Here is a 57273-nt window from a genome sequence, read left to right as displayed (position 1 = left end):
CTGTGCTGTGTCACTGAGAACGACCCTTCGTGAAGAGATGCGTCCGAGAAGTACACAACGTGAGATCTTCGTCAGCAATCAGACACTTAGCCCATCAACCGCAATTGGTCGTGGGCCGAATGGCCCAACCGGCTGCCCGGTTAGGCGGCAACCCGAAGCGTCGCTTTCACGTGAAAGCTCCGCCACCGAAGCGGCACTTTCCCTACGAAAGTGCCGCCTTGCTATGTGTGCGTGTAGCGGGCTATATTCTCGTATAGTCGACTACATGAACGTATAGGACGCCGATGAGCACCGAAGACTTCACCGCACGGGCCCGGATCCGGGACGCCGCCATCCGTCTGTTCACCGAGCGCGGCATGGAGAAGACGTCGATCCTCGACATCGCCGAGGAGGCCGGCGTCTCCGGTGGCCTGATCCGCCACCACTTCGGCTCCAAGGACGGCCTGCGCGAGGCGTGCGACGCCTACGTCTTCGACGAGCTCCTGCGGTTCAAGGAGGAGGTGCTGGCGAAGGGCAGCGCGAACCCGGGGTTCCTCCCGACGTTCGACACGCGTCAGCTCCTTTACCGCCGATACCTGGGCCGCGGGATGGTCGACGGCTCCGCGGCCGCCGCCGCGCAGTTCACCGAAATCGTCGACGGCACCGAGGCCTACTTCCGCGAGCAGGGCATGGACCTGCCCGACCCGCGAGGTGTCGCCGCCGCGCTCGCCGCCATGACCGGCGGGCTGATGATCCTGCAGGACCACGTCGCCCGCGCGCTCGGCGAGGAGCCGGGCACGAACGAAGCGATGCTGCGCATGTCCCTGGCCGCCGGGCACCTGTTCCTCAACCCGCTCGGCGACTCCGAAGTCCTCGAAAAGGCCCGCGAAGCGCTGGCCGCCTACCGAAGGAAGGAATGACGATGGCCGAAGCGATCACCGCCGACGGCCTCACCAAGGCGTTCGGCGCGGTGAAAGCCCTCGACGGGCTCGACCTGACCGTCCACACCGGCGAGGTGCACGGGTTCCTCGGACCCAACGGCGCCGGCAAGACCACCACGATCCGCGTCCTGCTGGGGCTGATGCGGGCCGACGGCGGCCGGGCCACCCTGCTCGGCGGCGACCCGTGGACCGACGCCACCGAGCTGCACCGCCGGCTCGCGTACGTGCCCGGCGACGTCACGCTCTGGCCCAACCTCACCGGCGGCGAGGTCATCGACCTGCTGGGCCGGCTGCGCGGTGGTCTCGACACGGCGCGCCGCGCCGAGCTGATCGAGCGCTTCGACCTCGACCCGCGCAAGAAGGGCCGCACGTACTCGAAGGGCAACCGGCAGAAGGTCGCGCTCGTCGCGGCGCTCGCGTCCGATGTGGAGCTGCTGGTCTTCGACGAGCCGACGTCCGGGCTCGACCCCTTGATGGAGGAGGTCTTCCGGCAGGTCGTCGCGGAAGAGCGGGAACGCGGCGACCGGACCGTGCTGCTGTCCTCGCACATCCTGTCCGAGGTCGAGGCGCTGTGCGACCGCGTCACGATCGTCCGGGCCGGGCGCACCGTCGAGTCCGGGACCCTGGACGAGCTGCGGCACCTGGGCCGGATCACGATCGACGCGTCGCTCGCGCGGGTGCCGGCGGACCTGGCGGCGCTGCCGGGCGTGCACGACCTGAGCTCGTACGGCTCGCACGTCCACCTGTCGGTCGACCAGTCCTCGCTCGACGACGTCATGCGGCACCTGGCCGAGGCCGGGCTGCGGAACCTGGTGAGCCGGCCGCCGACGCTCGAGGAACTGTTCCTGCGGCACTACCGGCACGACGAGCCGGTCGGAGCGGCGCGATGACCGGGACCTGGGCGTTGCTGCGGCTGGTGCTGCGGCGCGACCGGCTGCTCATGCCGCTGTGGGTCGTCTGCCTGGCGGCCGCGCCGATGGGCTACCTGTCCTCGATCAAGGCGGCGTACCCGGATGCCGCGTCCCGGCAGCAGTTCTACGACCTCAACGCGTCGAGTGCGACGTTCGTGGTCCGCAACGGGCCGTTGTACGGCTCGTCGGCAGGCAACCTGCTGGCGTGGCAGTGCGGGTTCGTGCCGGTCGTCGTCGGCCTGATCGCGCTGCTCACGGTCGTCCGGCACACGCGGACCGAGGAGGAGGCCGGCCGCCGGGAGCTGACCGGCGCGACCGTCGTCGGGCGGCACGCCGGGCTGGCGGCCGCGGTCATTGCTTCGTGTGGCGCGTGCTTGGGGTACGGGATCCTGGTCGGGCTCGGCGTTTCCGCTCAGGGGGTGCCGCCGGCCGGTGGGCTGGCGCTGGGGCTCGGGTTTTCCTTGGTGGGCTGGGTGTTCACCGGCGTCGGCGCGGTCGTCGCGCAGCTGACGTGGGGTGCGAGCGGCGCGCGGGGCATCGGGATCGGCGTGCTGGTGCTGGCGTTCCTGCTGCGCGCGGCCGGGGACAGCGGTTCGGCGGGTTGGCTCTCGTGGCTGTCGCCGATCGGCTGGGCGCACCGGCTGCGGCCGTTCGCGGGGGAGCAGTGGTGGGTGCTGCTCCTCGGGCTCCTCGCGACGGGCCTCCTGGTGGTCTTGGCCGTCGCGTTGTCGGCGCGTCGCGATCTCGGCGCGGCGTTGCTGCCGGCCCGGCTGGGGCGGGCCGGCGCGCGGGCGTCGTTGCGGTCGCCGCTGGCGCTGGCCTGGCGGCTGCAGCGGGGGACGCTGCTGGTCTGGACCGGGTGCCTCGCGCTGGTCGGGCTGCTGATGGGCGGGGTCGCGCAGAACGTCGCATCGCTGGCGCGGGACAACCAGGCGGTCGCCGACGTGTTCTCCCGCGTCGGCGGCGGGGGCGCGGTGACGGACGCGTACCTGGCGGGCACGATGACGTTGTTCGGCCTCGCGGCGGCGGGGTACGCGGTGCAGGCGACGCTGAAGCTGCGTGCGGAAGAGGCGGCGGGCCGGGCGGAGCCGGTGCTCGCGACGGCGGTGGGCCGGATCGGCTGGGCGCTCGCGCACCTGACGTTCGCACTGCTGGGTTCGGCGTTCCTGCTGGCGGTGACCGGTCTCACGACCGGCGCGGCGTACGGCGCGTCGCTGGTCCCGGCGGCGTTGGCGCAGCTGCCGGCGGTGTGGGTGCTGGCCGGGCTGACGGCGTTGCTGATCGGTTTCCTGCCGCGGTTCGCCGCGGCGGCCTGGGGGCTGCTCGGGGCGTTCCTGCTGGTGTCGCTGGTCGGTTCGGCGTTGCGGTGGAACGATGTGGTGCTGGGCGTCTCGCCGTTCCAGCACCTGGCGCGGCTGCCGGGCGGGACGTTCACGGTGGCGCCGGTGCTCTGGCTGGGCGCGATCGCTCTCGCGATGGGGATTGGCGGCCTGGCGGCGTTGCGACGTCGTGACATCCCGGTGGGATGACCTGCTGAGCGGCAACCGAGGGAGTCGAACCCTGCGCGGCTTGTGAAGGCGGCGCCCATGGACCGGCCCTGACCCTTCGGCGGGCGACGGCTGCCAATGATTACAACGGTCGTAATACCCCGGGTATTTCACTTTGAAGCGTGGCTTCACCCGGACGGGGTCAGCTGGCATGGTGGTCGCCATGGATGATCTCCTGCTGCGCCGCGTCCGGGTGGGGCTCGGCGGGCAGCTTTCCGACGTCCGGGTGAACGACGGCCGCGTCACGGCGATCACCGAGCCGGGCTCGCCCGGGTTCGCGGCGCGGCTGGTCGACGGGCACGGCGGGACGCTGCTGCCGGGGCTGGTCGACGCGCACGTGCACATGGTGCAGTGGGCGACGTTCCGCCGCCGGATCCCCCTGGAGGCGGCGCGGTCGGCGGCCCAGGCGTGCGAGCTGCTGCTGGCGCACCTGCTCGCGACGCCGTCACAGCCGTCGGAACTGGTGGTGGGCGCGGGCTTCCGCGACGGGCTCTGGCCGGACAAGCCGCACAAGGAGCTGTTGCAGCGGGCGCTGCCGGGGCGGGCGGTGGCGTTGTTCAGCGCGGACCTGCACACGCTGTGGCTGAGCCCGGCGGCGCTGAAGCTGATCGGCCGCGACCACCCGACGGGGGTGCTGCTGGAGAACGACTGCATGAGCGCGACAGCCCAGCTCCCGACGGCGGCGATCGAGGTCCAGGACCGGTGGGTGACAGAGGCGGTCACCGCGGCGGCAGCGCGCGGCGTGACGGAGATCGTCGACTACGAGTACGCGGACACGGTGACGGACTGGACCCGCCGGGCCACCCCGGCGGCCCGGGTCTCGTGCGTGATCGCCCGGCACCTGCTGGACCAGACGATCGAACGCGGCCTCCGAACGGGCGACGTCCTCCCGGACTCGGACGGGCTGCTGACGGTGGGCCCGTACAAGCTGTTCGTGGACGGCTCGCTGAACACCCGCACGGCGTACTGCCATGATCCTTATCCTGGTACGGATTCGCCTGGGTTGCTCGAGCTTCCGTTGTCTTCGCTGGTTCCGCTGATGGAGCGGGCTTCGTCCCATGGCTTGATCCCGGCGGTGCACGCGATCGGCGACGAGGCCAACACGATCGCGCTGGACGCTTTCGCGCAGGTCGGTTGTCCCGGCCGGATCGAGCACGCGCAGCTGCTGTCTTCGGCTGATGTCGCGCGGTTCGCGGCTTTGGGCGTGATCGCGGCCGTGCAGCCGGCGCACCAGCCGGATGATCGGGATGTCGCGGATGTTTATTGGGAGGGGCGGACTTCGCGGGCTTTTCCCTATCGTTCGTTGCTCGCTTCGGGTGCTCGGCTGGAGTTCGGCTCGGATGCGCCGGTCGCGCCGTTGGATCCTTGGGACGGGATCGCTTCGGCGGTGTTCCGGACGGATGACGAGCGTCCGGCTTGGCATCCGGAGCAGGCTTTGCCGTTGGTGGATGCGCTGGCGGCGGCTTCGGGTGGGCGTCGGGGGGTTTCGGTGGGAGATGTCGCCGATTTGATGGTGACGGCGGCGGACCCGTCGGGGTTGTCGGCTGGGGATTTGAGGACGTTGCCGGTGACGGCGACGTTGTTGGGTGGGCGAGTGACGCACCTGGTCTGAAGCGCCCCAATGTGGCCTTCGGTGCGTCAGACGCAACCAAGGCCACATTGGGGCGCTTTGGGCCGGGGGGTTGATTTGTCCACCGGACAACGGAAAAGATCCCACCGTGTATGTGACAACGTTGTCAGAAGGAGACGCATGAGAACGCGCGTCCTTGCCGCCCTGCTCGCCGGCGCCACCACGATGGCCCTCGCGACCCCAGCCCAGGCGCAGGTCAGATTCGCCCAAGATCCGACCGCCCTCGTCGACACCTCGATCGGGAACAACGGCGACGGCACCACCTTCCCCGGTGCCACCACGCCCTTCGGGATGGTCCAGCTCAGCCCGGACACCCAGCTCAAGAAGTACGCGTCCTACGACTACGCGCAGGACACCACCCTCGGCTTCAGCCACACCCACCTCTCCGGCGTCGGCTGTCAAACCATGGGCAACGTCAGGCTCATGCCCACCACCGGCGCCGTCACCAGCAGTGATCCCGCGCAGTACGGCGCCAAGTTCAGCCACGCCGACGAGACCCGCAGCCCCGGGTACTACGGAGTCAAGCTCGACAACGGCATCCAAGCCGAGCTCGCCGCCACCCAGCGCACCGGCCAGCACCGCTACACCTTCCCCGACACGGCGACCAGCGAAAACGTCCTCATCGAGGTCGGCGAGAGCAACGGCTACACCTACGCCGGCGACGTCCACGTCGTCGGGGATGACACCGTCGAAGGGTGGCTGCAGGGCGGGAACTTCTGCTGGGAGACGCAGAAAGAGCGCTACAAGGTCTTCTTCAGCGCCAAGTTCGACCGCAAGTTCACGAGCTTCGGCACCTGGACCGACAACAAGCTCACGCCGAACCAGCGTGACGCGAAGCTCGGCTCCCAGCGCACCGGCGCCTGGCTCACCTTCGGCAGCGACAAGAGCCAGGTCGGCGCCTCCGTCGGGCTGTCCTACACCTCCGTCGACGGCGCCCGGCTGAACCGCGCGGCCGAGCAGCCCCGCTCGTTCGACAGGGCCCGGAACCAGGCCCACGACACCTGGGCCGACGAGCTGAACCGCATGCGCGTCGCCGGTGGGACGACCGCCGATCAGCGGACCTACTACAGCGCGCTCTACCGTTCGCTGCTGCACCCGTCCGTCGGGTCCGATGTGGACGGTTCTTACCGCGGCTTCGACGACGCCGTCCACCGCAGCCGGGACACCTACTACCAGATGTTCTCGCTGTGGGACACCTACCGCTCGCAGAACCAGTTGGTCGCGCTCCTGCACCCGGACAAGGCCGCGGACATGACCAAGTCGATCCTCAAGGTCTACCAGGACGGCGGCTGGGTCCCGCGCTGGGCGCTCGCCGGCGGCGAGACGAACGTCATGAGCGGTGACCCCGTCACGCCGTGGGTGGTCGACAACTACCGCCGCGGCATCCTCGACGACCGCACCGCGCGTCAGCTCTTCGACGCGCTGTGGCGCAACGCCAACGAAGTGCCCGCGGACCAGTCGATCTTCCGCGGCCGCGACGGCAACCCGACCTACGTGAAGAACGGCTGGATCGGCTACCAGGACCTCCCGGGCTACACCTACGGCGACACCCGCCAGGCCGGCTCGGCGACCCTCGAGTACGCCCTCGCCGACTGCGCGCTGTCCACCATGGCGCAGGGGCTCGGGTACCGCGACAAGGCCAAGACGCTCGAGGCCCGCTGCGGCAACTTCGCGAAACTGTGGGACACCGGCGTCGAATCCCACGGCTTCACCGGCTTCCCGCGCACGAAGGCCGCGGACGGCACCGGCGTCGGCGACCCCGACCCCGCCCAGTCCACCGGTTTTCACGAGGGCACGCCGTGGCAGTACCAGTGGCTCGCCCAGCAGGACACCGCGAAGCTGTTCGGCCTGATGGGCGGTCCGGCGGAGGCGGAGCAGCGGCTCGACACCTTCTTCGACATGCCGTTGCTGCTCACCGACCCGGCGAAGGCCGCCAAGGACTCGTGGGTCCACGGCGCCTACGACTACCACAACAACTTCGCCTTCAACCCGAACAACGAGCCCGACCTGCACGCGCCCTGGATGTACAGCTGGACCGGGGCGCCGTGGAAGACGTCGGCGGTCATGCGCGCCGCGCGGACGCTGTTCACCGACACGCCCTACGGCATGCCGGGCAACGACGACCTCGGCACCATCTCGTCGTGGCTCATCTTCGGCATGACCGGTGTCTTCGAGGCTCAGCCCGGCTCCGGGACGTACCTGCTCAGCACGCCGATGTTCGAGAGGGTCGAGATCCGCCCGGCCGGCGGCCGCAAGATCGAGATCGAGGCGCCCGGCGCGAGCGCGGCCAAGCTGCAGTACACAAAGGACGTCCGGATCGGACACCGCGGCTACGACCGCAGCTGGATCTCGCACGCGGACCTGCTCCGCGCGGGCAAGATCGAGTTCCGCCTGAGTGACACCCCGACGGACTGGGGCACGAAGTCGGCGCCGCCGGCGATGTGATCGCGTAACGGCCTCCCCGGCGCCCGGGGAGGCCGTTACGATCCCCCGCATGCCGACGCCGGACGCCCGTGAGCGCATCCTCGGAACCGCTTCCCGGCTGTTCGACCGGCACGGCGTGCACGCCGTCGGGCTGCAACGCATCATCGACGAGTGCGACTGCGGCAAAAGCCTGCTCTACACGCACTTCGCCGGCAAGGACGACCTGGTCGTGGCGTACCTGGGCCGGCGCGTCGCCGACTGGGACCGCCTGGTGACCGGCGTCCGGGCGGCTACGCCGGAGCAGCGGCTGGTGGAGCTGGTGCGCGCGGCCGGGGTGCGCGCGACGGAGCCCGGCTCACGCGGGTGCGCGCTGCGGGCGACGCTGGCGGAGTTCCCGGACCGGCGGCACCCGGCGCACCGGGTGGCGGTGGCGCATCTGGTGCGTGCTCGGGCGAAGCTGGGGGAGCTGGCGGCGGAGACGTCGGCGCACGACCCCGAGCGGCTGGCAGACCGCCTCATGACGATCATCGACGGCCTGTACGCGAACGGCCCGCTCTTCGGCGACGACGCGGCCAAGGCGGCGATCGCCTTCGCCGAGGATGTGGTGCGGGCGGAAACTTCAGCGGAGCCGGCGAAGGGCGGCTGACCAGGCCTGACGCGAGAGGGTGAGCTGACCGGAGGTCGGCGCCTTGCTGTCGCGGACGCCGACGGTCCGCTCGATCGCCACCTCCACACAGTTGGTGTCGTCGCCACTGTGGGTGGATTTGCGCCAACCGGCGGTGCCCATCGCTCCTCCTAGCGCGCGGCCTCCGCGATTCGCTCGCGTGAGTGGTCTTCGCTCATCGCCGCCTCGGTGACCACCTTAGCAAGTTTGCGGAATGAAGTGACCTTGTCGGCCGCGGAGAGGAACACACTGCACCGGTGGTGTTCGAGCAGCACGATCGGCGGCCCGGCCGCGTATTCCATGAGCATGAACGAACCCACCCGGCCGGGGTGGAAACCGGCGGTGGCGGGGAGAACCCGCACCGAGACGTGGGGCAGCCGGGAGGTTTCCAGCAAGCGGTCCATCTGATCGGACATGATGTCTTCGTTGCCGACCGTGCTCGCGAGGACTCGCTCGTCGAGTATCGCGTGCAGTGTGACCGGATCGGGGGCGGTGAGCATTTTCTGCCGATCCATCCGCGCCACGACCCGCGCATCCACCTGGTTGACGGAAAGGTTCGAACTTTCGAATATCGCCCGCGCGTAGTCGGCGGTCTGCAGGAGTCCGGGAACGATTCCGATCTCCCAATTCGTCAGCCTTGTCGCACCCTGTTCGCAATGGCTGAGACTGGGCAGATTTGCGGTCACCCAGTCGGGTTCGCGTGCCGACCCTGCCAATTCTAGCAGGTATTTCTGCTTTTCGCCGCGCACTTCGAAAAAACCGAGGATGAGCGCCACGTCCGCGACCGTCGGCAGCCTCAACCCCTTCTCCCACAACGACAGCACCTGCGGCGCGAAGCCGAGGATGCGCGCCAGCTGGCGCAACCCCACTCCGTGCGCTTCGCGTACTTCGCGCAGCCCTGCCGCCAACGCGCGAGCACGTGGCGTGGAAGAAGTCGCTTTCATGGGCCGATAGTACGAAGCGCGTCCATCACCCTCTCGACGTGTTGGTGTCAACCGGGTCGGACAGATTGAATGGTCACCATGTTGAGGTGGCAGCAGGCGGAGGGAAAGCGGCACGCGCTCGACGGGCCGTTCCCGCCGCGTCCGGAAGAACGGTTCGAGACCTTGTGCGGGGAAGAGGTGACCGTCGCGGTGTGCGACGTCCCGCAGCTCGGCGGGAACTGGTTCGACCCGACCTGCGCCGGCTGCCAGGCAGCGTGGCTGGCGCGGTGCTGACCGACGCCGCCCGGGACCAGCGGCTGCTCGACCGCATCCGCGACCTCCACGGCTCGCTGGCGGTCGACCTGGCGTGGCTCGCCCGCACGGTCGGCGACGAGGCGCCCCGGCCCGACATCCTGCGTGACCTGGGGGAACGGCTCGCCGACCTGGGCGCGGACCTCGTCACCCGCGCCGACGAGCTCGACATCCAGGTCCGAGCCACCATCCCGGACCACGGCTGGCTCCCCGAAGCGGGCGCACGGCGGCGCGCACTGGCCGTCGCCCACCAGGTCGGCCCGCACCCCCTCCGGTGCGGGCCGATCTTCCTCGCCGTCTGCGGCGCGGCGTGCTTCCCCTTCTACGGCACCGACCCCTCAGGTCGGACAGCTCGGCACGAACGGTGCGAACGGTGTCTCCAGGTGCGCTGACCTGGCGTTCGTGCTGAGCTGGGGGCATGGCTGAGGCGAAGACGAGCGCGACCGAGAAGTTCTTCCGCGTCGCGATCGCACTCAAAGGGCTCGACGGCGGGCTGCAGGTCGTCGGGGCGCTGATCCTCGCGTTCATCCCGGCATCGACCGTCAGCGGGTTCACCCACGCGGTGATCACCCGTGACCTGCTGGGCGACCCGTCGGGCACGCTGGCGCGGCACCTCGAATCGGCGACCGAGAACTTCCTGCACGGCGACACGAAGACCTTCGCCGTCGTCTACCTGCTCGCGCACGGGCTGATCAAGCTCGCCCTCGTCTGGGCGCTGGCCCGCAAGATCGTCCGCGCGTACCCGGTCGCGGCGCTGGTCCTCGCCGCGTTCGTCGCTTACGAGATCTTCCGGGCGGTGCACACGCACTCGATCGCGCTGCCGTTCTTCGCCGCGCTCGACGTCGTGATCATCGTGCTGGTGCTGCGCGAGTACCGGCAGCTCAGGCGGGAGCGTTAGGCGGCGGTGGGAAATCGCACCGTCGTGCTGACGGCCTCCAGGGGTTCGACGTAGAGGGCCGTCGCGTTGTCCGAGCCGCCGCGGGCCAGCGCCGCTTCCACCAGCTCCGCCGCGCCCTGGCCCGGCTGCGCGAGCACCGCGCGGATGCCGCTGCCGGTGAGCGGCTTGTGGACGCCGTCGCTGGTCAGGAGCAGGCCCGCGCTCGACGTCTCCACCGTGCCGATCTCCGCCGGCTTCGTCGTGCGGACGCTGGTCGTCACCACGTGCTCCATCCGGGGGGTGACCGGCTGGTGGCGGGCGCGGAAGTACTCGGCCAGCGTGTGGTCGGTGGTCAGGCGGCGCAGCGTCGTGCCGTCCCAGGCGTACGCGCGGGCGTCACCGACCCAGGCGATGCGGTAGCCACCGTGTTCGGCCGGCATCGCGACGACGAGCACCGCGTCGCCGGAGGTCTGCTCGCGCACCGCCCGCTGCGCGGCCAGCACGGCCTCGACCGGTCCTTTGTGGACGGCGGTGCGCGCGGCGGCCGCGGCGGCGGTGCGCGCCGAGCGGGCGGCCGCGGGATCGTCCCCGACACCGTCCGCGAGGGCGAACACGATGCCCGGCCCACCGGCGGCGGCGTACGCGCCCACGGCGTCGGCGTTGAGCGAGCGCGGCCCCTGGGCGCTCGCGGTGTGCCAGCGCGGGTAACCCGGTCGTGTGGTGCTCATCGCGGCCTCCTCATCCCCTCTGACCTCCATGATCCGCGCCGAACCTGTGGGCCGTCTGAGACTTTCCTGTGCCGTAGCATCCCCGCCGTGGACGACTACCGGGCGCTGGAAAACCTGATCTACACGTACGCGGCTTTGGTCGACGCGGGGGACTTCACGGGCGTCGGCGAGCTGTTCGCCGGGGGCGCGTTCGCCGGCAGCGGCGGCGTGGCACGCGGCGCGGCGGCGGTCGAGCGGATGCTGCGGGACACGGTGATCGTGTACGAGGACGGCACCCCGCGCACCAAGCACGTGACGACGAACGTCGTGCTCGAAGTCTCGGGGGACACCGCGAGTGCCCGGGCGTACTTCACCGTGCTCCAGGCGGTTCCGGGCCTGCCGCTGCAGACGATCGCGGCGGGCCGCTACGAAGACGGCTTCACCCGCCGCTCGGGCGAATGGGGCTTCACCGAGCGGCGGGTGACGGTGGATCTCGTCGGCGACGTCAGGCACCACCTGAAGCCGATGGAGTAACAGGCTTCCCGCCCCCAGCGACTTCCGTCAGCACGATCTCGGCCTTGGATGAGGGATGGTGGAGGCGACATGCCCGCGTTCGCTGCTGGCGGGGATCCGGTCAGCTGGGTCGTCCACGCTTCTCCAGAAGTGTTGATCAACTTGATCGCTGCCGCCATAGGTGGAGCGATGGTGTGGTTCGCGTCGCAGGTGCGGGGGCGTGTGCGATCGTTCCGCGCTCGCAAGTTCTGGAAATCGATGGGAAGGCGTCGGCCACTCATCGTCTTGGGCACGCCGGACTCCGCATCACTGCTTAGCTGGGAAAAGTCGGGCATGGTGGGCAAAGGCGACATCCTTGCGCTCGTGGCGATTGAGGAGCAGCAGAGGAAGCTCGGCTTCTCCGGAAAGATCGTCGAAGCGAAGGAGCTGAGGTCAGCGGATCTGACGTCAGACTTGATCCTGATCTGCGGACCGGAAGGCAACTCTGTGACTTCCATCATGATGGACAAGCTAGGCGACACGATCTCGTACGAATTCACCGATGATCCGAAGTCCGGCGAGTCAGCGGTGCGTGATCGACGGTCCGGTCGGCTGTGGGTGCCGCAGTACGACGCACACGGTGATCCCACCAACGATTTCGCCTTGATCATCCGGGCCGCGAACCCGCTGGCGCCGGACAACTCGGACATCGTCATCTTGGCGGGCTGTTGGGGTCATGGGACAGCCGCGGCGGCCGAGAAGCTGGGGGATCGGAAATTTCTCCATCGCCAACGGCGTTCCCGGCACTTCGAAGCTTTGGTGGGCACCACCGTGGTCGGTGGTGCCCACTACAACACGGTGGTTCTTGAAAGCCGGGATCTGCCGGAATGACGGGCGCGGCCCCGGCTCTGCACGAACCCGAGGCTTTGCCCGGAACTCAGCCCAGCAGGTCGTAGACCGTCTGGCCGTCGACCGTGGTGGCGGTGAAGTTCGCCGTCACCCACTCGGTGATCTCCGACGAGCCGCCGCCCGGACCGCCGCCCATGCCGCCGCCCGCGATGTAGTACTTGATCTCGCCCGCCGCGACGTACGCCTTGAACTCGGCCAGCGTCGGGGCCGGGTCGGAGCCGCTCCAGCCGCCGATGCCGATCACCGCCTTGCCGCTCGCCAGCTCCAGCGTGGCCGCGCTCTGCGAACCCGTCGTCGCCGCGGCCCACTTCGTCGTCGTCTTGGCCAGCAGCTCGCCGACCGCGCTCGAGGACGAATCCTCACCGAAGCCGCCAGGGCCGCCGCCCATCGCGCTCGACGTCGGGCCGGACGTCGGGATCGAGCCGCTGTGCGCCACCGACGCCGTCTCGACGCCGTACGCGGCCGACGACACCCCGACGGTCAGCACGACCGCCGCCGCGACGACCGCGACCGCGCGCCGCACCGACGGCACACCCATCACCAGCACCGTGCCGACGAGCACGCCCAGCATCGCGACGATCCAGCGCAGCGCCGGGAACCAGTCCGGCGTCCGGTCGAGCAGGATGAACGACCACACGGCCGTGACCACGACCATGCCGGCGAGCGTCGCCCGCGGGCCGAGGTTGTCGCGGCCCTGCCACAGCGCGCGGCCGGAAATCGCGACCAGCGCGGCGATCGCCGGGGCGAGCGCGACCGAGTAGTACGGGTGGACGATGCCGCTCATGTAGCTGAACACCACCGCCGTGACGACCAGCCAGCCGCCCCACAGCACCAGTCCCAGGCGCGTCCGGTCGGTGCGTGGCGCGCGCCGGGTGAACCAGAGCCCGGCCACCAGCCCGATCAGCGCGGCGGGCAGCAGCCACGAGATCTCCGTGCCGAAGCTCGAGCCGAACATCCGGAACAGGCCGGACGCGCCACCGAACCCGGTGTTCCCGCCGCCCATGCCGCCGCCACCGCCGGGCCCACCGCCTTCACCGCCGCCGAAGATGCGCGACAACCCGTTGTAGCCCAACGCGAGTTCGAGCAGACTGTCCCCTTCGGACCCGCCGATGTAGGGCCGCGACGCCGTCGGCCACAGGTCGACCAGCGCGATGTACCAGCCGGCCGAAACGACCAGCGCCGCCACGGCGCCGGCGAGGTGCAGCAATCGCTTGCCCAGCGACGTCGGCGCCGCGATCAGGTACGCCAAACCGAACGCGGGCAGCACCAGGAACGCCTGCATCATCTTCGTCAGGAAGCCGAAGCCGATCGCGACGCCGGCCAGCGCGAGCCAGCCCGGGCTCGCCTTTTCCGTGGCCCGCACGACGAAGTAGGCGCCCGCGACCATGAGCAGCACGAGCAGCGCGTCCGGGTTGTTGAAGCGGAACATCAGCGCGGCCACCGGCGTCACGGCCAGCAGCGCGCCCGCCATCAGCCCGGCTACCGGACCCGCGGTGCGTTTCACCGCCAGGTAAAGGATGCCGACCGACGCGACGCCCATCAGCGCCTGCGGGGCCAGCACGGTGAAGCTCGAGAACCCGAAGATGCGCGCGAAGAGCGTGCCGACCCAGAGCGCGGCGGGCGGCTTGTCGACGGTGAGCACGTTGCCCGAGTCGAGCGAGCCGAACAGCCAGGCCTTCCAGTCCTGCGTGCCGGACTGCACGGCGGCGGCGTAGAAGCTGTTGCCGTAGCCGGACGCGGTGAGGTTCCAGAAGTACAGCACGGCGGTCGCGGCCAGCAGCCCGAACACGGCCGGACGCACCCAGCGCGGCGGCGCGTGCGCGGTGGATTCCTTGCGGTGCCGGGGTTCGGACACCGGGGCGGGCAGGACGGCGGTCATCAGAACTCCTTCTGGGTGGCGGCCTGGCGGCGCGGGTTGAACACCCAGCCGCGCAGGAGCAGGAACCGGAGCACTGTGGCGGCGAGGTTCGCCAGCACGAGCACGGTGATCTCCAGGACCAGGCCAGGGGTGGTGGATCCGTGGAGCAGGGCGAGCGAGCCGCTGGTCAGGGCGAGCCCGAGGCCGAACACGAGCAGCCCTTCGAACTGGTGGCGCCCGGCGCCGGCGCGCCCGCGGATGCCGAAGGTGAGCCGGCGGTTGAGCGCGGTGTTCCCGATCGCGGTGACCAGCAAGGCGGCGAAGTTCGCCGGCTGCGCGCCGACGACCGTCCGCAGCAGCAGGAACAGCACGAGGTAGGCCAGCGTGCTGCTGACACCGATCGCGGCGAACCGCACCAGCTGCGTCACCAGCCGCGGCGGCACCCCGGGGGCTTCGACGCCGATCGGCTGCCTGCCGAGCTGTTCCCGCAGCCGGCTGATGGGGATCTCGCCGGTGAACGTCGCCCGCGTGACGCGCGCGATGCCCTTGAGGTCGGCGGTGGCGGTCTTGATGATGTTGACCGAAGAGTTCGGGTCGTCGACCCAGTCGACGGGCACCTCGTGGATCCGCAGCCCGGCGCGCTGGGCCAGCACGAGCAGCTCGGTGTCGAAGAACCAGCCGGTGTCCTCGACGTGCGGCAGCAGCTCGCGGGCGACGTCGGCGCGGATGGCCTTGAAGCCGCACTGCGCGTCGCTGAACTTAGCGGCGAGCGTGGAGCGCAGGATCAGGTTGTAGCACCGGGAGATGAACTCGCGCTTCGGCCCCCGCACGACTCGCGCCCCCCGGGCGAGCCTGCTGCCGATGGCGAGATCGGAGTGCCCGGACAGGAGAGGAGCGACGAGCGGCCCGAGCGCGGCGAGATCGGTGGAGAGATCGACGTCCATGTAGGCGAGGACGGCGGCGTCGGAGGCCTGCCAGACGGCGTTGAGCGCGCGGCCGCGGCCCTTCTCGTCGAGGTGGTGGACCGCGACTTCGGGGAACTCGCGGGAAAGTCTCTCGGCCACCGGCAGCGTGGCGTCGGTGCTCGCGTTGTCGGCGATGGTGATCCGGTACGGGTACGAGACGTGTTCGGCCAGGTGCGCGTGCAGCCGTCGGATGCACGGTTCGAGGTCGGCCTCTTCGTTGTAGACCGGAATGACGACGTCGAGAACGGGCTGCGGCCCGGCGAGATCGACCGGGACGGTCCCGGGCCGCGATGCGGGGGCGGTGGCTGTCATGCGTCTTACGGTCGCGGGTCCCGCTTTGGTGATCGTGTGATCGCCCTGTGCGCTTCCTGTGCGCCGGTCGCGAGCTTGAGCGAGGTGGGGTGCCAGTGGGCGTGGGCGCCGGTACCAGCGGTTTCCGATAGCAGCACGAGGTCGAGCCGCGGGGTGAGGAAGCCGATGTAGGCCTCGGTGAAGGAGGCGGTCCTGGAGATCGCGCTCGTCGAGCAGGGCCACGACGAGGCCACTTTTGCCGCCGAAGCGGCGGCAGAGGTGTGCCTTTGCCGCCGCCGGCGGTGGCCGGGGATGTCGTCCATGGTGACGGTGTCGACGCCGTGTTCGGTGAAGAGGGTTTCGGCGGCGGGTGAGGGCGCGGAGGCGGTTGCGAAGGGTGAGGGCGAAGCCGGCAACGGCGATCGGACGGTGTGGTCCGGGTACGCGGCGAACCGGGTGCCCGGGCCACCGACCGATTGCTGCCGGCCGGTTCGCCCGGGGCATTGTGGGCCGAGGTCCTATTGGCGATCGCGCCCGGGGGAACGGACAGCCTGGAAAATCCCGGCCGAAGAAGGCGTGGTTTCCGGCGCGGTGGCGACTTGGTCGATGTGGTCGCCACCCCGTCCCCGGAACCGGCTCGGCTCAGCTGTGCACGCGGAGCGGGACCACGTTGCTCGGCAGCACGGACCGGCTTGGCTCGCGCAGGACCTCGGTCGGGCTGATCGTCAGAGTCACGAGGCTCGCGTACTTCGGGTGGCGGTCGACGTACACCTCTGGCGTCCCGCATGCCGCGGCGAGCACGGTGCGATGGCGGTGCAGGTCTTCGAACGCCTCGCGGCCGTACAGCGACACCACGACGTCACCGCCGCGCGGACGCGACCACAGGATCACCGGCAGCCGCCCACCCGGCAAACGCAGCAGCGGGAACGCCGCGCGCAGCCGGTGCTGAAGTCGGATCGCCTGGAGTCGCGTGACGACCTGGCGGCGCCGGAGCACGCCGACGCCGAGCGCGGCGGCGAAGAGCACCGGCGCCCACAGCGCGCCGGCCCACAGCGCGAAAGTCACCACGGCATAGGGGAGCAGCGTCACCGCCAGGATCTCCCAGCGCCAGTGGTAGAGCCGCGCGGCGAACGACGGCCGTGGGGTGGTGGTGCGCATTGGTGTGTTCCTTCCGGTGAGGCGGCGGCGGAGGAATCCGCCGAGGTGAAGGGAAAGGCGTCCGGCGGCGATGCCGAGCACGAGGGCCGCGACGATCGCCAGCCCGGGCGTCATGTCGGGATCCGGTCTTTGGGGGCCGGCTCGGGACGGCGGTCGCGGTCGCGGCCCAGCTGCCAGGTCCAGCGCCAACCCGCCCAGATCGCGATGGCGGACCCGGCCAGGATCAGCGCGAAGGCCTGCCCCACCAGCCCGTCCAGCGGGGCGAGCCGCAGCAGCACCAGCAATGCCCACAGCTGGGAAGCGGTGAACGGGATGACCAGTCCGGCCGCGTAGACGCCACGGCGCCAGCGGCTGGGGCGCGGTGGGGTGGTGTAGGGGTCCATGAGTGCCCTCCTCCTCGGTGGATCCAGCAAACCTCCGGCCGGCCCCGGTCTCTGTGTCAGCTGACACAGAGACCGGGGATTCAGCTCGCCAGTCGTCGAAGTTCGGCCATGCGGTGGATGGTCACCTGCCGTCGGCCTGTGCTGATCACGCCTTGCCGCCGCAGATCCCGAGTCGCGCGGGCCCAAGATGTGCGGGACATGGCCACGGTCATCGCGAGCTCGTCTTGTGTCGCGGGAACCGCGATGTCCACGTCGTCGCCTCGTCGGACCCCGCGTTCAAGGGCCAGCTGCACGAGCTGGGCCGCGACCCGTCGCAGGCCGGATCCGCCGCTCACGTCCTGCCAGTGTTTGTCCGCGTGCATCAGCCGGTCCGCCGTGACCCGCAGCACCGCCCAGCAAACCACCGGGTCCCGGTGGCACAACGCGGTGAAGCGATGGCCCGGGACCTCGAGAACTTCGAGCATCCCTAGTGCCTCGACGGATGCCGAACGCGGCCGGCTGTTGATCGCCGCGAGCTCGCCGACGAGGTCACCCGCGCCGCGAACCGCCAGCAGGACCTCACGCCCGTCCGGGGTCACGCTGGTGATCCGGACGTCGCCGGACAGCACCACGAGCACGGTGCTGGAGCGAGTGCCCTCGGCACACAACCGCTGGGCTTGCTTGACCACTCGCCGCTCGGCCAGTGCAGTCAACGTCTCGCGGCCCGTGTCGCCAAGCAGTTCCCAGAATCTGCGGTTTTCCGCTGTCATGGCTGCCTTCCCTCGGGCGGCCGGGCTATGCGGTGAGTTCTTCGCCGGGCTGTGCCGCGGCCGGGTGGTGGAGCCAGCCGCGGAGGCGTTCGGCGCCGAGCTTGGCGTGCACGGCCTGGGTGAACGCGCGTTGATCGATCCCGGGGTAGCCGTGGCGCACCACCGAGCGGTGGATCTCCTGGGACACCACGAGGACGACCGGTCCGCTGGACTCACGGAGGAAACGCTTCAGCTCGGGAGCGTCGACGAGCCGGCAGGCGATGTCGACGTCCTCGCCGTACAGGCCTCGCGGGTCGCTGTGGACTTCTCCGGCATGCACTGCGACCCGGAGCCGGAAGGCGGACTCCGGCTTCCGGGCGTTGTGGTCGGCGACCAACCGGCTCAATGCCGGCACCACCGTCGCGAGCAGGACCGGTTTCGGAACCTGGTCCAGCGGACGGACCAGGCAGAGCAGCCCGTCTCCTCGGTCGACGAACTTGTCGCGGTAGGCCTGCCTAATGCCTCCGGCCAGGCACGCCCGGTCCACCACGTCGTACAACACGTCCCGCAGTTCTGCGCGGCCGGTGTTGTTCCGGTCGGTCGAGCCTTCGACGTCCACAGCGAGGATGGTGCGGTGTCGCGGCGTTCCGTGTGCTGAAGTGCTCATGGCCGGCTCCCGACTTCAGGTACCAACTGAAATTCAGCTGAACTTCGCTGGTATCTACTGTAAGGTGTGTCGTTGAGCTGTACAAGCCCGTCATCAGCCACTATTGCGGAGACGCCTCTCTGGCAGGGGTGTAGGCACTCTTCGTTCGTGGATAGAGAGGGGGTGGCGTCACGACTAGGCCATTCGTGGGTACAATGGCATCTTCACCTTCGGGACTGAAGTTCACTGAAAGGCGGCGAATCGTGTCTTCAACCGAGTCGCGGCCTGCACTAGCACGGCGGCTCAAGACACTGCGGACGCGTCAGTGGTCCGATGCGCAGATCACCCAGGGTGCACTCGCACGTGCCTTGGGTGGGAGCAAGGCACTCAGTGTCTCGCTCATCTCGTCGTGGGAGAACGTGGATCGCCCGGTCGCGCCGCCGGTCAATCGGCTGGAGGACTACGCCACCTTCTTCGCGACCCGCAAATCGGTCGACGGTGAGCGGATCCGGCTGGTCGAGGTCCACGAGCTGTCCGAGGCCGAGCAGGCGCACCGGGCCAGCTTGCTCGCTGAGCTGCTCTGGCTGCGTGACGGCGACACCGGAGTGGCAGCCGGCTCGTTGGGTGACCTTTGGCGCTTTCCGGTCGGGCAGGACATCACGATCGTCTGCGCGGAGCTGCCGCGGGAGCTCCGCGCGAACCCGGGGTATGCGGATCCGGAGAGTCCCGACTTCATGGCTCTGTACAACTACGCCGACCCTGATGCCTTGATCGAATTGTTCGGCCATGTCCGGGCGGTCAACCCGGAGAACCAGGTCAACTTCCACACGACCGAAGAGCTGCAGCCCGACCACTACACAGCGAACCTCGTCCTCCTGGGCGGTGTGGACTGGAACAGCGTCACCCGCGACCTGCTCGATCGGGTCGAGCTCCCGGTCGAGCAGGTGCTGCGCGACGATGACCTGGGGCAGCGAGGCGGATTCCGGGTACGCCGCGATGGTCAGTTCGAGACGTTCGAGCCGGTCTTGGACGGCAAGCGGCTCGTCGAAGACATCGCGCACTTCTATCGTGGGGTGAGCCCGTTCAACCAAGAGCGCACGGTTTCCGTATGTAACGGTATGTACGGTCGTGGAACCCTCGGCGCTGTCCGGGCCTTGACGGACAAACGCTTCCGAAATCGCAATCAGGAGTACGTCGAGGGCCGCTTCGGCTTGACGACGTCGTTCAGCATCATCAGTCGGGTACGGGTCGTGCAAGGCCAAGGTCTGACGCCCGACTGGACCTTGTCCGACGATCGGCTGCACGAATGGCCGGAGGCCACCTCATGACCATCGCTATGACGAACCCGGTGTCGGTGCCTGGTGTCAAACCCTCATCCCTGCATCATGACTCTCATCGAGAGCTGCTTTTCAGTCTCGATGAGCGCGGGGTGGCGCCGGCCCGGCCGGATGCGATCGTCGTGCCTCATGGCCGCTCTGCCGCTTATCTCAAGCATGCGATCGCCGCCACCAAAGAGCTGAATACCCGGCTGATCGTGCTGTGCAGCGTCCGGGCGAGCGCGACCGAAGCGATCTTGGCCGCCAAACGAGCCGGTGTGCAGATGACCGCCTTGGACTTCAGGCTGCTTCCCGCGCGCCTGGTGCCGGAGTTCAGGATGGACAGCCTGTTACGCGGTGACCGATTCCACCGCGCCACGGATACCAGCTCCAAACGCAACCTCGCGCTTCTGCTGGCGCTGTTGTCGGGCTGGGAAAAGATCGTCTATCTGGACGATGACATCGTGCTGCCGCAGCCTGATGATCTCGGCCGGGCCGCCCGTCTGCTGGATCGGTTCCCAGTGGTGGGTCTGAACAATGCCGGCATGCCCGATAATTCGGTCGTCTGTCATGCCCGTCGCGACGCCGGGGGCACCCAGGACACCTTCGTAGGTGGCGGTGCGCTCGCCGTCGGACGTTCCGCGTTCGACTCGTTCTTTCCCAACATCTACAACGAAGACTGGTTTTTCCTGCTCGGCGAGCAGGGGCTGCGCCCTACCGGAGTGATCGGAACGGCGCGCCAGGAAGACTACGACCCCTATCGCGACACCCGGCGCGCACGCTCCGAAGAGCTCGGCGACACTCTGGCCGAAGGTGTGTTCGGCTTACTGGATGCGGGACGCGGACTCGACCAAGCCACCGAGGCCTACTGGCGCCGGTTCCTGAAGGACCGGCGCCGGCTCATCGACGAAACCATCGAGCAGGTTCACGACGCGATCATCGAACCCGGGCAGCGCGCACGCATGGTGGACGCGCTGAAGGCGGCCATCGGCCGCAACAAGCTGATCGAGCCGGCCCTCTGCGTGCAGTACATGCAGGACTGGCGCCAGGATCGGGCCGACTGGCGCCGCCACTGCCGGCTGCTCACCACTAAGCATCGCCGCGCGGTGGGTGACTTCGACAAGGTGCTCAACGTACTCGGCCTGGGCTCGCTCGCTCAGCACAGCGGCTGAAATCACGCTCGGCCGAGGCTGCCGATCGAGGTCTGCGGCGACCGGGGACACAGCAGGTCGCCCGCGAGTTCTTTGACAAAAACGTGACACCATTCCGGTTCCCGGACGACCTCGCCGCCGGGTCGGACCGATTCGGCATAGCAAACCGCCACGCCATGCCCCCAGTCCTGGTATCCCAGGCGGCGGTAGAGGCGCGCGGCGCGCCGGTTGTCGGTCCGGACGGCGAGAGCGACCCTGTCGTGCCCGCGTTCCACGAGGTGCTGTTCGGCCGCTCCGACCATCGTGCGGCCGATACCCCGGCTGCGCAGCGGCGCGACCACCTCGATGTGGGTGAGCAGCGGCACCGACGGCAGGCAGGCGGCGATCTCCGGTTCTTCGGCCTGTTCGAGCCACAGATAGATGACGCCGACGGGAATGTCGCCCAGCCAGGCCGTGAACAAGACGCCCAGCCCGTTTTCCTGGCGGAGGTAGCGCTCCACGAAGTAGGCACGATTTCCCAGCGTGCCGACAAGCGCAGCGAGGTCCGCGTAGCTGGCCGGCCGGATACCGAGGTCGGTCATCAACGGGCGCTCCCATCCGCCGGGTACTTCCAGTGTGCCGGAGGCGAGCCGGAGTTGACCAGGTCATAAGGTTGGGACCCAGTTTTTGTCGCTTTTCTCTCAGCGGGCCAGGTCGTAGACCGTCACTCCGTTGATCGTCGATGACGGGTAGTGTGCGGCCACCCACTCGGCGATCTGCTGGGCCGCGTCCGAGCCGGTCGAGCCCTGCATCGTCATGCCTTCGCCGAGGAAGTAGTGGATCGCGCCGCTCGCGACGTACTGCTGGAACTGCGCCAGCGTCGGGTACGGGTCCGTTCCGTTGAAGCCGCCCACCGCCATCACCGGGGCGCCGCTCGCCAGCTGGTAACCGGCGGCCGAGTTGGACAGGACGGTTGCCGCTGTCCAGGTGTAGCGGGAAGCGTCCTGCTTCAGCAACGCCGTGAGCTGCGCGCCCGGCAGTGTCGTGCTCAGCAGGGACCCCGGGCCGCCGCCGCGGCCGCCGCCCGGACCGCCGCCGAAACCGCCGGGGCCGCGGCCGCCGCCGAAGCCTGACGTCGGGCCGGCCGACGGGATTGCGCCGCTGTGGGTCGTCGCGGCCGTTGCCAGTGCGTACGCGCCGGTGCCCGCCAGCAACACCACCAGTGCGAACGCGGCCACCGCGCGGGCGGCCCAGCGCGTCAGGTGCGCGGCGAAGAACAACGCGACCGCCGCCAGCAGCCCGCCGACCAGCACCGCCGGGGCCAGCCACGGCTGCCACGAGGAGTCCGTCAGCAGCAGGTACGTCGTCAACGCCGTCAGCGCGACGCCGCCGCTGAGGAGCCCGGCCGCCGCCGGGTTCGCGCGCAGCCGCCACAGCTGGACCGCCGCCGTGCCGACCAGTGCGGCGATCGCCGGGGCCAGCGCCACGGTGTAGTACGGGTGGATGATCCCGCCCATGTAGCTGAACACCAGCGCCGTCACCAGCAGCCAGCCGCCCCACAGCAGCAGGGCCGCCCGCGACCGGTCCGTCCGCGGCGCCCGGCGCGTGAACCACAGCCCGGCGCCGAGCGCGAGCAGCGCCGCGGGGATCAGCCAGGCGATTCCGCCCGCCATCTCGCTGCCGAACAGCCGGGTCAGGCCGGTCGAGCCCCAGCCGCCGCCGTTGCCTCGACCTCCGCCGCCGACGCTGCCGACCTCGTCGCCGGTGATCCGGCCGAAGCCGTTGTAGCCGAAGACGAGCTCCCACAGCGAGTTCGTCTGGGACCCGCCGATGAAGGGCCGGTCGGCCACCGGCCACAGCGCGACGACCAGGAGGTACCAGCCCGCCGCCGCGATCGTCGCGGCCAGCGCGCCGAGCAGGTGCAGCAGCCGCTTGCCGAGCGAGACCGGCGCGGCGACGAGGTAGGCCACCGCGAACGCCGGGAGCACCAGGAACGCCTGCAGCATCTTGGCCAGGAAGCCGAACCCGACCGCGACGGCGGCCAGCGCCAGCCAGCGCGGGCTCGCCTTCTCGATCGCCCGCACCACGCAGTACGCGCCGGCGACCAGCAGCAGCACGAGCAGCGCGTCCGGGTTGTTGAACCGGAACATCAGCGCCGCGGCCGGGGTCAGCGCCAGCACGAGGCCGGCGACCAGCCCGGCGGCCGGGCCGGACGTCCGCTTGACCGTCGCGTGCAGCAGCCAGACCGAGCCGACGCCCATCAGCGCCTGCGGGACCAGGACGCTCCACGCGTTGACCCCGAACAGGCGCGCCGACAGGCCCATCACCCACAGCGCGGCCGGGGTCTTGTCGACGGTGATCGCGTTCGCGGCGTCGCTCGAGCCGAAGAACAGCGCCTTCCAGCTCTGCGAACCCGCCTGCGCCGCGGCCGAGTAGAACGCGTTGGCCCAGCCCGAGGCGCCGAGGCCCCAGAGGTAGAGCACCGCGGTGCCGAGCAGGAGGACGACCAAGGCAGGTCGGTGCCAGGTTCGGCGGGCGGGTTGGGACGGAGTCACCACGGGTTCGCGTGATGCGAGAACGGTCATGCGCTCAGCTTCCGGTCTCCAGCTGGGGCAACGTTGTGCCGATGCTGTGCACTCGCTGTGCGGGCACGGCTACCGGCAGCCGCACCTCGAACTCCGTGCGGCCGGGGCGGCTGTGCACCTCGATCGTGCCGTGGTGAGCCACCACGACCGCGCAGGCGATCGCCAGCCCGAGCCCGGTGCTGCCGGCCGTGCGGGAGCGCGAGGAGTCGCCGCGGGCGAACCGCTCGAAGACGTCCGGCAGCAGGTCCGGCGCGATGCCGGGGCCGTTGTCGGTGATCGTGAGCACCGCGCTGCCGTCCGCCGAGCGGCCGAGCGCGGTCACCACCGTGGTGCCCGGCGGCGTGTGCGTGCGGGCGTTGGCGAGCAGGTTGGCCAGCACCTGGTGCAGCCGCTGGACGTCGCCGAACACGAGCACCGGGTCCGGCGGCAGCTCGAGGAGCCACCGGTGCTCGCGCCCGGCGACCTGGGCGTCGCCGACGGCGTCGGCGACCAGCCGGGTGAGGTCGAGGTCGCGGACGTCGAGCGGGCGGCCCGCGTCGAGCCGGGCGAGCAGCAGCAGGTCCTCGACGAGCGCGCTCATCCGGACGGCCTCGGACTGGATCCGGCCCATCGAATGCGCGACGTCGGGCGGCACCAGCGCGCTGCCGCGGGCGGCCAGCTCGGCGTACCCGCGGATCGCGGCCAGTGGCGTCCGCAGCTCGTGGCTGGCGTCCGCGACGAACTGGCGCACGCGGATTTCGCTGTCGTGCCGGGCTTCCAGGGCTTGGGCGACGTGGCCGAGCATGAGGTTCAGCGCCGAGCCGACCTGGCCGACCTCCGTCCGCGGGTCGGTGTCGGACTCGGGCACGCGGATGGACAGCGCCACCTGGCCGCGGTCGAGCGGCAGCTCGGTGACCCGGCCGGCCGTCGCCGCGACGCGGTCGAGCGGGCGCAGCGTGCGGCGGACCGCGAACGCGCCGAGGAAGGCCACGCCGAGCACACCCGCGGCGGCGACGCCGAACAGGATCAGCCCGACGGTCGGCAGCGTGTCGGTGACCGGCTTCATCGGCAGGCCGGTGACCACGACCGTGGACGTCCCGGGGACGGTCAGCGCCATCAGGCGGTAGTCGCCGAGGTCGTCGAAGGACACCGCGTGCGGCTTGCCGTCGGTGGGCACCGACAGCATGACGGCCTGCTGGGCCGCGGTGAGCTGCAACCGGTCGCCGTGCTCGGAAATGCTGTCGTCGTGGACGAGCCGCTGCCCGGAGAAGGTGCCGCTCACCGTGCCGACGTTCTGCCCGAGCGGGTGCTCGCCCGCCTGCCCCTCGGGCTGCTGGCCCGCGTCCGGCGGGTGGGCGTTGCTCGCGAAGCCGAGCGAGCGGCCGGCCGCGGCCGAGAGCTGCTGGTCGATCTGGCGGGTGAGGAAGATGTCGAGCGCGAACTCGCTGACCACGCCGACGATCAGGCACACCACGGTGAGCAGCACGACCATCGAGCCGGTCAGCTTCGCGCGCAGCGAAAGCCGCCCCCGGCTGGGGGACGACGAAGCGGTTCGCGCGGCCATGGAGCCAGCGTCCGTCCGCGCCGTGTGTGCGGGTTGTGTGCTGCCTGTGAGGCGCCTGTGGGGTGACCGGCCCGTGGCGCGTTGCCCGATTCCTCCGGTCACAGGAACGGCTGACGGCAGGCACAGTCCGCGCACAGTGAGCGGCTCCACCGTGGATCGCACCGAAGCACCTTTTCAAGGAGACCACGATGACCACACCGCAGGCACCGTCCACTTCGGACCAGACGTGGGGTGCGGCGCCCGCGCCGGGCACGCCGTCGAAGCCGGGCTGGTCCCCGGGCAAGAAGATCGCGGCGGGCGCCGTCGCGGTGGCGATCGTGGCCGGTGGGGGAGCGGCGATCTGGGCGGCTTCGTCGTCGTCGTCCGCGGCGACGGACACCCAGGCGGGCCCGGGCGGCGGCATGACGGGCGGCCCGGGCGGCTCCGGCGGCTTGGCTGCCGCGCTGCACGGCGAGTACGTGGCCTCGGACGGAAACGGCGGCTACGTCACGAAACTCACCCAGACCGGCGAGGTGACCGCGTTGAGCGCGACGTCCCTGACGGCGAAGAGCGACGACGGGTTCTCGAAGACGTACACGATCACCTCGGCCCAGGCGACGGGCCTGGCGACGGGCGACACGGTGACGGTGGTGGCGACGGAATCCGGCGACACGGCGACGGCGACGTCGGTCACCGACGGCGAGTCCGGCCCCGGCCAGGGCCAGCTGCCGGGCGGCGGCCAGGGCACCCCGCCCACCGGCTGACCCCTCGGGTTTCAAGCGCCCCAATGTGGCCTTGGTTGCGTCAGACGCACCGAAGGCCACATTGGGTGCGTCTGACGCACCGAAGGCCACATTGGGGCGCTTGGGGCGTGGGTCAGCGGCGGTCGTAGTCGACCGCTACCTCCGGGGTTGTCGCGCGGGCCCGGCAGGTCAGGATGCGGCACGACGCCGCGTCGTCCTCCGTGAGCGCGTAGCGGACGTCCATGTCGACCTGGCCGTGCAGCAGCGTCGCCTGGCACGTGCCGCACGCGCCGCCCGTGCACGAGTACGGCACCTCGAGCCCGGCCCGCAGAGCCGCGTCCAGCACCGTCTCGCCGGGGCCCGCCGCCACCGACGTCGACGCGCCGCCCAGCGTCACCGCCACCCGGGCGGCGAGGCCCGCCGGGTCGCGCAGGGGCGCCGCGCCGCGGAACAGTTCGAAGTGGACGTTCTCCTCCGGGACGTCCGCGTCGGCCAGGGTGCGGCGCACCAGGTCCATCAGCCCGCGCGGCCCGCACAGGAACCACTCGTCGACCTTCGCCGGGTGCAGGCGGCCCTGCAGCAGCGCGCGCAGGCGCGTCCCGTCGAGCCGGCCGCGCTGGTACCGCTCGTGCGAAATGGCGAGGGCCTCGCCGATCGTGTCGAACTGCCGGGGGCGGTGGGTGTGCAGGTCGGGGTCGCGCTCGTCGGTGCGGTAGTGCACCACGTGCAGCCGGCCGCCGAAGCCTTCGGCGAGTGCGCTCAGCTCGCGCGCGAAGAGCGTCGTCGCGCCGGAAGTGTTGACGTACAACAGGGTCGCGCGGCTGTGCGGCTCCGCGGACAGCGCGCTGACCAGGATGGACAGCACCGGCGTGATGCCGCTGCCGGCGGCCATGGCGACGTAGTGGGCGGTCCGGGCCGGGTCCGGTGTGAGCGTGAACCCTCCGGACGGCGGCAGCACGTCGAGGAAGTCGCCGGCGGCCAGCGTCGTGGTCGCGAAGCCGGAGAACGCCCCGCCCGGACGCCGTTTCACCGCGATCCGCAGCTCCCCGGAGTCCGCCGGCGCGCAGATCGAGTACGTGCGGCGCACCGGCTGCCCGTCGAGCACGGCGCGGACCGCGACGTGCTGGCCCGGGGTGAACCGGAACTCCGCCGCCAGCTGCGGCGGGACGTAGAAGGTGAGCGCGACGGCGTCCGCGGTCAACGCGCTGATCTCCCGCACCCGCAGCCGGTGGAAGCGGCTCGGCCCGAGCGGCGGCGGGGCGGGCGCGGGCACGGTGACCTCGGGGGTGACTTCGAGTCCGACCGCCATCCGGTACTCCTCCGCCGTCAGGTCCCGCCCCCAGGCGGTGCTGATCGGGACGTCACGGGCCAGGTAGGCCTCGCGGTTCTCCAGCCAGACCCGCCGGTAGCGGTGGAACGGCACGGCCGGGTGCAGGTGGTGCACCAGGTGCAGGTTCTGGGCCAGCAGCGCCGGGGTCAGCAGCCGTTCGAGGCCGATGCGGACGCGGGTGGTGCCGAACCGGCCGCCGCACGTGGCCGCGGCGGGCAGGCCGTGGTGCGGCAGCCAGCCGAACGCCCAGGCGAGCAGGCCCAGCCCCAGCCGTTGCGGCAGCACGTACACCAGCAGCAGCTCGACGCCGTGGCCGTTGGCGACCAGCGCCACCGCCGCCGACAGGGCCGCGGCCAGCACCACGACCGTCTCGGCCAGCTCCTGCGGTGGCCGGGTCCGCAGCCGGGCGAAGTAGCAGCGCGCGTAGGAGAAGTCGAGGGTCAGCCAGCGCAGCGGGAGCTGCCAGCGCGGGCCGCGCGACGTCCAGGCGTCGGGGTCGGTGTGGCCCGCCGCGTTCGTGTGGCGGTGGTGCTCGCCGTGGACGAACCGCAGCGACGGGAACGACGCGTACGCCGCGACGAACGGGACGGCGAGCCGCCCGAGCACCTCGTTGACCCAGGTCAGCTTCCCGGCGCAGTGGTGCGCCGACTCGTGCACCACCGTGTACATCGCGAACGTGACGGCCGTGTTCAGCAGGACGGTCACGACGGCCGGCACCAGCCCGGCGAGCAGCAGCCAGGTCGAGGCGCCCCACACGGCCAGCCCACCGGCGAACAGCGTCAGCGCCGGCAGCGAGACGGCGGGCAGCGGGATCCGGGGTGCGGGCACCGCGCGGGCGCGCACCAGCCCGGACGCGGGCGCCGCCACGGTGGCGGACCCGATCGGCTGCGTGACGGCGGCGGTCATCGAGGGCGTCTCCTCGGTCGAGAAGCTGCTGGCCAGGCGGGAGTCACCGTAGACAACTCATCGGCGGTTGTAAACGTTACGGCAGGCTCCGAAAAAAGGTGTCGGCCAGCGGAACAGAACCGGCGGGTAAGCTCGCCGTGTGAAGGCGGTCACCCACCCGGCGCCGGCGCGGACCCGGGAGAAGCTGCTGGCCGCGGCGGCCGAGGTCATCCGCACGGACGGCTGGGCCGCGGTGACCATGGGCAAGCTCGCCGCGCAGGTCGGGGTGAGCAGGCAGACCGTCTACAACGAACTGGGCTCCAAGGCCGAGCTCGCCAAGGCGCTGATGCTCTGCGAGACCGACCGGTTCGTGGCCCGGGTGAGCGCCGACGTCGCCGCGCACCCGGCCCGGCCGGTCGACGGCGTCACCGAGGCGTTCCGCCACACGCTCGAAGCCGCGCGCGGCAACCCGCTGCTGGAGATCGCGCTCGGCGGCGCCCAGGGCGGCCGCGACGACTTCCTCCCGCTGCTCACCTCCCAGCCCGAAGCGGTCCTCGGCCGGGCGGTGGACGCGGTCGCGGCGGTGTTCGCGCGTGCCTACCCGGAGGTCCCGCTGGCCGCGTCGGAGTGGGCGGTGGCGGTCGAGGCGTGGATGCGGCTGCTGCTGTCGCACCTGGTGCAGCCGAGCGGCTCGGCCGAGCACGCGAGCGGTCAGATGCGCTGGGTGATCGGCCGCATGCTCGGCCGGTGACGCCGCAGGTGGCCCCCGGCCCGGTGGCGCGGGCCACTGGCCTAGACTCGGATGTCCCGGTCCGCAGGTGGCCGGGGCCATTTCCGCAGGATTGTCCAACACAATCGTTACCGCTCGAGGAGAAGACCTTGAAGAGCACCGTCGAGCAGCTCAGCCCGACGCGAGTCAAGATCAATGTCGAGGTGCCGTTCGACGAGCTCAAGCCGAACTTCGACCGCGCCTACCGCAAGATCGCCCAGCAGGTGCGCATCCCGGGCTTCCGGCCCGGCAAGGCGCCCGCTCGCGTCCTGGAAAGCCGGATCGGGCGAGGCCCGGTGCTCGACGAGGTCGTCAACGAGGCCATCCCGGCCAAGTACATCGAGGCCGTTCGCGAGAACGAGGTCCGCACGCTCGGCAACCCCGAGTTCGACGTGACCAAGCTCGAAGACCGCGACGTCCTGGAGTTCACCGCCGAGGTCGACGTCCGCCCGGAGATCGAGCTGCCCGAGCTGGACGGCTTCACGGTCACCGTCGACGACGTCGAGCTGACCGACGCCGAGGTCGACGAGCAGCTCGACGAGCTGCGCGCCCGCTTCGGCACGCTCACCGGCGTCGAGCGCCCGGCCGAGACCGGCGACTTCGTTTCCATCGACCTGGCCGCGACCGTCGACGGCGAGGCCGTCGAGGAGGCCGCCACCAGCGGGCTGTCCTACGAGATCGGCTCCGGCCAGCTCGTCGACGGCATCGACGAGGCCATCGTCGGCGCGAACGCCGGCGAGACGAAGACGTTCACCACCCAGCTCGTCGCCGGCGACCACGCCGGCAAGGACGCCGAGGTGACCGTGACCGTCCAGTCGGTCAAGCAGCGCGAGCTGCCCGAGGCCGACGACGAGTTCGCCCAGATGGCCAGCGAGTTCGACACGATCGACGAGCTGAAGGGCGACCTCCGCGAGCGCCTCGGCCGCGTCAAGAAGATGCAGCAGGGCGTCCAGGCCCGTGACAAGGTGCTCGACGAGCTCCTGGAGCGCACCGAGGTGCCGATCCCGGAGAAGGTCCTCGAAGGCGAGATCGAGAACCGCAAGCACGACGCGATCCACCCGTTCGACCACGACGAGGCCCAGTTCGCGCAGGCCCTCGAGGCCGAAGGCCGCACGCTCGAGGAGTTCGACGCCGAGACGCGCACCGAGTCGGAGAAGGCCGTCCGCACGCAGCTGCTGCTGGACACCATCGCCGACAAGGAAGAGGTCTCGGTCAACGACGGCGAGCTCACCGAGCGGATCATCTACCAGGCCCAGCGCTTCGGCATCAGCCCGGACGAGTACGTCCAGCGCGCCCAGCAGTCGGGTCAGCTGACCGCGATCTACGCCGACGTCCGCCGCGGCAAGGCGCTCGCCTCGGTGGTCCGCAAGGCCACCGTGACCGACGGCTCGGGTGCCGAGGTCGACCTCACGGAGCTGTTCGGCTCGGACGAGCCGGCCGCCGACGAGGCAGGCCAGGAGACGCAGGTCACCGACGAAACGGCCAAGACTCCGGCGGAGTGAAGCTGTGAGCGAACTTGGGCGGTGTCAGGCATTCTGCACCGCCCAAGTTCGTTAGGGTCGGATACAAGATCTCAAAGCATCTGAACGACAGCGGCGGCCGCCGGCACCGGGTCGCCGCCGGCGAAAAGGCAGGCAGACGTGACGCAGCACACGCCCGAGCAGGGGCCCCCGCTGAGTCAGAGCCACCAAGGAGACTTTCGATGAGCAACTTCAGGCTCCCGGGTGAGTTCCGGGCCCCGAGCATCCCCCAGTCGCGGTACATCCTGCCGTCGTACGTCGAGCGCACCAGCTACGGCGTCAAGGAGTCGAACCCGTACAACAAGCTGTACGAGGAGCGGATCATCTTCCTCGGCGTGCAGGTGGACGACGCGTCGGCCAACGACGTGATGGCCCAGATGCTGCACCTCGAACACGAGGACCCGGACCGCGACATCACGATCTACATCAACTCGCCGGGTGGCTCGTTCACCTCGCTGATGGCGATCTACGACACCGCGCAGTACATCCGGCCCGACATCCAGACGGTCTGCCTCGGCCAGGCCGCCTCGGCCGCCGCGGTGCTGCTCGCCGCCGGCAACCCGGGCAAGCGCTTCGCGCTGCCGAACGCGCGCGTGCTGATCCACCAGCCGGCCACCGAGGGCACGTACGGCCAGGTGTCCGACCTGGAGATCCAGGCGAACGAGATCCAGCGGATGCGGCGCCAGATGGAGGTCATCCTGGCGAAGCACACGAACAAGGACCCGGACGAGGTCCGCGCCGACATCGAGCGCGACAAGATCCTCACGGCCGAGGACGCCAAGGCGTACGGCATCATCGACGAGGTGCTGCCGTACCGGAAGGCGTCGGCGCTGTAGATCCGCCAGGCCGGTGTGTGTCGAGAAGACGACATACACCGGCAACCTGGTTTAGGGTCGTCCTCTGACGTGCTCCGGCCACCCGTGGGTGTTCCCGCTCACGGCGTCGGACGGGTACCGTCAGTGGCAATGCGTGAGGCCCCCGCTCGCGACACGGGTGATCGGGGGCCGCACCGTCGCAACACAGTCAGGCGCGGAAACCCGCGCCGGAGGGGACGAGGTCACAGGCCATGGCACGGATCGGTGACGGCGGAGACCTGCTGAAGTGTTCTTTCTGCGGGAAGAGCCAGAAGCAGGTGAAGAAGCTCATTGCCGGCCCCGGGGTCTACATCTGCGATGAGTGCATCGACCTCTGCAATGAGATCATCGAGGAGGAGCTGGCCGAGGCCGGCGACGTGAAGCTCGACGAGCTGCCCAAGCCCGCCGACATCCACGAGTTCCTCGAGCAGTACATCATCGGTCAGGAAGACGCCAAGCGGACCCTCGCGGTAGCGGTCTACAACCACTACAAGCGGATCCAGGCGGACGACAAGGCCGGGCCGAAGGACTCCAAGGAGGAGTCGGTCGAGCTCGCCAAGTCGAACATCCTGATGCTCGGTCCCACCGGGTGCGGCAAGACCTACCTCGCGCAGACCCTGGCCAAGCTGCTGAACGTGCCGTTCGCCATCGCGGACGCCACGGCGCTGACCGAAGCCGGGTACGTCGGCGAGGACGTCGAGAACATCCTGCTCAAGCTCATCCAGGCGGCGGACTACGACGTCAAGCGGGCCGAGACCGGGATCATCTACATCGACGAAGTCGACAAGATCGCCCGGAAGAGCGAAAACCCGTCGATCACCCGCGACGTGTCCGGTGAGGGCGTCCAGCAGGCGCTGCTGAAGATCCTCGAGGGCACCACCGCCTCGGTGCCGCCGCAGGGCGGCCGCAAGCACCCGCACCAGGAGTTCATCCAGATCGACACGACGAACGTGCTGTTCATCGTGGCCGGCGCGTTCGCCGGGCTGGAGAAGATCATCAACGAGCGGGTCGGCAAGCGTGGCCTCGGCTTCGGCGCGGAGATCCGCACCAAGACCGAGATCGAGGAGAGCGACGTCTTCTCCGACACCATGCCCGAGGACCTGATCAAGTTCGGGCTGATCCCGGAGTTCATCGGCCGCCTCCCGGTCGTGGCGACGGTGAACCACCTGGACAAGGACTCGCTGGTCAACATCCTCACCCAGCCGCGCAACGCCCTGGTGAAGCAGTACAAGAAGCTCTTCGAGATGGACAACGTCGAGCTCGAGTTCACCAAGACCGCGCTCGAGGCCATCGCGGACCAGGCGGTCCTGCGGGGCACCGGCGCCCGCGGCCTGCGTGCGATCATGGAAGAAGTGCTCCAGCCGGTGATGTACGACATCCCGAGCCGCGACGACGTGGCGAAGGTCGTGATCACCGAGCAGACCGTCCGGGAGAACGTGAACCCGACGATCGTCGCCCGGCAGCCGACGCGACGCGCGCGCAGCGAGCGCGGCGAGAAGTCGGCCTGACGCGGACGTCTCCGGGCCACCCGGCCCGGAGACCCGACAGGAAAGCTGAATGACTGCTGACTCTATCCCGGGTTCCGGGGGCGACGCCCCCGCCGGCGGCGTGCAAGCGCCGCCGGCCCCGGTGCCCGACCCGGCCGTCCCGGTGCTCGTCGGGCCGGTCCTCGGGTTCCGGGAGCTGAGCGAGCGCGTGATCGCGTCCGTTTTCGACTCCTACCCGTGGCTCAACCGGGTGCTGATGGGCGTGCTCGCGGTGTGCACCGGCACGTGCGTGGTGGCCGTCGTGGCCCGGCTGTCGCCGTTGCCGTTGATCCCCGTGCCGTTGTTCCTCGTGGGCGGGTACGGGCTGTGGCAGGCGCGCGGGGTGACCGACCGGCGTCAGCTGTTCAACTGGGTGCTGCTGTTCGCCCTCGCGACGATGGTCGGCTTCTGGCTGATCTCGGTCGTCGGCCGCTGGGTGGAGTGAAGTCCGGCCCTTCGGCCCGTTTGAGGTCGCGCGCCGTGGGGTAGGAACCTGCTGTGGTGGATGCCCTCAGACCGTTCCGGCATCCGGCGTTGTTCTACCGTGGTGACGCTGAGTATCTCCACGGCGTCGTTCCGTTCCTGCTCGAAGGCCTGGACCGGGGTGAGCCGGTGGCCGTCGCGGTGCCCGGGCGGAACCTCCTGCTCGTCGAGAAGGCCCTGGACGACCGGGCCGGCGCGGTCCGGCTGATCGACATGTGCCGGGCCGGCCGCAACCCCGGGGCGATCCTGCCGTCGGTGCTGGCCTTCGCGGCGGAGCACCCGGGCCCGGTCCGGATCGTGGGGGAGCCGGTCTGGGCCGGGCGCAGCGCCGCCGAGTACCCGGCGTGCGTGCTGCACGAAGCGCTCGTCAACCAGGCTTTCGCGGACCTGGACGTGGCTGTCCTGTGTCCCTACGACGCCGCCGAGCTGCCGCCGGACAAGCTGGCCGACGCCGAGCGCACCCACACCGAGGTCTGGGGCCCGTTCGGGCCGTTCGTCAGCCCCCGCTTCGACCCGGACCGCGCCCGCGCGGACTTCACGCGGCCGCTGGTGCCGCCGCCCGCCGCGGTCGAGCGCGGGTTCGACCTGGCGCAGCTGGCGTCGTTGCGCGGCTTCGCGGAGATCTGGGCGGCCCGCCACGGCCTGCGCCGCCCCCGCCGCGACGACTTCGCGCTGGCGATCGCCGAGCTGACGACGAACAGCGTCCTCTACGGCGGCGGCGCGGGAGTGCTGCGGCTGTGGGCGGAGGAGCGCCTGGTGGTCGCGGAGGTGACGGACGCGGGCACGATCACCGAACCCCTGGCCGGCCGCGTCCCACCTCCGGCGGCGACGCTGGGCGGGCGCGGGTTGCTGCTGGTGAACCGGGTGGCGGACCTGGTCCGCACGTACTGGGTCCCGGGCCGCACGACCACCCGGGTCCACTTCCACTGCTGAGGCGTACCAGGACGGTCGGCTCGCGTTCCCGGGGAGTCGGCTCGCGTACCTGGACGGTCGGCTCGCGAGCCGACCCGTGGGGTACGCGAGCCGACCCTCCGGGTCAGTCCTTGCGGGGGACGTGCTTGCCGAGGAAGCTGACCAAGCTCGGCACCACCGTCCGGTTGAACGGGTCGCCGTGCTTGCCGTGGGCCGTGTGGGCCACGGCCGGGTGAGCCGCGTCGATGTAGCGGCGGACGCCCGTGATGAACGAGTCCTCCGTGCCGCACCAGATGGCGTTCGGGACGCTCTTCGTCTCGTCGATGTGCCGCAGCGGGTCGAGGGCCGTCCAGTCGTTCAGACCCGTGAAGATGTGCCGCTTGGCCATCTCCTGCCACGACAGGATCAGCGCCGGGGCCAGCGTCGCGACCGCGGACGGCGGCTGGCGCCGCTCGACGCGGCGGCGCGTGTACACCAGCGCGCCGAAGCCGCCCATCGACACGCCCGTGCACGCGAACGGCTGGCCCGTGTCGCCGGCGAAGCCGCGGGCCTTCAGCCACTGCGGAACCTCTTCCAGCAGCATCGCCATCGGGTCGTCGCCCGGGTGGACCTGGTGCCAGTAGTTGTCGCCGCCGTCGACGGCCACGAAACCGAACGCCGGGACCGCCTTGCGGGCGACGTCGCTGGAGAGCTGCTTGAGCGTGCCGGTCGGGGCCGCGCTGCGGGCGTTGCCGTGCAGGCCGTGCAGCATCAGCGACATCGGCAGCCCCTTCGGCGGGGTCTTCGACGGCAGCAGGAACACCAAGTCGACCATCCGGCCGCGGGCCTGTGAGTAGACGCGCTCGACGCGCGTGCTGCCCAGCTGCGTCGTCGGGTTCGACGACGTCACGCCCAGCGTCCGCTGCAGGGCCTGGCTGAAGGGCAGCTTGCCGGTCGCGGTGCCGACCGCCAGGCCGGTCACCGCCAGCCCGGACGCGCCCGCGATCAGCACGGACCGGCGGCCGATCCACCGCCGCGCGTCCCGGACCGCCGCTTCCACGGCCGCCTGCCCCCCGGCCGTGGCCTGGGGCTCGCCGCCGGAAGGGGCGGCCTCCCCGTTTTCCTCGTTCACCTGTCTCCGTCCCCGCCTGCCCACTACTGGGACGCCGCGCACCCGCTCCGCGTTCCCCTCACGTCCCGCTTCGCCCGGTTAGTCGTTCTCACCCTGCCCGGCGTTTCGGGTTTTCGCCCGCCAAGCCGCCTTCGCGGCCTCGGTCGAGCGTTCCGCCCTGTCCACAGTGTCCCCGAGACCGACCGCGAGGGTGATGCCGAGGGGTATCAAAATGTGCTCGATCCCCTGCTCGCCGGGCCCGAAGTGACCCGACGCCTCCAGCGTGACGAAGCCGTGCAGCGCACTCCACAGCTGCGCGGCCGCCTGGTACTTGTCCGCCGGCCGGAACCGGCCCGCCTCGATGGCCCGCTCGGCCGCGCGCACGATGTGCTCGAAGGCCTCCAGTCCCTCCTGGGCGGCCTCGCGGCCTTCCTCGGTGGTCAGGTCCGACAGCGTCGCGCGCTTGCCGCCGGGCGCGGACTGGCCGAACGTCACCGCGTAGAGGTTCGGCTGCTCGGCGACGGTCTGCCGGTAGGTCCGGGCCAGGCTGAAGATGTCGGCCACCGGATCGGCGCTCTCGCCGACGCCGGCCAGCGCCGCCGACAGGCGCAGGAACCCCGCACGCGCCACCTCGTCGACGACCGCGGCCATGCCCCCGAAGTGCGTGTACACCGCCATCGTCGAGACGCCGACCTCCGCCGCCAGCTTCCGGGCCTGCAGGGTCTCCGGGCCGCCGTCGTCGAGCAGCCGGATGGCGGCTTCGACGAGCCGCTCCTTGACGTCGTTCGCGCGCGGTTTCGGGCTCATGCTTGCCAGTATCTCATAACCCTGTTATAAATGGATCTATAACCGAGTTATAGCGGCTTCGGAAGGGTAGTCATGGGCAACAAGTTCCTCGAGGGCAACTTCGCCCCGGTGAGCCGTGAGCACACCGTCACGGAGCTCTCGGTCACCGGCCGGATCCCGGACTTCCTCGACGGCCGCTACCTGCGCAACGGCCCCAACCCGCTGTCCGAGGTCGACCCGGCCGCCTACCACTGGTTCATGGGTGACGGCATGGTCCACGGCGTGCGCCTGCGCGACGGCAAGGCCGAGTGGTACCGCAACCGCTGGGTCCGCAACCCCGCCGTCGCCGCGACCCTGGCCGGTCAGGACCCGAGCCGGTTCTGCGGGATGGAAACCCTCGGCGCCAACACGAACGTGATCGGCCACGCCGGCAAGACCATCGCGCTCGTCGAAGCCGGCGCCCCGATCTACGAGCTCACCGACGAGCTCGACACCGTCGGCCGCTGCGACTTCGACGGCACCCTCCCCGGCGGGTACACCGCGCACCCGAAGCGCGACCCGCGCACCGGCGAGCTGCACGCCGTGTCCTACTTCTTCGGCATGGGCAACAAGGTCCAGTACTCGGTGATCGACGCCGAGGGCCGCGTCCGGCGCACGGTCGACGTCGAGGTCGCCGGTTCGCCGATGATGCACGACTTCTCGCTGACGGAGAAGCACGTCGTGTTCTACGACCTGCCGGTCACGTTCAACGCCGGGATGGCGGTCGCCACCGGCGTGCCGAGCGCGCTGCGGACGCCGGCGAAGCTGGTGGTCTCGGCGATGGTCGGCAAGGTGCGCGTGCCCGACCCGGTCACCGCGATGATGGCCCGCAAGTTCGGCCCGAACAGCGGCCTGCCCTACCGCTGGGACCCGAAGTACCCGGCCCGCGTCGGCGTGATGCCGCGCGAAGGCGGCAACGGCGACGTCCGCTGGTTCGACGTCGAACCCTGCTACGTCTTCCACCCGCTCAACGCCTACGACGACGGCGACAGCATCGTCCTGGAGGTCGTGCGCCACCCGAAGATGTTCGACCGCGAGCTGCACGGCCCGGACGAGGGCAGCCCGACCCTGGACCGCTGGACCGTGGATCTGCCGGCGGGCAAGGTCGTGGAGGAGCGGCTCGACGACCGCGGTCAGGAGTTCCCGCGCGTCGACGAGCGGCTCGTCGGCCGGCGACACCGCTACGGCTACGCGGTGGCGGTCGACGGCGGCGCGGGCCCCGGCGGCGCGCTGCTCAAGCACGACTTCCACACGGGGTCGAGCGAGGAGCGCGCGTTCGGCGCGGGCCGCCAGCCCGGCGAGTTCGTGTTCGTCCCGTGCCACGAGGACGCGGCGGAGGACGACGGTGTCCTGATGGGCTTCGTCCACGACCCGGCGACGCAGCGCAGCGAACTCACCCTGCTGGACGCGGGCACGCTGGAGACCGTGGCCGCGATCCACCTGCCGGACCGCGTGCCCAACGGCTTCCACGGCAACTGGGTCGAGTCCGCCTAGACGAGCACGCGGTGGTCGCCGGTGTAGAGGTTCATCGACTCGCCGCGCAGGAAGCCGACCAGCGTCATGCCGTTCTCCTCCGCCAGCTCGACCGCCAGCGAGGACGGCGCCGACACCGCCGCGAGCAGCCCGATGCCGGCCATCGCCGCCTTCTGGACCAGCTCGAACGACGCCCGGCCGGACACCAGCAGGCCGTAGCCGGGCGCGGGCACCCGGTCTTCGAGCACCGCCCAGCCCAGCACCTTGTCGACCGCGTTGTGCCGCCCGACGTCTTCGCGGACGACCGCGAGCTCGCCGTCCGGGGTGAACAGCCCGGCCGCGTGGAGGCCGCCGGTGCTGGCGAACACCTTCTGGCGGGTGCGCAGGGTGTCGGGCAGGCCGGCCAGGGTCTCGCTCTTCACCGCGAACTCCGCCGTGGCGGGGGAGAACCGGGTCTTGAGCTTGACCGCGTCGAGCGCGGCCTTGCCGCAGACACCACACGAGGAGGTGGTGTAGAAGTTCCGCTCGACTCCGGTGTCCGGTGGCGGCACGCCCGGCGCCAGCGCGACGTCGAGCACGTTGTAGGTGTTGCGGCCCTGGTCGTCGACGCCGTCGCAGTAGCGGGCGACGGCCACGTCTTCGCGGCCGCCGATCACGCCCTCCGACAACAGGAAGCCGTGGGCCAGCTCGACGTCGTGGCCCGGCGTGCGCATCGTGACCGCCAGCGCCTTCCCGCCGACCCGCAGCTCCAAGGGCTCTTCGGCGGCGAGCGCGTCGGGACGCCGCCGGTCGCCGGTCGCGGAGATCCGCCGCACCGGCCTGCGCACGGTCACCTTGCCCATCGGTCCACGTCCTCCTCCACCGGAAAGTTTGACACTCGCATAGTGCAACACCGGGTATTTAGTAATACATTCCCTCCATCATCCCCACTCTACGGAGGGATCCGATGGCTCTCGGCTTCCTGGACCGTTCCCGGATCGTGGCACCCCCAGGCTGGACACGCTGGCTGGTGCCGCCGGCGGCCCTGTCGGTACACCTGTCGATCGGGCAGGCCTACGCGTGGAGCGTCTTCAAGACCCCGCTCGAGAAGACGATGGACCTGAACGGCACGGAAAGCTCGCTGCCGTTCCAGCTGGGCATCGTCATGCTCGGCCTGTCCGCCGCCTTCGGCGGCACGCTCGTCGAGAAGAACGGCCCGCGCTGGGCGATGTTCGTGTCGATGTGCTGCTTCGCCAGCGGGTTCCTCATCTCCGCCCTCGGCGTCGCGACCGGCCAGTTCTGGCTGGTGGTGCTCGGCTACGGCGGGATCGGCGGCATCGGGCTCGGCATCGGCTACATCTCGCCGGTGTCCACGCTGATCAAGTGGTTCCCGGACCGGCCGGGCATGGCCACCGGCATCGCGATCATGGGCTTCGGCGGCGGCGCGCTGATCGCCTCGCCGTGGTCGTCCTCGATGCTCGGCACCGCGCCGACCGCCGGCACCATCGCGACGGCGTTCCTCGTCCACGGCGTGGTCTACGCGGCGTTCATGTCGATGGGCTGGCTGCTCGTGCGGGTCCCGGCCGACGACTGGAAGCCCGCCGGCTGGGAGCCGAAGACCGACCACGGCGCGGCGATGATCACGACGGCGAACGTCTCGGCGGCCAACGCCATCAAGACACCGCAGTTCTGGCTGCTGTGGGTCGTGCTGTGCTTCAACGTCACCGCGGGCATCGGGATCCTGGAGAAGGCCTCCCCGATGATCGTGGACTTCTTCAAGAACACCTCGACGCCGGTCGGCACGGCCGCGGCGGCCGGGTTCGTGGCGCTGCTGTCGCTGTGCAACATGCTCGGCCGGTTCGTCTGGTCGTCCACTTCGGACCTGGTCGGCCGCAAGAACATCTACCGCACCTACCTCGGCGTCGGCGCGGTGCTGTACCTGGTGATCGCGCTGACGGACAACTCGTCGAAGGTCGTGTTCATCCTGTGCGCCATGGTGATCCTGTCCTTCTACGGCGGCGGGTTCGCGACCGTCCCGGCGTACCTGAAGGACCTCTTCGGCACCTACCAGGTCGGCGCGATCCACGGCCGGCTGCTCACCGCGTGGTCGGTGGCCGGCGTGCTCGGCCCGCTGATCGTCAACCGGATCGCCGACAGCGAGAAGGCGGCGGGCAAGTCCGGGCCGGCGCTCTACGAGCTGTCCTTCTACATCATGATCGGCCTGCTCGTGGTCGGCTTCGTGGCCAACGAACTGGTCCGGCCGGTCAAGGAGAAGTTCCACGAGCCCGTCGCTTCGGGCACGGCCGCGAGGAGTGAGGCGTGATGACCGAGCAGCCCGCGACGAAGCCCAACCGGGTGCCGCTGATCGTGCTGGCCTGGGCGTGGGTCGTGCTGCCCTTCGCCTACGGCGTGTACCAGCTGTTCCTGAAGCTGGTGCAGCTCTTCGGCTGAGGTGAGTGGGGCGCGCCGCCTCGGTCCTGGCGAACCGAGCCATGAGAAATCCCCAGTGTGGTAACGGAATCCGGTCGCGGCGAGCCTGGGGACGCCCGCGCCGGGGCGGGGAGCGGGCGAAGATCGAGTTCGCCCTGCTGTGGTGGATGCTGCTCCGCTCCGGCCAGTGGGCTGCGCCGTCCGTGCGATCATGACCGGACGTCGAGGGAAAGGATCACCGTGAGCGGAGTTCTCGTCACCGGCGCCTCCCGTGGGATCGGCCGGGCGGTCGCGCTAGCCTTCGCGGCAGGCGGGCACCGGGTGGCCGTCCACTACGGACACCGCGCCGCCGACGCCGAGGAGACGCTCGCCGCGTTGCCCGGCGAAGGCCACCTGCTGGTCGGTGGTGATCTCGCCGACCCGGAGGAGGCACGCCGGATCGCCGAGGAGGCCGAAGCCGGGCTGGCCGGTGTCGGCGTGCTCGTCAACAACGCCGCCGTCGCGACCTCGCCCGAGACCGCGCACCCGGTCGCCTCGGTGTCCTATGCGGACTGGCAGCGGATCTGGCGGCGCACCCTCGACGTCAACCTCGTCGGCGCGGCGAACCTCAGCTACTGCGTGGCGCGGCACCTGATCGAGCGGGGCGCGCCGGGCCGGATCGTCAACATCGGCTCGCGCGGCGCGTTCCGCGGCGAGCCCGACCACCCGGCCTACGGCGCGAGCAAAGCCGCGTTGCACGCGTTCGGGCAGTCGCTGGCGGTTTCGCTGGCGCCGCACGGGATCGCGGTGACGTCCGTCGCGCCCGGGTTCACCGCCACCGAGCGCGTCGCCGACCGGATCGACGACGCCCTGCTGGCGCAGAGCCCGTTCGGGCGGGTCGGCACGCCCGAGGAGGTCGCCGCGGCCGTGGTGTACCTGGCTTCGGCGGAGGCGACCTGGGCGTCCGGCGCGATCCTCGACCTCAACGGCGCCTCGCACCTGCGGATGTGACCTGCCTCACCCGTGCAGCGGGCGCGGGCCCGAAGGCGTCGGTAGGGCGTGCACGCACTGGGGAAGATCATCATCGCCGGGCTGGCTCTGGTCGTCTTCGGCGGCACGGCGTACGGCTACGCGAACCTTCGCGCGCTCGACGACGTGACGCGCGACAGCGTGATCGACGGCGAGGACGACGCGCAGCCGGGGGAGCAGCCGGCCGACGGCTCACTCGACATCCTGCTGGTCGGGCGGGACGCGCGCACCGACCCGCAGGGCCGGCCGCTCTCCCCGGACCTGCTGCGGGAGCTGCGCGTCGGGCCCAACGGCGACGACCTCACCGACACCCTGATCGTCCTGCGCATCCCGAACGGGACGAAAGCGGTGAAAGCGTTCTCCGTCCCGCGTGACAGCTACGTCTCGATGCCCGGCGGGAAGGGCAAGATCAACGCCGCGTTCGGGCGCGGGAAGGCCGGCGAGGCGAAGCGGCTGCGCGACGCCGGGGAGACCGACAAGGCGAAGATCGACCAGGGCGCGCTCACCGCGGCGCGCCGCGCGACGCGGCAGGCGGTCGAGGACCTCACCGGGGTCAAGATCGACCACTACGCCGAGGTCAACCTGCTCAGCTTCTCCGAGATCAGCAAGGCGATCGGCGGCGTCGACGTCTGCCTCAACGAGGCCACCAAAGACCGCAACTCGGGGGCGGACTTCCCGGCCGGGCCGCAGAAGATCCAGGGCGCCGACGCGCTGGCCTTCGTCCGCCAGCGCGACAACCTCCGGGGCGGCGACTTCGACCGCGTCCGGCGGCAGCAGGTGTTCCTCGCCGGGCTGGCGCGGCAGGTGATGTCGGCCGGCACGATCGCCGACCCGGGCAAGCTGTCGGACCTGATCGACGCCGTCAAGCGGTCGGTGGTGCTCGACTCGTCGTGGAACCTCCTCGACTTCGTCGCGCAGATGCGCGGGGTCAGCGGCGGCGGGATCCAGTTCGAGACGATTCCGGTCGTCAACCGCGACTACCGGTACGACCCGGCCAACCCGCGGGCCACGGCGGTGCAGGTCGACCCGGCCGCGGTGAAGGCGTTCGCCGCGAGCCTCATCGGGCCGGCGGCGGCCCCGTCCGCGCCCGCGTCCGCCCCCGCGTCTTCGCCCGCGGCGGCGGTCACCGTCGACGTCGCCAACGCGGGCCCGAAGACCGGGCTCGCCGGCCGGGTGGCCGGGGTGCTGGGGGAGCACGGGTTCGCCAAGGTGACGACCGGGAACACCGGCTCGCGCCGCACGTCCCTCGTCCGCTTCGGTCCCGACCTCGCGCGGCAGGGCGGGGAAGTCGCGAAGCTGCTGGGCGGGTTGACGACCCAGGAGTCGTCGTCGGTGCCGGCGGGGCACATCGAGGTGGTGCTCGGAACGGTGTACTCCGGTCCTGGCGCGGCGGGCGGCGGCGGCGCCCCGGCCGCCGGCGACGAGCCGATCACCTCCGGCGGGGTCGTCTGCGTGAACTGAGCGTCTCCGGACTTTCCGCCGGATTCCGGAAATTGTGCGAAGAATTTCCGCAACGCGTCGCAAAAGTGTTTTCCGCCGACCGGACCACGGCGGACCACGCGGGTGACTGGTCTTGACGCTGCCGCCCTGGTGGGGCAGTGTGCGAGAACTGTCGTCGGCAGGACCGCGCGACGGACCGGAAAAGGATCACCGGACCGGTGACGACCCGGAAAAGCAATTTCCAGAAATACGGAAAGTCCGGACCACATGCGTTTCAGCCTCACCCGCGGCCGGCGGGTTCTGTGGGTGCTCGCTCCCGCCGTTCTGGTGGCGGCCTGCCAGTCGGGGCCGGGTGTGGTGAACTACCCCGAAGCCATCGACGCCTGCAAGCTGCCCGGGCCGAACACCCTCGCCCAGCTCGCCCCCGGGACCGTCGAAGTCCCGGCCGGTTCGGTGAAGACCGCCGCGGCCAAGGTCGTGCCCGAAGACCGCTCCAGCGACGACAACGACGTCACCGACTGCAAGCGCGTCTTCGCCCGCGACCTCGGCGGCGGCAAGCCGAACCTGCAGGACTACCGGCTCGTCACGATCGCCGTCGTGCGGTACACCGACTCCGACACCGGCAACGCGGCCGCGAAGGCGACCCAGCTGATGACCGACGCGCTCGGCGACCACTCTGGCGTCCGCCTCGCCACCGGCGTCGGCGACGAGTCGGGGTTCTCCGAGCAGTGGGCGGCGGTCCGCACGGGCAACGTGGTGCTGGGCTTGTCGATCGCGGACGGCGGCACCGAAGCGGCCCTGATCCAGCCGGCGACCCTCGACAACGTCCAGGCCATGGTCACCGACATGACGAACACCCTGCAGCGCGACTTCCAAGGCTGAGGGAAACGGCCGTGCTTTTCGGTCCGTGACGGAGAATGACCGCTTTTCGGCCGGTTGACTCGTTCGGCCCAACGGCGGCGATCATTCCGCAGGCGGGGGCACACTGCCGGGTCGATCGTACTGGGCGAATCGGGCGACTTGGCGATCGTCGCGGTTGCAGGATCGTGATCATCGTGGCTAAGCTCGATCTTGTTCGAGCTGATCACGGCGTCAGACGGGGAGGGCCCTGTCGCCGGACGGCGATGGAGTGCTGCCGGGTGCGGCCTCTTTTCCGCTGGCCACTGGGGTGGGCTGAATCGGTGCGGGAACACGCACTCCTCAGCCCGAGGATCCACCGAGATCTCCTGTCCCGCGTCCTGCCGCCGCGCGCAGAAATCGTTTGCTGGAGGGGGAGCGCAAAGTGGAGGGGCGAGAGCCTGATCGTCGCGGGCCGGCCGCTGCCGGCGAGCACCGCGAAAGTCAGGCGCGCGAGGATGACAACGGCGGCTTTCGCTTGCCTGCCATGGTGAACGCGACCGCGGGCCTCGGCGGCCCGGTCCGGGCCGGCCGGCCGCAGCTGTCCAGCCGGCGTCGCCGCAAGTGGCGCACCAGCGACCGCACCGTGTCCTGCCGCCCCTCGGCCGCTCCCGCATCGGCGCTGTGATCGCCGCTCTCTGATCCGGGCTCGCACGCCCGGTTTCCACGCCCTTCCCGGGGTTCACCGCCAGGCTCACGCGCGCCCGCGCAACGCGGGGTTCGTGCGCGGCGCTTTGCCGACCGCGAAAAGGGTGGCCGCCGCCCGGCTGGGTTTTTGCTGACCATGAAACGCGAATGAGGGGTTTTTCGTGTCGGGGTTTTCGCACGTCGATGTCCGGAACCGTGATGTCCAGTCGCTGCTGCTGGCCCGGGTGCGCTCGGCGCCGCGGAGTCCGGCGTTCACGTTCCTCGTCAACGGTGAGGAACCGTTGCCCACCATCGACTACGCCGGTCTCGACGCCGCGGCCCGGGCGCGTGCGGCGGTCCTGGTGGGGCGTGGCCTGCGCGGGCGGACGGTGCTGCTCGCCTACGACGGCGGCGAAGAGTTCCAGATCGCCTTCCTGGCTTGCGTTTACGCCGGTGTCATCGCCGTGCCGACACCGGTTCCCGTGCGCACCGGCGCGTTGCGGCGGACCACGCACATCGCGCGGGACGCGATGACCACCACCGTCCTCACCGACATGTCGACCCGCGAGCGCGTCGCCGAAGCGCTGGGCGAAGCGGCGACCGAAGACCTCGACTGGCTGGTCACCGACGAATGGACGGAACCGGCGGACGACTGGGAATACCGCGAAGTCGAGCCGGACGACGTCGCGTTGCTGCAGTACACCTCGGGATCGACGGGCGACCCGAAAGGCGTGATGGTCACCCACGCCAACCTCTGGCACCAGGCCGCCGAGATGGACGAACTGTGGACGCGCGTCGAAGACGGCGCCGTCGTTTCCTGGCTGCCGATGTTCCACGACATGGGGCTGCTGTTCGGCTTGGTGTTCCCGGTCTTCACCGGAATGCCGGCGTACCTGCTGTCGCCGGAGGCTTTCGTGCGCAAGCCCGTGCGCTGGCTGGGCGCCATTTCCCGGTACCGGGCCACGCACGCGATCGCCCCGAACTTCGCCTACGAACGCTGCGTCAGCCACATCTCCGCCGAGGACCGCGCCACGCTCGACCTGTCGAGCTGGAAACTGGCGCTGAGCGGCGCCGAACCGGTCCGGTCCGCGACCCTCGCGAAGTTCGCGCGCGCGTTCGCGGAGACCGGCCTGGACCCGAACGCGCTGGGCACCGGCTACGGCCTGGCCGAGGCCACCCTGAAGGTCTCCGGCAGCACGCCCGGGCGGATGGCCGGAACCCTGTGGCTGTCGGCGAAAGCCCTGCAGGAAGGCCACGCCCTGCCGGTCGGTGAGGCCGAGGGCGGGTTGCCGGCCGTCACCAGCGGCCGCAGCCAGGGCGACACGGTCGTGCGGATCGTCGCCCCCGACAGCGCCGAAGCCCTGCCCGAAGGCCGGGTCGGTGAGATCTGGGTCCGGGGTGCCTCGGTCACCAAGGGGTACTGGAACCGGCCCGAGCAGACCGAAGCCACCTTTCACGCGACGATCCGCGGGGAGGGCCCGGAGCGCTACCTGCGCACCGGCGACCTCGGCTTCCAGCACGGCGGTGAGCTGTACGTCACCGGACGGCACAAGGACCTGCTGATCTTCAACGGCGAGAACCACTACCCGCAGGACATCGAGTACACCGCAGAGGAAAGCCACGCCGGCCTCCGGGTGTCGTCGGCGTGCGCGATCGGCGTCGAGGGCGACGGCGCGGAGAAGCTCGTGGTGGTCGTCGAGGTCGACGAAGCACTGCTCGCGTCGGTCGGCGTGGCCGAACTGGCCGCCGGGATCGAGTCGGCGGTGTGGCGGGAGCACCAGCTGGCGGTGCACCAGGTGGTGCCCGTCCGGCGCAACTCCCTGCCCCGGACCACGAGCGGCAAGATCCAGCGCACCGCGTGCCGCCTCGGCTACGAGCAGGGCGGGTTGAAGCTCGCCGCCGGCTCCCGGGAACCCGCCGAGGTCGAGGGCCTGCTGGAGTGGCTGCGCGAGTTCGGGGCCCGGCGCGTCGACTCGCAGCTGATGGACGAGCGCCGCGCCCTGCCGCCGCACATCGTCCTCGCGTTGGGGCGCAAGGGTTTGCTCGGCATGCAGATCCCGGCGGCGTACGGCGGGCTCGGCTTGGACACCGGCGCGACGCTGCGGGTGCTCGAGCAGCTCGCCGCGATCGACCTGACGCTGGCCACCTTCGTCTGCGACAACAACGCGCTGGGTGTGTACCCGATCGCGCGGTACGGCAGCGCGGAGCTGAAAGCCGCGCTGCTGCCCGAACTCGCGTCGGGCCGCTCGCTCGCGGCGTTCGCCGTGACGGAGCCGGGCGCGGGCTCGGCAATGCAGGCCATCCGGGCCACCGCCCGCGAAGGGGCGACCGGGCGCTGGACGATCACCGGCGACAAGTCGTGGAGCGGCAACGCTGCCTGGGCGGACGTGCTCGTCACCTTCGCTCAGGCGCGCGACGCCGAGGACCGCCCGCGAGGCTTGGCGGCCTTCGCGGTCTCGGGCGACGCGCCCGGGCTGCGGGTCGGCAAGGAAGCGCCGACCATGGGCCTGCGCGCGATGGTCCAGAACGCCCTGCGCTTCGACGACGTCCCCGCCACCGAACGCCTCGGCGACGGCGAAACCGTCGCGAACGAGACCATGATGCGCACCCGCCTCATGATCGGTGCGCTCTGCCTCGGCGCGATGCGCCGCGCCCTCCAGCTGCAGCACCGCTACGCACGGCGTCGCGAAGTCGGCACCGGGCGGTTGCTGGACAACCCGGTCACGCTCGCCGTGATGACGGACGCCGTCGCGGCGGTGGCCGGCGTGCACGCCCTGGTCCACGACGTCGCCGAAGAGCTGGACCGGGGCAACCGGCCCCCGGACACGGCGTTCCTCGCGGTGAAGGTGCTCGCCCCGGAGCTGCTGTGGCAGGTCGTGGACGGCGCCGTGCAGACCACCGGCGGCCGCGGCTACGTCGAGACGAACGTGCTGCCGCGGCTGCTGCGGGACGCCCGGGTGCTCCGGATCTTCGAGGGCCCGACCGAGAGCCTGCGGATGCACCTCGGCTCGCTCGTGGCGGCGGCCGGCGGCGCCGAACTCGTCGACGCCGACCTGGTGTCCCGGGTGCTCGGCCACTGCGAGCGGACGTTCGCCGCCCTGCCCGCGGCCGACCGCGTGCGCCGTGCCCACGACCTGCTCGGCGAGGTCGCCGCGACGGCGGTCCTGCTCGCCGCGGTCCAGCGGCGCGGGGACGGGCACGCGGAACCGTGGGCGCGGCGGAAGTTCGACGACGCCGTCGCGAAGGCGCTGGGTGTCGAGGAGTGCGCCGGCGCGGACGCGGTCTCCGCCGCGGTCGAGGGCTACGCGGCCGCGATCGGCGTCGTGGACCAGACCCCGGCCGGGGTCGACCACGAGCTGGACCCGTACCTGCGGGCGGAGTACGCCGAACCGGCGGCTCCCGCTGATCCGGAACATGCTGCCGAGGGCGGGCTGCGTGACTGGCTGGTCCGCTGGGTGGCCGCGAAGCTCGGCATCCCCGCGGCCGAAGTCGCCGGGGACACGCCGTTCCCGCGGTACGGGCTCGATTCCGTCGCGGTCACCGAGCTGGTCGGGGCCCTGCACGACGAGCACGGCCTGACCGTGCCCTCGGCGCTGCTCTGGGAGTACCCGACGATCGACGCCCTTTCCGCGCAACTCGACCGCTGACCGGTCCCGACACCTGGGTGGGGGAGTAATGCCCGATTCGATGCTGCCGTTGTCCGCCGGGCAGGAGGCGCTGTGGTTCCTGCACCGCTACGCGCCGGACAGCGCGTCCTACAACGTCGTCCTGGCCGTCCGGTTCCGGTCCGGCCTCCAGATCCCGCGGCTGGCCGACGCCGTCGCGGACCTGGCGGAGCGCCACGACCTGCTCCGGTCGGTCTTCGTCGAGCACGAAGGCCGGCCGGCGCGGGTGGTGCGGCCGCCGAGCCTGGTGCGCCTCGAGGTCCGGTCCGACCTGGCGCGGGCCGCGGCCGAACCGTTCGACCTCGGCGAGCGCGGCCCGTTCCGGGCGGTCGTGTGCCCGGAAGAGTCCGTCCTGCTGCTGGTCACGCACCACATCGCGACGGACTTCGTCTCGCAGGGCGTGCTGCTGCGCGACCTGCTCGACCGCTACACCGGCGAAGACCTGCCGGACCTGAAAGCGACGTACGCGGACTTCGTCGACAACGAGCGGCGGGTGCTTTCGTCGGATCGCGTGGCCGTGCTCGAACGGTACTGGACCGGGGAATGCGCCGGCGCGCCCACGATCTTCGAGCTGCCGGCCGACCGCCCGCGGCCGCTGCGCCAGAGTTTCGCCGGCGCGACCCACGTCGTCCCGCTGGACGCCGGGGCGAAGCTGCGGTCCCTCGCGCGTGAAGAGGCGGTCAGCCCCTTCACGGTCCTGCTGACCGCGTTCCAGGCGCTGCTGCACCGGTGCACCGGGCAGCCCGACTTCCTGCTCGCCTGCCCGACGATGCCGGACCTGGTCGGCGCGCTGAAGGGCGTCACCGGCTACTTCGTCAACCCGGTCCCGGTCCGGGCCCGGTGCGAGCCGGACAGCACGTTCCGGGGCCTGCTGCGGCAGACGCACCGGCGGGTGATCGGCGCGATGACCCACCGCGACTACCCGTTCCCGAAGCTCGTCGGCCTGCTGGACGTGCCGCGGGACCCCAGCCGGGCCCCGCTGGCCCAGATCGCGTTCAGCATGCAGGCGGCGGGCAGCTCGGGCGCGCTGCTCGACATGCACGCCGAGGGCGATCCCGACGTCGTGCGCGAGCACCGTGGGCTCGAGCTGTCCGCGTATCCGCTGCCGCAGCAGGAAGGGCAGTTCGACCTGTCCCTGGAAGTGGTCGAGACGAGCTCGTCGCTGCGGGCGGTCTTCAAGTACCGCACCGAGCTGTTCGACGCGGCGACGATCGCCCGGCTGGGGCGCAGCTTCGCGTGCCTGCTGGAGTCGGTGCTCGCCGAACCAGGCCGGCAGCTGTCCACTTTGGACGTCCTGGACACCGCGGCTCACGACGAGCTCGTCGAGCTCGGCGCCGGCGCGTCCGCGGAGCTGTCCGCCGAGTCGGCGCACGAGCTGATCGCGGCCCGGGTGGCCGAGTCCCCGCGGGCGGTGGCCGTGACGGCGGACGGCGTGGAACTCTCCTACGCCGAGCTGGACCACCTCGCCGGCGAGACCGCGCAACTGCTGCTGGCCAACGGTGTGCAGGCCGGCGACCGGGTCGGCGTGCACCTGCGCAAGGGGCCGCGGCTCGCCGTCGCCGTGCTCGCCACGCTGAAGGCGGGCGCGACCTACCTGCCCCTGGACCCGGGCCTGCCCGCCGACCGGATCGCGTTCATGCTGGCCGACACCGAGGCTCGGGTCGTCCTCAGCGAACCTGGCCTGGCCGACCGGCTTTCCGGGGTGCCGGTGCTGGAAGTCGGCCAGGCCGTGCCGCACGCGGCGTTCGGGGCGCCGGAGCCCGGCCCGGTCGCGAAGGACGCGGTGTTCGCCTGGGAGCGGTCCGCGCCGACGTCGAACCTGACGCTGTCGACGCCGTCGCCGGGGATCAAGATCACGCTGCTGCCGCCGACGGTCCCGGAGACCGCCTACCTGATCTACACGTCCGGCTCGACCGGCACGCCCAAGGGCGTCCGGGTCGGCCACCGCGGGCTGGTCAACCTGGCCGAGTGGCAACGCGAAGAGCTGCGGGCCGGGCCGGGCAGCGTCGTCCTGCAGTTCGCCCCGATCGGCTTCGACGCGTCGGTGTGGGAGCTCGTGATGGCGCTCGGCTCGGGCGCGACCCTGCACTTCCCGCCGCCGGAGGTGACGCCGGCCGGGGCGGAGCTCGCCGCGGTCGTCGCGGACGGCGGTGTCACGCACCTGACCGCGCCGCCGTCGGTGCTGGCCACGATCGCCCCCGCCGACGTGCCGAGCCTGACCCACGTCGTGGCCGCCGGCGAGGAATGCCCGGCCGAGCTGGCCCGCACGTGGAGCGAGCACGTCGCCTTCTACAACGGCTACGGTCCGACGGAGACCACGGTGTGCGCGACCGCCCACCGCTGCCGTCCCGGCGAAGGCCGGCCCGCGATCGGCCGGCCGTTGCGCAACACGCGGGTCTACGTGACCGACGACGCGCTCCGGCTCGTGCCGCACGGCGCCGTCGGCGAGCTGGTCGTGAGCGGCGTCGGCGTGGCCGGCGGGTACCTCGGCCGGCCCGAGCTGACCGCCGGGAAGTTCGTCGACGACCCGTTCGGGACCGGTAAGGCCTACCGCACGGGTGACCTCGTCCGGTGGCGGCCGGACGGCACCCTCGAGTTCCTGGGCCGACGTGACCGCCAGGTCAAGATCCGCGGCTTCCGGGTCGAGCTGGGCGAGGTCGAAGCCCTGCTCTCCGCGCACCCGGACGTGCGGCACGCGGTGGCGACCGTGGCCGGCCGGGCGATCATCGCCCACGTCCTGCCGCGGGACCCGGCCGCACCACCGTCCGGAGTGGACGAAGGCCTGCCCGGCCACCTGCGACCGTCGGCGGTCCACTTCGTCACCGAGTTCCCGTTGACCCCCAACGGGAAGATCGACCGGGCGGCCTTGAGCACGGCATCGGCCGCGGAGCCGGCCGCGCCCCGGACCGCCGCGGAGCGGGAGCTCGCGGCCATCCTGGGCGCGGAGCTGGAGCTGCCCGAAGTCGGGGTGCACGACGACTTCTTCGCGCTGGGCGGGCATTCCCTGCTCGCCGCGCGGCTGGCGTTCCGGGTCCGGGAGCGCTTCGGCGCCGAGCTGTCGCTCTCGCAGATCCTGCACCACCCGACCGTGGCCGCGATGGCCGCGCTGATCGACCGGCCGGCGGAGGAAGCCGGGTACCCGCAGGTGATCCCGGAGCCGGCGGCGGCCGCCGAGCCGTTCCCGCTGACCGACGTCCAGCAGGCGTACCTGCTCGGGCGCGGCACGGACTTCACGCTCGGCGGCGTGTCGGCGCACGGCTACTTCGAGCTCGAAGGCGACGAGCTCGACCCGGACCGGCTCACCGACGCCTGGAACACCGTCGTCCGGCGCCACCCGATGCTGCGCGCGGTCTTCGACGGCACCACCCAGCGCGTCCTGCCCGAGGTGCCGCGCTACGAAATCGCGGTCTGCGCCCCGGAGGAGCTCGCCGCGGTCCGCGCCGAGATGTCGCACCAGGTCCTGCCCGCCGACCGGTGGCCGCTGTTCGACATCCGGCTGACCCGGCTGCCCGGACGCTCACGCCTGCACCTGAGCTTCGACGGCCTGGTGGCCGACGGCGCGAGCCTGCGTCAGGTCCTGCGGGAATGGGCGCGGGCGTACGACGACCCGGCCGCGCAGTGGACGCCGGTCGGCCTCGACTTCCGCGACTACGTGCTGGCGGAGCAGCGCGTCGAGGAAACCGAGCGCTACCGGCGTGCCCGCGACTACTGGCAGGCGCGGGTCCCGGAGCTGCCCGCCGGGCCGGACCTGCCGGTGCGCGAGGGCACCGGCACCCCGGCGTTCGAGCGGCTGGCCGTGCGGCTGGACCCGGCCACCTGGACGGCGTTGCGCCGCCGGGCCGCGGCGGAGGGGCTGAGCCCGTCGAACGTGCTGCTGGCCGCGTACGCCGAGGTGCTGGCGGCCTGGAGCCGGAGCCGGCACTTCTGCGTGAACCTCACGTTGTTCAACCGGCTGCCGCTGCACGAAAAGGTGCCGGACGTCGTCGGCGACTTCACGTCGCTGACCCTGCTCGAAGTCGACTTCCGCGAGCCCGGGTCCTTCCCGGACAAGGCGCGGGCGCTGCAGTCGCGGTTGTGGCGCGACCTGGATCACCGCCACTACAGCGGTATCCGGGTGCAGCGGGACTGGGTGCGGGCCGGCGGCGAAGGGCGCCGGGGCGCGACCATGCCCGTCGTCTTCACCAGCGTGCTGGACGACGGCGCCGGCGGCTGGGGCTTCGAGCGCTTCGGCGAGCTGGTCGAAAGCACCAGCCAGACTCCCCAGGTCTGGCTGGACCACGTCGTGGTCGAACGCGACGGCGGTGTCGACCTCGTCTGGAACGTCGTGCCGGAGCTGTTCCCGGACGGCGTGCTCGACGACATGTTCGCCGCCTACCGGGCGTTCCTGGGCCGGCTCGCCGCGGACGAGGGCGCCTGGGCGGAGCGCCGCACCGACTTCCGCTCGCCGGCCGACGTCCGCGACCAGCGGGCCGCCAACGCCACCGGCCACGAGTGGGCACGGGTGCCGCTGCTGCACGAACCGTTCTTCGAGGTGGCCGAGCGGGAGCCGGACCGGATCGCGGTGTACGCCGCGGACCGGACGCTGTCGTACGGCGAACTCGCCGAACGCGCCGACGCGGTCGCCGCGGCACTGCGGGCCGGCGGCGTCGCCGAGGGCGAGTTCGTCGCGGTCGTGCTGGACAAGAGCTGGGAGCAGGTGGCGGCCGTGCTGGGCGTCCTGCGGGCGGGCGCGGCCTACCTGCCGGTGAACGTCCGGCTGCCCGCCGCCCGGCGCGCGCTGCTGCTGCGCGAGGCCGGCGCCCGGGCGGTGGTGACCCGGTCCGCGAACCTGGATCTGGTCGAAGAGCTCGAGGACACGCCGGTGGTCGTGGTCGTCGACCGGGCACCCGCGGCGGCGCCGCCGTCGACGACGCGGTCCGGGGAAGACCTGGCGTACGTGATCTACACGTCCGGCTCGACCGGGAAGCCGAAGGGCGTGGTGATCGACCACCGCAGTGCCGTCAACACCCTCCTCGACGTCAACCGGCGGTACGGGATCACCAGTGCCGACACGGCGCTCGCCTTGTCCAGCTTGAGCTTCGACCTCTCGGTGTACGACGTCTTCGGCGTCCTCGGCGCCGGTGGGACGCTCGTGGTGCCCGACCACGAGGCCGAGCTGGATCCCGCGCACTGGCTGCAGCTCGTGGCCAAGTACCAGGTGACGGTGTGGAACTCGGTGCCCGCGCTGATGCGGCTGGCGGTCCAGTGGGCCGAGCTGGGTGATCCGGCCGCGCTCGCTTCGCTGCGGGTGGTGATGTTGAGCGGGGACTGGATCCCGCTCACGCTGCCCGGTGAGATCCGCGCGTGCGCGCCGGAGGCCGAGGTGATCGGCATGGGTGGCGCCACCGAGGCGGCGATCTGGTCGAACTTCCACCGCGTCGGCGAGCCGCTGCCCGGGTGGCCGAGCGTGCCCTACGGCAAGCCCTTGGCCAACCAGACGTTCGCGGTGCTCGACGAAGCCCTGCAGCCTCGGCCGGCCTGGGTGCCGGGTGAGCTGTTCATCGGCGGCGCCGGCCTGGCGGTGGGGTACCTCGACGACCCGGAGCTGACCGCGAAAAAGTTCATCATTCACCCGGTGACCGGGGAGCGGCTCTACCGCACCGGCGACTGGGGGCGGTACCGGCCGGGCGGGATCCTGCAGTTCCTCGGCCGCGAAGACCTGCAGGTGAAGGTGAACGGCAACCGGATCGAGCTCGGCGAGATCGAGTCGGTGCTGCTGCGCCACCCGGGTGTCGAGGACGCGGTCGTGACCGCGCCGGTGCTCAAGGGCGACCGGCGGCTGGTGGCCTACCTGGTGTCCGAAATGGACACTGTGGACGCCGAGGACGTTCGCCGGCACCTGCGCGAACAGCTGCCGCCGTACATGGTGCCCGCGACGGTCGTCCACCTGGACAGCCTGCCGTTGAGCGCCAACGGCAAGGTCGACCGCGCCCGGCTGCCGGTGCCCGACGCCCCGGTCGCCGGCTCGGGCGCGAAGCCCGCGTCGGCGACCGAACGCAAGCTCGCCGGGCTCTGGGCCGACGCGCTGGGCCTGCCCGAGGTCGGCACCGACGAGAGCTTCTTCGTGCTGGGCGGGGATTCGCTGATCGCCATCCGGCTGCTGGCCAGGGTGGAGGAGGAGTTCGGCGTCCGGCTGGGCGTGCGCGAGGTCTTCGAAACACCGACGGTCGGCGGGCTGGCGGCGCTGATCGACGAACGACCCGCCGAAGACGACTGGGTGGAGGAGGAGCTGTGACGACCGGCGAACTCGTGCGGTGGCTCACCGAAAAGGGCATTTCCCTGAAGGTCACCGGCGACCGGCTCGTGGTGCGGTCCCAGCCGGGCACCCTGACCGACGAGATCCGCGACGTGCTGCGGCAACGCAAGGCCGAGCTGCTCGACGAGCTCGCGTCGCCGGCGGGCCAGGACGCGCCGCTGTCGTTCGGGCAGCAGCAGCTGTGGCTGCTCGACCAGCTCCCGGGCGGCGGCGTGGCGTACAACGTCACCGCCGTGCTCCACGTGACGGGTGCGCTCGACGCGGCCGCGCTGGAACGCGCGTTCACCGAACTGGTGCGGCGCAACGAAGTCCTGCGCACCTGCTTCACCGAGCACGAAGGCGCCCCGGTGCAGCGGGTGATCGAGGACTTCGCGGTGCCGGTGCCGGTGGTCGGCGCGCGGGACGTCCGCGAGGTGGCCACCGAGTCCGCGTTGGGGCGCTTCGACCTGACGCGGGACGTCCTGGTCCGGCTGACCCTGGTGCGGCACGACGAGGACGAGCACGACCTCGTCGTCACGATGCACCACATCGCGGGTGACGCGCTGTCGATGGGCCTGCTGTTCGGCGAGCTCGCCCAGCTGTACTCCGCGTTCGCCGCCGGTGAGCCGTCGCCGTTGCCGGAGCCGGGTGTCCAGTACCGGGACTTCGCGCGCTGGCAGCAGGACCGGTACGCCCGCACCGACCCGGCCGAGCTGGAGTTCTGGCGGGAGCACCTGCGTGGCGCCCCGGTCGAGATCGACCTGCCGGCCGACCGGCCCCGGCCCGCCGAGCGCTCCTTCGCCGGCGGCACGATCCGGTTCACCCTGCCCCCGGAGGTGGCCGCGGGCTTGAAACAGCTCGCCGGGCGCTACGGCGCGACCCTGTTCATGGGCCTGCTCGCGGTGCTGAAGACGGTGCTGGCCCGGCACGGCGGCCAGCGGGACGTCGTGGTCGGCATCCCGATGGCCAACCGGCAGCACCGGAACTTCCGCGACGCCATCGGGTTCTTCGTCAACACGCTCGCCATCCGGACGGACGTCACCGGCGATCCGTCGTTCGAGGAGTTCCTGCGCCGGGTGCGGGACGCGGCGCTGGCCGCCTTCGCGCACGGCGAAGTGCCGTTCGAACACGTCGTGCGGGCCGTGCAGGGCTCGGGCAGCCCGGGCCGGCTCCCGGTGTACCAGGTGATGTTCGGCCTGCAGACCGGCGAGCCCGGCCGGATCGACCTGCCCGGGTGCAAGGTCGAGGAGCTCCCGTTCGACCCGCCGACGGCCAAGCACGACCTGACGATGCTGATCGACGAGGTGCCCGGCGGGCTGGCCGTGCGGCTGGAGTACAACGGCGACATCTTCGAGCCCGCCACGGCGCGTCGGCTCGCCGTGCACTTCGCCGAGCTCTGCACGGCGATCGTGGCCGACCCGGGCCGGCCGCTGTCCCGGCTGCCGATGGCCGACGCCGTCGAACGCGCCGACCTCGCGTTGTTCCGCGGGGCCCAGCGGCTCGACATCACCGACGCCCACGGCGCACCCGTCGCCGTCGGCGAGCCCGGGGACCTGGTCGTCGTCGACGAGCACGGGAGCCGGCCGCTCGGCCGCCGGGCCCGCTGGCGCGCGGACGGCCGGCTGGACCTGCTCGACCCGGTCGAGGGCGGCGAGTACGACGTCCACGGCGTCCGGGCGCAGCCGGTGCACGCGGCTCCCGCGGCGCTCGGCGACGACGTCGAGCAGATCGTCGCGCAGGTCTGGTCGAAGGTGCTCGGCGTCGACGACCCGGCGCCGTCGGACGACTTCTTCGCCCTTGGCGGCAGTTCGATGGCGGCCATGCAGGTCAACTGGGAGCTGCGCAAGCTCCTCGGCGTCGAGATCCCGATGACCGAGGTGTTCGAGCACCCGACCGTCAGCGGGCTCGCCGCGCTCGTCCGGACGGCTTCGGGGGGCGACGGCGGTTCAGGCTGGCACCGGGCGGAGCTGCCGGCCGGTGGGCCCGGGCACCTCTGGAACGTCGCCGCGCTCGGCGCCGAAGACGTCTGGGCGGCCGGCCAGACCGACGCCGGCTCGGTGGTCCTGCACTGGGACGGGCGGTCGTGGACGGCCGTGGACCACCCCGACCTGCGCCGGGTGGTCGGGATCGCGGCGCCCGCGGCGGACGACGTCTGGCTTTCCGGGCGGACGGGCCTGCTGCACTGGGACGGCTCCCGGTGGAGCCGGGCGGCCGGCTTCGACTGCGCGTCGGTGATCGCCACCGGCGGCGTGGTCCGGACGTTGCTCCGGCCGTCGACGCCCGACGAGCCGCTGGCGGTGGCGAGCTGGGACGGCACGGACTGGCAGCGCCGAGCGCTGCCGGTGGCCCTGCCGGCGGAGACCCTGCACGGCTGCCTCAGCGCCGCCGGCCCCGACGAGTTCTGGGTCTCCACCATGCGCTCGCTCGGCGACGGCAGCACCGAGTCGGTGGTGCTGCGCTGGGCCGGCGGATGGTCCACTGTGGACGTCCCGGCGGACGCCGAGGTGATCCGCGTCGCGGCCCTGGCGGACGACGACGTCTGGGTGCTCGGCGCGCGGTCGTCGGCGAGCCTGGCGTGGCACTGGGACGGTCGCGAATGGACGGACACCACCGAAGGGTCCGGGTTGCGGGGCCGGCTCAACAGCATCGTGCGTGCCGGCGACGCGTGGTACGCGGCCGGTGGTGGCGACGGCGACCCGGGCCGGCTGCTGCGCTGGACGGCGGGCCGCTGGAGCGAGCTCGCCGCGCCGAGGTCGCTGCTGCTGGGCGATCTGGTGCGGCTGCCGGGAACCGGCGAGTTCGTCGCCGGCGGCGCGGCCGACGACGGGATGGCGGTGTTCCGGGGGTGCCTGCCGTGATGGTCGTCGAACTGACCGGGCCCCTCGACGTGGACGCCTTGGTCCGGGCGCTCGCCGAACTGGGCGCGGCCACCGCGCTCACCCTTGGCGGCGAGGGGGTGGCCCGGGGCGAGCCCACCCTGGTCCGCCTCGGCCCCGACCGGCACACGCTGACCCTGCCGGTGCTGGACGAGCGCTCGAAAGCGTTGCTGCTGAACGCACTCAGGACAGTGTACGCCGACTTCGCCGAGGGCTTGCCGTCGTCGTTGCCGAGGCGCCCGTCGTTCGGGGCGGGAAGCCCGCGTCCGGCGACGGTGACCCGCCACCGGATCCCGGCCGAGGTCCTGGCCGGCCTGCGCACGCTGGCCGAGCACCGGGGGTGCACTTCGGTCGAGCTGCTGCGCTCGCTGTTCGAGGAGGTGGCCGGCGACGACTGCGCGTTCGACCACGACGCCGGGCCCGAACCGGCCGCTGTCGGCTTCGTGCTCGCGCCGTCTTCGGAGTATTTCACCCGGTACCGCCACCACCTGACCGCGGACGCTTCCGGCGGGCTGGTCCTGGTGTCCGCGGCGGACGCGGACGAACTGCTGCCGGAGTTCGAGGGAGTCCTGGCCGACGCGGCCGGGCTGTGCGTCGAGGAGAGCTTTTGATGCGGCCCTGCTTTCCCTACGGCGAGCCGTCCGCGCGGGCCCGGGTCCGGTTGTTCTGCCTGCCGTACGCCGGGGGCGCGGCGAGCTCGTACCACCCGTGGTGGCAGCACCGCGACGGTGCCGTGGACGTGGTGCCGATCCAGTTGCCCGGGCGCGAG

The 57273-nt window shown here is 71.2% G+C and carries 50 protein-coding genes (2 of these 50 cut by a window edge); 32 read left to right on the top strand and 18 right to left on the bottom strand.

What is annotated here, in order from left to right; translation table 11 throughout:
• A protein-coding gene (locus M8542_RS11370) for a S8 family serine peptidase (RefSeq protein ID WP_257920040.1) crosses the window boundary here: on the bottom strand, positions 1-14 show its 5' portion. 3220 nt of this gene lie to the left of the window's left edge; only the first 14 of its 3234 coding nucleotides appear in the window; it begins with the start codon at positions 12-14; its stop codon lies off the left edge, out of view.
• 270 nt (positions 15-284) lie between these two features.
• Between M8542_RS11370 and M8542_RS11365 the strand changes: the two genes are divergently transcribed.
• The 6 genes from M8542_RS11365 to M8542_RS11340 all read left to right on the top strand — a co-directional run bounded on the left by M8542_RS11365 (position 285) and on the right by M8542_RS11340 (position 8078).
• Positions 285-899 (top strand): TetR/AcrR family transcriptional regulator, encoded by a 615-nt coding sequence (locus M8542_RS11365; RefSeq protein ID WP_257920039.1) that lies wholly within the window; start codon positions 285-287, stop codon positions 897-899.
• 2 nt (positions 900-901) lie between these two features.
• Positions 902-1810 carry an ABC transporter ATP-binding protein gene (locus M8542_RS11360; RefSeq protein WP_257920038.1) on the top strand — a complete coding sequence of 303 codons (909 nt, stop codon included), beginning with the start codon at positions 902-904 and terminating at the stop codon, positions 1808-1810.
• Positions 1807-3360 carry an ABC transporter permease gene (locus tag M8542_RS11355; protein WP_257920037.1) on the top strand — a complete coding sequence of 518 codons (1554 nt, stop codon included), beginning with the start codon at positions 1807-1809 and terminating at the stop codon, positions 3358-3360. The genes M8542_RS11360 and M8542_RS11355 overlap by 4 nt, the downstream gene beginning before the upstream one ends.
• Positions 3361-3541: 181 nt before the next feature.
• On the top strand, positions 3542-4990 hold the full coding sequence (locus M8542_RS11350) for an amidohydrolase (RefSeq protein ID WP_257920036.1): 1449 nt from the start codon (positions 3542-3544) through the stop codon (positions 4988-4990).
• A 138-nt stretch (positions 4991-5128) separates the two neighbouring features.
• A complete protein-coding gene (locus M8542_RS11345) occupies positions 5129-7453 on the top strand; it encodes a GH92 family glycosyl hydrolase (protein WP_257920035.1) in 2325 nt (774 codons plus the stop codon).
• A 49-nt stretch (positions 7454-7502) separates the two neighbouring features.
• Positions 7503-8078: a TetR/AcrR family transcriptional regulator gene (locus M8542_RS11340; protein ID WP_257920034.1), complete on the top strand. Its 576-nt coding sequence runs from the start codon at positions 7503-7505 to the stop codon at positions 8076-8078.
• Here M8542_RS11340 and M8542_RS11335 read toward each other — a convergent pair.
• A complete protein-coding gene (locus M8542_RS11335) occupies positions 8052-8219 on the bottom strand; it encodes a DUF397 domain-containing protein (RefSeq protein WP_257920033.1) in 168 nt (55 codons plus the stop codon). The genes M8542_RS11340 and M8542_RS11335 overlap by 27 nt on opposite strands.
• Before the next feature lie 8 nt (positions 8220-8227).
• A complete protein-coding gene (locus M8542_RS11330; RefSeq protein WP_257920032.1) occupies positions 8228-9040 on the bottom strand; it encodes a helix-turn-helix domain-containing protein in 813 nt (270 codons plus the stop codon).
• Positions 9041-9118: 78 nt separating this feature from the next.
• Here M8542_RS11330 and M8542_RS11325 point away from each other — a divergent pair, with 78 nt between their 5' ends.
• From M8542_RS11325 to M8542_RS11315, 3 genes are read left to right on the top strand one after another with little or no spacing between them, the layout of a single operon-like run.
• Positions 9119-9313, top strand: coding sequence for an HC3 family zinc finger protein (locus M8542_RS11325; RefSeq protein ID WP_257920031.1), 195 nt, complete (start codon positions 9119-9121; stop codon positions 9311-9313).
• Complete coding sequence (locus tag M8542_RS11320; RefSeq protein WP_257920030.1) at positions 9307-9723, top strand: hypothetical protein; 417 nt, start codon at positions 9307-9309, stop codon at positions 9721-9723. The genes M8542_RS11325 and M8542_RS11320 overlap by 7 nt, the downstream gene beginning before the upstream one ends.
• 26 nt (positions 9724-9749) lie before the next feature.
• The gene (locus tag M8542_RS11315; RefSeq protein ID WP_257920029.1) at positions 9750-10229 is read left to right on the top strand and encodes a DUF2127 domain-containing protein; all 480 of its coding nucleotides are present in this window, start codon (positions 9750-9752) and stop codon (positions 10227-10229) included.
• On the opposite strand, the gene M8542_RS11310 is transcribed toward M8542_RS11315, so the two are convergent.
• Positions 10226-10936, bottom strand: a complete 711-nt coding sequence (locus tag M8542_RS11310) for a PP2C family protein-serine/threonine phosphatase (protein ID WP_257920028.1) — start codon at positions 10934-10936, stop codon at positions 10226-10228. The genes M8542_RS11315 and M8542_RS11310 overlap by 4 nt on opposite strands.
• 87 nt (positions 10937-11023) lie before the next feature.
• Between M8542_RS11310 and M8542_RS11305 the strand changes: the two genes are divergently transcribed.
• Together M8542_RS11305 and M8542_RS11300 are read left to right on the top strand one after the other, a co-directional pair.
• Positions 11024-11449, top strand: a complete 426-nt coding sequence (locus M8542_RS11305; RefSeq protein ID WP_257920027.1) for a nuclear transport factor 2 family protein — start codon at positions 11024-11026, stop codon at positions 11447-11449.
• 69 nt (positions 11450-11518) lie between these two features.
• Complete coding sequence (locus M8542_RS11300; protein WP_257920026.1) at positions 11519-12298, top strand: hypothetical protein; 780 nt, start codon at positions 11519-11521, stop codon at positions 12296-12298.
• A gap of 46 nt (positions 12299-12344) precedes the next feature.
• Here M8542_RS11300 and M8542_RS11295 read toward each other — a convergent pair whose 3' ends face one another.
• From M8542_RS11295 to M8542_RS11265, 7 genes are all read right to left on the bottom strand, one after another.
• Positions 12345-14195 carry a glycosyltransferase family 39 protein gene (locus M8542_RS11295; RefSeq protein WP_257920025.1) on the bottom strand — a complete coding sequence of 617 codons (1851 nt, stop codon included), beginning with the start codon at positions 14193-14195 and terminating at the stop codon, positions 12345-12347.
• Positions 14195-15451 (bottom strand): bifunctional glycosyltransferase family 2/GtrA family protein, encoded by a 1257-nt coding sequence (locus tag M8542_RS11290; RefSeq protein ID WP_257920024.1) that lies wholly within the window; start codon positions 15449-15451, stop codon positions 14195-14197. Before M8542_RS11290 ends, M8542_RS11295 begins: the two co-directional genes overlap by 1 nt.
• A gap of 5 nt (positions 15452-15456) precedes the next feature.
• Positions 15457-15753, bottom strand: coding sequence for a hypothetical protein (locus M8542_RS11285; RefSeq protein ID WP_257920023.1), 297 nt, complete (start codon positions 15751-15753; stop codon positions 15457-15459).
• A 319-nt stretch (positions 15754-16072) separates the two neighbouring features.
• Positions 16073-16702, bottom strand: a complete 630-nt coding sequence (locus M8542_RS11280; protein ID WP_257920022.1) for a hypothetical protein — start codon at positions 16700-16702, stop codon at positions 16073-16075.
• On the bottom strand, positions 16699-16971 hold the full coding sequence (locus M8542_RS11275) for a hypothetical protein (RefSeq protein ID WP_257920021.1): 273 nt from the start codon (positions 16969-16971) through the stop codon (positions 16699-16701). Before M8542_RS11275 ends, M8542_RS11280 begins: the two co-directional genes overlap by 4 nt.
• 80 nt (positions 16972-17051) lie before the next feature.
• Complete coding sequence (locus M8542_RS11270) at positions 17052-17720, bottom strand: Crp/Fnr family transcriptional regulator (RefSeq protein WP_257920020.1); 669 nt, start codon at positions 17718-17720, stop codon at positions 17052-17054.
• 25 nt (positions 17721-17745) lie between these two features.
• The gene (locus tag M8542_RS11265; protein ID WP_257920019.1) at positions 17746-18366 is read right to left on the bottom strand and encodes a nucleotidyl cyclase domain-containing protein; all 621 of its coding nucleotides are present in this window, start codon (positions 18364-18366) and stop codon (positions 17746-17748) included.
• A gap of 242 nt (positions 18367-18608) precedes the next feature.
• Between M8542_RS11265 and M8542_RS11260 the strand changes: the two genes are divergently transcribed.
• Positions 18609-19673 (top strand): helix-turn-helix domain-containing protein, encoded by a 1065-nt coding sequence (locus M8542_RS11260; RefSeq protein ID WP_257920018.1) that lies wholly within the window; start codon positions 18609-18611, stop codon positions 19671-19673.
• The gene (locus M8542_RS11255) at positions 19670-20833 is read left to right on the top strand and encodes a hypothetical protein (RefSeq protein ID WP_257920017.1); all 1164 of its coding nucleotides are present in this window, start codon (positions 19670-19672) and stop codon (positions 20831-20833) included. The genes M8542_RS11260 and M8542_RS11255 overlap by 4 nt, the downstream gene beginning before the upstream one ends.
• Before the next feature lie 2 nt (positions 20834-20835).
• Here M8542_RS11255 and M8542_RS11250 read toward each other — a convergent pair whose 3' ends face one another.
• The 3 genes from M8542_RS11250 to M8542_RS11240 form a co-directional block, all read right to left on the bottom strand.
• On the bottom strand, positions 20836-21393 hold the full coding sequence (locus tag M8542_RS11250) for a GNAT family N-acetyltransferase (protein WP_257920016.1): 558 nt from the start codon (positions 21391-21393) through the stop codon (positions 20836-20838).
• Positions 21394-21492: 99 nt separating this feature from the next.
• Positions 21493-23376, bottom strand: coding sequence for an ArnT family glycosyltransferase (locus tag M8542_RS11245; RefSeq protein ID WP_257920015.1), 1884 nt, complete (start codon positions 23374-23376; stop codon positions 21493-21495).
• 4 nt (positions 23377-23380) lie between these two features.
• The gene (locus tag M8542_RS11240) at positions 23381-24919 is read right to left on the bottom strand and encodes a sensor histidine kinase (RefSeq protein WP_257920014.1); all 1539 of its coding nucleotides are present in this window, start codon (positions 24917-24919) and stop codon (positions 23381-23383) included.
• 188 nt (positions 24920-25107) lie between these two features.
• Between M8542_RS11240 and M8542_RS11235 the strand changes: the two genes are divergently transcribed.
• Positions 25108-25662 (top strand): hypothetical protein, encoded by a 555-nt coding sequence (locus tag M8542_RS11235; protein ID WP_257920013.1) that lies wholly within the window; start codon positions 25108-25110, stop codon positions 25660-25662.
• Positions 25663-25774: 112 nt separating this feature from the next.
• On the opposite strand, the gene M8542_RS11230 is transcribed toward M8542_RS11235, so the two are convergent.
• Positions 25775-27877, bottom strand: a complete 2103-nt coding sequence (locus M8542_RS11230; protein ID WP_257920012.1) for a fatty acid desaturase — start codon at positions 27875-27877, stop codon at positions 25775-25777.
• A gap of 139 nt (positions 27878-28016) precedes the next feature.
• Between M8542_RS11230 and M8542_RS11225 the strand changes: the two genes are divergently transcribed.
• The 6 genes from M8542_RS11225 to M8542_RS11200 all read left to right on the top strand — a co-directional run bounded on the left by M8542_RS11225 (position 28017) and on the right by M8542_RS11200 (position 33941).
• A complete protein-coding gene (locus M8542_RS11225) occupies positions 28017-28607 on the top strand; it encodes a TetR/AcrR family transcriptional regulator (RefSeq protein ID WP_257920011.1) in 591 nt (196 codons plus the stop codon).
• Between the two features lie 128 nt (positions 28608-28735).
• Positions 28736-30127: a trigger factor gene (gene tig / locus M8542_RS11220; protein WP_257920010.1), complete on the top strand. Its 1392-nt coding sequence runs from the start codon at positions 28736-28738 to the stop codon at positions 30125-30127.
• Between the two features lie 200 nt (positions 30128-30327).
• Positions 30328-30981 carry an ATP-dependent Clp protease proteolytic subunit gene (locus tag M8542_RS11215; RefSeq protein WP_257920009.1) on the top strand — a complete coding sequence of 218 codons (654 nt, stop codon included), beginning with the start codon at positions 30328-30330 and terminating at the stop codon, positions 30979-30981.
• Positions 30982-31211: 230 nt separating this feature from the next.
• The gene (clpX, locus tag M8542_RS11210; RefSeq protein WP_257920008.1) at positions 31212-32507 is read left to right on the top strand and encodes an ATP-dependent Clp protease ATP-binding subunit ClpX; all 1296 of its coding nucleotides are present in this window, start codon (positions 31212-31214) and stop codon (positions 32505-32507) included.
• A gap of 49 nt (positions 32508-32556) precedes the next feature.
• Positions 32557-32970: a hypothetical protein gene (locus tag M8542_RS11205; protein ID WP_257920007.1), complete on the top strand. Its 414-nt coding sequence runs from the start codon at positions 32557-32559 to the stop codon at positions 32968-32970.
• A 53-nt stretch (positions 32971-33023) separates the two neighbouring features.
• Entirely contained in the window at positions 33024-33941 is a 918-nt protein-coding gene (locus M8542_RS11200) for an anti-sigma factor RsbA family regulatory protein (protein WP_257920006.1), read from the top strand.
• Between the two features lie 103 nt (positions 33942-34044).
• On the opposite strand, the gene M8542_RS11195 is transcribed toward M8542_RS11200, so the two are convergent.
• Together M8542_RS11195 and M8542_RS11190 are read right to left on the bottom strand one after the other, a co-directional pair.
• The gene (locus M8542_RS11195) at positions 34045-35031 is read right to left on the bottom strand and encodes an alpha/beta hydrolase (RefSeq protein WP_372508516.1); all 987 of its coding nucleotides are present in this window, start codon (positions 35029-35031) and stop codon (positions 34045-34047) included.
• Positions 35032-35109: 78 nt separating this feature from the next.
• On the bottom strand, positions 35110-35817 hold the full coding sequence (locus tag M8542_RS11190; RefSeq protein WP_257920005.1) for a TetR/AcrR family transcriptional regulator: 708 nt from the start codon (positions 35815-35817) through the stop codon (positions 35110-35112).
• A gap of 72 nt (positions 35818-35889) precedes the next feature.
• Between M8542_RS11190 and M8542_RS11185 the strand changes: the two genes are divergently transcribed.
• Positions 35890-37329 carry a carotenoid oxygenase family protein gene (locus tag M8542_RS11185; protein ID WP_257920004.1) on the top strand — a complete coding sequence of 480 codons (1440 nt, stop codon included), beginning with the start codon at positions 35890-35892 and terminating at the stop codon, positions 37327-37329.
• On the opposite strand, the gene fdhD is transcribed toward M8542_RS11185, so the two are convergent.
• Positions 37326-38150: a formate dehydrogenase accessory sulfurtransferase FdhD gene (gene fdhD / locus M8542_RS11180; RefSeq protein ID WP_257920003.1), complete on the bottom strand. Its 825-nt coding sequence runs from the start codon at positions 38148-38150 to the stop codon at positions 37326-37328. The two genes, M8542_RS11185 and fdhD, sit on opposite strands and share 4 nt — an antisense overlap.
• Before the next feature lie 104 nt (positions 38151-38254).
• On the opposite strand from fdhD, the gene M8542_RS11175 reads away from it, so the two are divergent.
• The 11 genes from M8542_RS11175 to M8542_RS11125 all read left to right on the top strand — a co-directional run.
• A complete protein-coding gene (locus tag M8542_RS11175; RefSeq protein ID WP_257920002.1) occupies positions 38255-39610 on the top strand; it encodes an L-lactate MFS transporter in 1356 nt (451 codons plus the stop codon).
• Entirely contained in the window at positions 39610-39738 is a 129-nt protein-coding gene (locus M8542_RS11170) for an MFS transporter small subunit (protein ID WP_257920001.1), read from the top strand. Before M8542_RS11175 ends, M8542_RS11170 begins: the two co-directional genes overlap by 1 nt.
• Positions 39739-39957: 219 nt before the next feature.
• The gene (locus M8542_RS11165) at positions 39958-40707 is read left to right on the top strand and encodes an SDR family NAD(P)-dependent oxidoreductase (protein WP_257920000.1); all 750 of its coding nucleotides are present in this window, start codon (positions 39958-39960) and stop codon (positions 40705-40707) included.
• Positions 40708-40755: 48 nt separating this feature from the next.
• Positions 40756-42186, top strand: a complete 1431-nt coding sequence (locus M8542_RS11160; RefSeq protein ID WP_257919999.1) for an LCP family protein — start codon at positions 40756-40758, stop codon at positions 42184-42186.
• 246 nt (positions 42187-42432) lie between these two features.
• Positions 42433-43047, top strand: coding sequence for a hypothetical protein (locus M8542_RS11155; protein WP_257919998.1), 615 nt, complete (start codon positions 42433-42435; stop codon positions 43045-43047).
• Positions 43048-43549: 502 nt separating this feature from the next.
• Positions 43550-43690 (top strand): hypothetical protein, encoded by a 141-nt coding sequence (locus M8542_RS11150; protein ID WP_257919997.1) that lies wholly within the window; start codon positions 43550-43552, stop codon positions 43688-43690.
• A 181-nt stretch (positions 43691-43871) separates the two neighbouring features.
• Positions 43872-47336: an AMP-binding protein gene (locus tag M8542_RS11145; protein ID WP_257919996.1), complete on the top strand. Its 3465-nt coding sequence runs from the start codon at positions 43872-43874 to the stop codon at positions 47334-47336.
• Between the two features lie 28 nt (positions 47337-47364).
• Entirely contained in the window at positions 47365-53628 is a 6264-nt protein-coding gene (locus tag M8542_RS11140) for a non-ribosomal peptide synthetase (RefSeq protein ID WP_257919995.1), read from the top strand.
• The gene (locus tag M8542_RS11135; RefSeq protein ID WP_257919994.1) at positions 53625-56486 is read left to right on the top strand and encodes a condensation domain-containing protein; all 2862 of its coding nucleotides are present in this window, start codon (positions 53625-53627) and stop codon (positions 56484-56486) included. The genes M8542_RS11140 and M8542_RS11135 overlap by 4 nt, the downstream gene beginning before the upstream one ends.
• Positions 56483-57115: a condensation domain-containing protein gene (locus M8542_RS11130; protein WP_257919993.1), complete on the top strand. Its 633-nt coding sequence runs from the start codon at positions 56483-56485 to the stop codon at positions 57113-57115. The genes M8542_RS11135 and M8542_RS11130 overlap by 4 nt, the downstream gene beginning before the upstream one ends.
• Positions 57115-57273, top strand: the start of a protein-coding gene (locus M8542_RS11125) for a thioesterase II family protein (RefSeq protein ID WP_257919992.1). It continues 549 nt past the right edge of the window; 159 of the gene's 708 nt are visible here — the first part of the coding sequence; its start codon is at positions 57115-57117; its stop codon lies beyond the right edge, outside the window. Before M8542_RS11130 ends, M8542_RS11125 begins: the two co-directional genes overlap by 1 nt.

The organism is Amycolatopsis iheyensis (assembly GCF_024703995.1).
GTDB classification, from domain to species: domain Bacteria; phylum Actinomycetota; class Actinomycetes; order Mycobacteriales; family Pseudonocardiaceae; genus Amycolatopsis; species Amycolatopsis iheyensis.
The sequence above is the reverse complement of the archived record's forward strand: the minus strand, read 5'-3'. Positions and strand labels throughout refer to the sequence as shown.

What these genes read in the sequence shown, in the direction of transcription:
- M8542_RS11255 (WP_257920017.1), top strand. Translation starts at nt 19,670, where the DNA reads ATGACCATCGCTATGACGAACCCGGTGTCGGTGCCTGGTGTCAAACCC.
- M8542_RS11230 (WP_257920012.1), bottom strand. Translation starts at nt 27,877, where the DNA reads ATGACCGCCGCCGTCACGCAGCCGATCGGGTCCGCCACCGTGGCGGCG.
- M8542_RS11170 (WP_257920001.1), top strand. Translation starts at nt 39,610, where the DNA reads ATGACCGAGCAGCCCGCGACGAAGCCCAACCGGGTGCCGCTGATCGTG.
- M8542_RS11140 (WP_257919995.1), top strand. Translation starts at nt 47,365, where the DNA reads ATGCCCGATTCGATGCTGCCGTTGTCCGCCGGGCAGGAGGCGCTGTGG.
- M8542_RS11315 (WP_257920029.1), top strand. Translation starts at nt 9,750, where the DNA reads ATGGCTGAGGCGAAGACGAGCGCGACCGAGAAGTTCTTCCGCGTCGCG.
- M8542_RS11150 (WP_257919997.1), top strand. Translation starts at nt 43,550, where the DNA reads ATGGTGAACGCGACCGCGGGCCTCGGCGGCCCGGTCCGGGCCGGCCGG.
- M8542_RS11235 (WP_257920013.1), top strand. Translation starts at nt 25,108, where the DNA reads ATGACCACACCGCAGGCACCGTCCACTTCGGACCAGACGTGGGGTGCG.
- M8542_RS11265 (WP_257920019.1), bottom strand. Translation starts at nt 18,366, where the DNA reads ATGAGCACTTCAGCACACGGAACGCCGCGACACCGCACCATCCTCGCT.
- M8542_RS11335 (WP_257920033.1), bottom strand. Translation starts at nt 8,219, where the DNA reads ATGGGCACCGCCGGTTGGCGCAAATCCACCCACAGTGGCGACGACACC.
- M8542_RS11300 (WP_257920026.1), top strand. Translation starts at nt 11,519, where the DNA reads ATGCCCGCGTTCGCTGCTGGCGGGGATCCGGTCAGCTGGGTCGTCCAC.
- M8542_RS11270 (WP_257920020.1), bottom strand. Translation starts at nt 17,720, where the DNA reads ATGACAGCGGAAAACCGCAGATTCTGGGAACTGCTTGGCGACACGGGC.
- M8542_RS11190 (WP_257920005.1), bottom strand. Translation starts at nt 35,817, where the DNA reads ATGAGCCCGAAACCGCGCGCGAACGACGTCAAGGAGCGGCTCGTCGAA.
- M8542_RS11365 (WP_257920039.1), top strand. Translation starts at nt 285, where the DNA reads ATGAGCACCGAAGACTTCACCGCACGGGCCCGGATCCGGGACGCCGCC.
- M8542_RS11250 (WP_257920016.1), bottom strand. Translation starts at nt 21,393, where the DNA reads ATGACCGACCTCGGTATCCGGCCGGCCAGCTACGCGGACCTCGCTGCG.
- M8542_RS11295 (WP_257920025.1), bottom strand. Translation starts at nt 14,195, where the DNA reads ATGACCGCCGTCCTGCCCGCCCCGGTGTCCGAACCCCGGCACCGCAAG.
- M8542_RS11340 (WP_257920034.1), top strand. Translation starts at nt 7,503, where the DNA reads ATGCCGACGCCGGACGCCCGTGAGCGCATCCTCGGAACCGCTTCCCGG.
- M8542_RS11350 (WP_257920036.1), top strand. Translation starts at nt 3,542, where the DNA reads ATGGATGATCTCCTGCTGCGCCGCGTCCGGGTGGGGCTCGGCGGGCAG.
- M8542_RS11280 (WP_257920022.1), bottom strand. Translation starts at nt 16,702, where the DNA reads ATGACGCCCGGGCTGGCGATCGTCGCGGCCCTCGTGCTCGGCATCGCC.
- M8542_RS11240 (WP_257920014.1), bottom strand. Translation starts at nt 24,919, where the DNA reads ATGGCCGCGCGAACCGCTTCGTCGTCCCCCAGCCGGGGGCGGCTTTCG.
- M8542_RS11215 (WP_257920009.1), top strand. Translation starts at nt 30,328, where the DNA reads ATGAGCAACTTCAGGCTCCCGGGTGAGTTCCGGGCCCCGAGCATCCCC.
- M8542_RS11285 (WP_257920023.1), bottom strand. Translation starts at nt 15,753, where the DNA reads ATGGACGACATCCCCGGCCACCGCCGGCGGCGGCAAAGGCACACCTCT.
- M8542_RS11205 (WP_257920007.1), top strand. Translation starts at nt 32,557, where the DNA reads ATGACTGCTGACTCTATCCCGGGTTCCGGGGGCGACGCCCCCGCCGGC.
- M8542_RS11275 (WP_257920021.1), bottom strand. Translation starts at nt 16,971, where the DNA reads ATGGACCCCTACACCACCCCACCGCGCCCCAGCCGCTGGCGCCGTGGC.
- M8542_RS11325 (WP_257920031.1), top strand. Translation starts at nt 9,119, where the DNA reads ATGTTGAGGTGGCAGCAGGCGGAGGGAAAGCGGCACGCGCTCGACGGG.
- M8542_RS11345 (WP_257920035.1), top strand. Translation starts at nt 5,129, where the DNA reads ATGAGAACGCGCGTCCTTGCCGCCCTGCTCGCCGGCGCCACCACGATG.
- M8542_RS11330 (WP_257920032.1), bottom strand. Translation starts at nt 9,040, where the DNA reads ATGAAAGCGACTTCTTCCACGCCACGTGCTCGCGCGTTGGCGGCAGGG.
- M8542_RS11185 (WP_257920004.1), top strand. Translation starts at nt 35,890, where the DNA reads ATGGGCAACAAGTTCCTCGAGGGCAACTTCGCCCCGGTGAGCCGTGAG.
- M8542_RS11360 (WP_257920038.1), top strand. Translation starts at nt 902, where the DNA reads ATGGCCGAAGCGATCACCGCCGACGGCCTCACCAAGGCGTTCGGCGCG.
- clpX (WP_257920008.1), top strand. Translation starts at nt 31,212, where the DNA reads ATGGCACGGATCGGTGACGGCGGAGACCTGCTGAAGTGTTCTTTCTGC.
- M8542_RS11175 (WP_257920002.1), top strand. Translation starts at nt 38,255, where the DNA reads ATGGCTCTCGGCTTCCTGGACCGTTCCCGGATCGTGGCACCCCCAGGC.
- fdhD (WP_257920003.1), bottom strand. Translation starts at nt 38,150, where the DNA reads ATGGGCAAGGTGACCGTGCGCAGGCCGGTGCGGCGGATCTCCGCGACC.
- M8542_RS11155 (WP_257919998.1), top strand. Translation starts at nt 42,433, where the DNA reads ATGCGTTTCAGCCTCACCCGCGGCCGGCGGGTTCTGTGGGTGCTCGCT.
- M8542_RS11245 (WP_257920015.1), bottom strand. Translation starts at nt 23,376, where the DNA reads ATGACCGTTCTCGCATCACGCGAACCCGTGGTGACTCCGTCCCAACCC.
- M8542_RS11290 (WP_257920024.1), bottom strand. Translation starts at nt 15,451, where the DNA reads ATGACAGCCACCGCCCCCGCATCGCGGCCCGGGACCGTCCCGGTCGAT.
- M8542_RS11310 (WP_257920028.1), bottom strand. Translation starts at nt 10,936, where the DNA reads ATGAGCACCACACGACCGGGTTACCCGCGCTGGCACACCGCGAGCGCC.
- M8542_RS11355 (WP_257920037.1), top strand. Translation starts at nt 1,807, where the DNA reads ATGACCGGGACCTGGGCGTTGCTGCGGCTGGTGCTGCGGCGCGACCGG.